At 61.1% G+C, this 56,569-nt stretch carries 51 protein-coding genes (1 of these 51 running past the window's edge); 35 read left to right on the top strand and 16 right to left on the bottom strand.

All coding sequences use genetic code 11. The features are described 5' to 3' along the window. Together AC3ITY_RS20605 and AC3ITY_RS20600 are read right to left on the bottom strand one after the other, a co-directional pair. Positions 1-195 carry the beginning of an amine dehydrogenase large subunit gene (locus tag AC3ITY_RS20605; protein WP_489304614.1) on the bottom strand. Its footprint begins 954 nt before the window's first position, so 195 of the gene's 1,149 nt are visible here — the first part of the coding sequence; the start codon lies at positions 193-195; its stop codon lies beyond the left edge, outside the window. A 241-nt stretch (positions 196-436) separates the two neighbouring features. Further along, entirely contained in the window at positions 437-1,927 is a 1,491-nt protein-coding gene (locus tag AC3ITY_RS20600) for a PAS domain-containing sensor histidine kinase (RefSeq protein WP_489304613.1), read from the bottom strand. A gap of 317 nt (positions 1,928-2,244) precedes the next feature. Here AC3ITY_RS20600 and AC3ITY_RS20595 point away from each other — a divergent pair, with 317 nt between their 5' ends. The 9 genes from AC3ITY_RS20595 (at position 2,245) to feaR (ending at position 10,150) form a co-directional block, all read left to right on the top strand. Beyond that, on the top strand, positions 2,245-3,408 hold the full coding sequence (locus tag AC3ITY_RS20595; RefSeq protein WP_489304612.1) for an acyl-CoA dehydrogenase family protein: 1,164 nt from the start codon (positions 2,245-2,247) through the stop codon (positions 3,406-3,408). A gap of 32 nt (positions 3,409-3,440) precedes the next feature. Continuing rightward, on the top strand, positions 3,441-3,812 hold the full coding sequence (locus tag AC3ITY_RS20590; RefSeq protein ID WP_489304611.1) for a hypothetical protein: 372 nt from the start codon (positions 3,441-3,443) through the stop codon (positions 3,810-3,812). A gap of 3 nt (positions 3,813-3,815) precedes the next feature. Beyond that, positions 3,816-4,286: a nuclear transport factor 2 family protein gene (locus AC3ITY_RS20585; RefSeq protein ID WP_489304610.1), complete on the top strand. Its 471-nt coding sequence runs from the start codon at positions 3,816-3,818 to the stop codon at positions 4,284-4,286. Continuing rightward, positions 4,283-5,431, top strand: coding sequence for an amidase (locus tag AC3ITY_RS20580; protein WP_489304609.1), 1,149 nt, complete (start codon positions 4,283-4,285; stop codon positions 5,429-5,431). Before AC3ITY_RS20585 ends, AC3ITY_RS20580 begins: the two co-directional genes overlap by 4 nt. Before the next feature lie 23 nt (positions 5,432-5,454). Beyond that, positions 5,455-6,738, top strand: a complete 1,284-nt coding sequence (locus AC3ITY_RS20575) for an aromatic ring-hydroxylating oxygenase subunit alpha (RefSeq protein ID WP_489304608.1) — start codon at positions 5,455-5,457, stop codon at positions 6,736-6,738. Further along, on the top strand, positions 6,735-7,235 hold the full coding sequence (locus AC3ITY_RS20570) for an aromatic-ring-hydroxylating dioxygenase subunit beta (protein ID WP_489304607.1): 501 nt from the start codon (positions 6,735-6,737) through the stop codon (positions 7,233-7,235). The genes AC3ITY_RS20575 and AC3ITY_RS20570 overlap by 4 nt, the downstream gene beginning before the upstream one ends. Before the next feature lie 10 nt (positions 7,236-7,245). Beyond that, complete coding sequence (locus tag AC3ITY_RS20565; protein WP_489304606.1) at positions 7,246-7,986, top strand: SDR family NAD(P)-dependent oxidoreductase; 741 nt, start codon at positions 7,246-7,248, stop codon at positions 7,984-7,986. A 141-nt stretch (positions 7,987-8,127) separates the two neighbouring features. Continuing rightward, complete coding sequence (locus AC3ITY_RS20560) at positions 8,128-9,078, top strand: PDR/VanB family oxidoreductase (RefSeq protein ID WP_489304605.1); 951 nt, start codon at positions 8,128-8,130, stop codon at positions 9,076-9,078. A gap of 151 nt (positions 9,079-9,229) precedes the next feature. After that, a complete protein-coding gene (feaR, locus tag AC3ITY_RS20555; RefSeq protein ID WP_489304604.1) occupies positions 9,230-10,150 on the top strand; it encodes a transcriptional regulator FeaR in 921 nt (306 codons plus the stop codon). Between the two features lie 162 nt (positions 10,151-10,312). Here feaR and AC3ITY_RS20550 read toward each other — a convergent pair whose 3' ends face one another. Next, a complete protein-coding gene (locus AC3ITY_RS20550; protein WP_053161157.1) occupies positions 10,313-10,942 on the bottom strand; it encodes a response regulator transcription factor in 630 nt (209 codons plus the stop codon). Positions 10,943-11,201: 259 nt separating this feature from the next. Between AC3ITY_RS20550 and hpaC the strand changes: the two genes are divergently transcribed. Beyond that, entirely contained in the window at positions 11,202-11,714 is a 513-nt protein-coding gene (gene hpaC, locus AC3ITY_RS20545; protein ID WP_489304603.1) for a 4-hydroxyphenylacetate 3-monooxygenase, reductase component, read from the top strand. A 329-nt stretch (positions 11,715-12,043) separates the two neighbouring features. Beyond that, a complete protein-coding gene (locus AC3ITY_RS20540) occupies positions 12,044-12,400 on the top strand; it encodes a DUF6124 family protein (protein WP_489304602.1) in 357 nt (118 codons plus the stop codon). Between the two features lie 75 nt (positions 12,401-12,475). Here the strand turns inward: AC3ITY_RS20540 and AC3ITY_RS20535 are convergent, their stop codons facing one another. From AC3ITY_RS20535 to AC3ITY_RS20520, 4 genes are all read right to left on the bottom strand, one after another. Further along, positions 12,476-13,507: a phosphotransferase enzyme family protein gene (locus tag AC3ITY_RS20535; protein ID WP_489304601.1), complete on the bottom strand. Its 1,032-nt coding sequence runs from the start codon at positions 13,505-13,507 to the stop codon at positions 12,476-12,478. Positions 13,508-13,517: 10 nt separating this feature from the next. Then, positions 13,518-14,798 (bottom strand): aspartate aminotransferase family protein, encoded by a 1,281-nt coding sequence (locus tag AC3ITY_RS20530; RefSeq protein WP_489304600.1) that lies wholly within the window; start codon positions 14,796-14,798, stop codon positions 13,518-13,520. Beyond that, positions 14,791-16,104, bottom strand: coding sequence for an amino acid permease (locus AC3ITY_RS20525; protein ID WP_489304599.1), 1,314 nt, complete (start codon positions 16,102-16,104; stop codon positions 14,791-14,793). The genes AC3ITY_RS20530 and AC3ITY_RS20525 overlap by 8 nt, the downstream gene beginning before the upstream one ends. Before the next feature lie 598 nt (positions 16,105-16,702). Next, a complete protein-coding gene (locus AC3ITY_RS20520; protein WP_489304598.1) occupies positions 16,703-18,025 on the bottom strand; it encodes an alginate export family protein in 1,323 nt (440 codons plus the stop codon). A gap of 282 nt (positions 18,026-18,307) precedes the next feature. On the opposite strand from AC3ITY_RS20520, the gene AC3ITY_RS20515 reads away from it, so the two are divergent. Together AC3ITY_RS20515 and AC3ITY_RS20510 are read left to right on the top strand one after the other, a co-directional pair. Continuing rightward, positions 18,308-18,697, top strand: a complete 390-nt coding sequence (locus AC3ITY_RS20515) for a c-type cytochrome (protein WP_489304597.1) — start codon at positions 18,308-18,310, stop codon at positions 18,695-18,697. Between the two features lie 48 nt (positions 18,698-18,745). Next, complete coding sequence (locus AC3ITY_RS20510) at positions 18,746-20,236, top strand: aldehyde dehydrogenase family protein (protein WP_489304596.1); 1,491 nt, start codon at positions 18,746-18,748, stop codon at positions 20,234-20,236. Between the two features lie 30 nt (positions 20,237-20,266). Here AC3ITY_RS20510 and AC3ITY_RS20505 read toward each other — a convergent pair whose 3' ends face one another. From AC3ITY_RS20505 to AC3ITY_RS20490, 4 genes are all read right to left on the bottom strand, one after another. Beyond that, on the bottom strand, positions 20,267-22,693 hold the full coding sequence (locus AC3ITY_RS20505) for a DUF3772 domain-containing protein (RefSeq protein WP_489304595.1): 2,427 nt from the start codon (positions 22,691-22,693) through the stop codon (positions 20,267-20,269). Between the two features lie 108 nt (positions 22,694-22,801). Next, on the bottom strand, positions 22,802-24,232 hold the full coding sequence (locus AC3ITY_RS20500; protein WP_489304594.1) for a heavy metal sensor histidine kinase: 1,431 nt from the start codon (positions 24,230-24,232) through the stop codon (positions 22,802-22,804). A gap of 8 nt (positions 24,233-24,240) precedes the next feature. Next, positions 24,241-24,912, bottom strand: coding sequence for a heavy metal response regulator transcription factor (locus AC3ITY_RS20495; RefSeq protein ID WP_150758709.1), 672 nt, complete (start codon positions 24,910-24,912; stop codon positions 24,241-24,243). An 84-nt stretch (positions 24,913-24,996) separates the two neighbouring features. Next, the gene (locus AC3ITY_RS20490) at positions 24,997-25,254 is read right to left on the bottom strand and encodes a DUF2790 domain-containing protein (protein ID WP_489304593.1); all 258 of its coding nucleotides are present in this window, start codon (positions 25,252-25,254) and stop codon (positions 24,997-24,999) included. A 371-nt stretch (positions 25,255-25,625) separates the two neighbouring features. Here AC3ITY_RS20490 and AC3ITY_RS20485 point away from each other — a divergent pair, with 371 nt between their 5' ends. The 3 genes from AC3ITY_RS20485 to AC3ITY_RS20475 are packed head-to-tail and all read left to right on the top strand — an operon-like array spanning position 25,626 to position 28,599. Beyond that, a complete protein-coding gene (locus tag AC3ITY_RS20485; RefSeq protein ID WP_489304592.1) occupies positions 25,626-26,591 on the top strand; it encodes a Bug family tripartite tricarboxylate transporter substrate binding protein in 966 nt (321 codons plus the stop codon). A 1-nt stretch (position 26,592) separates the two neighbouring features. Then, positions 26,593-27,075, top strand: coding sequence for a tripartite tricarboxylate transporter TctB family protein (locus AC3ITY_RS20480; protein ID WP_223456069.1), 483 nt, complete (start codon positions 26,593-26,595; stop codon positions 27,073-27,075). A gap of 15 nt (positions 27,076-27,090) precedes the next feature. Next, positions 27,091-28,599 (top strand): tripartite tricarboxylate transporter permease, encoded by a 1,509-nt coding sequence (locus AC3ITY_RS20475; protein ID WP_223456068.1) that lies wholly within the window; start codon positions 27,091-27,093, stop codon positions 28,597-28,599. Between the two features lie 39 nt (positions 28,600-28,638). On the opposite strand, the gene AC3ITY_RS20470 is transcribed toward AC3ITY_RS20475, so the two are convergent. Then, positions 28,639-29,526: a LysR substrate-binding domain-containing protein gene (locus AC3ITY_RS20470; protein WP_489304591.1), complete on the bottom strand. Its 888-nt coding sequence runs from the start codon at positions 29,524-29,526 to the stop codon at positions 28,639-28,641. Positions 29,527-29,689: 163 nt separating this feature from the next. On the opposite strand from AC3ITY_RS20470, the gene AC3ITY_RS20465 reads away from it, so the two are divergent. Together AC3ITY_RS20465 and AC3ITY_RS20460 are read left to right on the top strand one after the other, a co-directional pair. After that, positions 29,690-30,991, top strand: a complete 1,302-nt coding sequence (locus AC3ITY_RS20465) for an NAD(P)/FAD-dependent oxidoreductase (RefSeq protein WP_489304590.1) — start codon at positions 29,690-29,692, stop codon at positions 30,989-30,991. Positions 30,992-31,045: 54 nt separating this feature from the next. Continuing rightward, complete coding sequence (locus AC3ITY_RS20460; protein ID WP_489304589.1) at positions 31,046-32,134, top strand: polyamine ABC transporter substrate-binding protein; 1,089 nt, start codon at positions 31,046-31,048, stop codon at positions 32,132-32,134. Positions 32,135-32,318: 184 nt separating this feature from the next. Here AC3ITY_RS20460 and AC3ITY_RS20455 read toward each other — a convergent pair whose 3' ends face one another. Further along, positions 32,319-32,837 carry a carboxymuconolactone decarboxylase family protein gene (locus AC3ITY_RS20455; protein WP_489304588.1) on the bottom strand — a complete coding sequence of 173 codons (519 nt, stop codon included), beginning with the start codon at positions 32,835-32,837 and terminating at the stop codon, positions 32,319-32,321. A gap of 134 nt (positions 32,838-32,971) precedes the next feature. Between AC3ITY_RS20455 and AC3ITY_RS20450 the strand changes: the two genes are divergently transcribed. Next, positions 32,972-33,787, top strand: a complete 816-nt coding sequence (locus AC3ITY_RS20450) for an AraC family transcriptional regulator (protein WP_223456060.1) — start codon at positions 32,972-32,974, stop codon at positions 33,785-33,787. A gap of 64 nt (positions 33,788-33,851) precedes the next feature. Here the strand turns inward: AC3ITY_RS20450 and AC3ITY_RS20445 are convergent, their stop codons facing one another. Next, positions 33,852-34,283 carry a nuclear transport factor 2 family protein gene (locus AC3ITY_RS20445; RefSeq protein WP_223515445.1) on the bottom strand — a complete coding sequence of 144 codons (432 nt, stop codon included), beginning with the start codon at positions 34,281-34,283 and terminating at the stop codon, positions 33,852-33,854. A gap of 158 nt (positions 34,284-34,441) precedes the next feature. On the opposite strand from AC3ITY_RS20445, the gene AC3ITY_RS20440 reads away from it, so the two are divergent. Next, on the top strand, positions 34,442-35,092 hold the full coding sequence (locus tag AC3ITY_RS20440) for a DUF2238 domain-containing protein (RefSeq protein ID WP_489304587.1): 651 nt from the start codon (positions 34,442-34,444) through the stop codon (positions 35,090-35,092). A 42-nt stretch (positions 35,093-35,134) separates the two neighbouring features. Here AC3ITY_RS20440 and ilvD read toward each other — a convergent pair whose 3' ends face one another. Continuing rightward, positions 35,135-36,817 carry a dihydroxy-acid dehydratase gene (gene ilvD, locus AC3ITY_RS20435; protein WP_489304586.1) on the bottom strand — a complete coding sequence of 561 codons (1,683 nt, stop codon included), beginning with the start codon at positions 36,815-36,817 and terminating at the stop codon, positions 35,135-35,137. A gap of 410 nt (positions 36,818-37,227) precedes the next feature. Between ilvD and mqo the strand changes: the two genes are divergently transcribed. From mqo to AC3ITY_RS20410, 5 genes are all read left to right on the top strand, one after another. Then, positions 37,228-38,874: a malate dehydrogenase (quinone) gene (gene mqo / locus AC3ITY_RS20430; RefSeq protein WP_489304585.1), complete on the top strand. Its 1,647-nt coding sequence runs from the start codon at positions 37,228-37,230 to the stop codon at positions 38,872-38,874. Between the two features lie 386 nt (positions 38,875-39,260). Then, positions 39,261-39,569, top strand: a complete 309-nt coding sequence (locus tag AC3ITY_RS20425; RefSeq protein ID WP_489304584.1) for a DUF6124 family protein — start codon at positions 39,261-39,263, stop codon at positions 39,567-39,569. 439 nt (positions 39,570-40,008) lie between these two features. Then, positions 40,009-41,250: a SorA family sulfite dehydrogenase catalytic subunit gene (gene sorA / locus AC3ITY_RS20420; RefSeq protein ID WP_489304583.1), complete on the top strand. Its 1,242-nt coding sequence runs from the start codon at positions 40,009-40,011 to the stop codon at positions 41,248-41,250. A gap of 10 nt (positions 41,251-41,260) precedes the next feature. After that, positions 41,261-41,908: a SorB family sulfite dehydrogenase c-type cytochrome subunit gene (sorB, locus tag AC3ITY_RS20415; protein ID WP_489304582.1), complete on the top strand. Its 648-nt coding sequence runs from the start codon at positions 41,261-41,263 to the stop codon at positions 41,906-41,908. A gap of 127 nt (positions 41,909-42,035) precedes the next feature. After that, positions 42,036-43,061: an IS110 family RNA-guided transposase gene (locus AC3ITY_RS20410; protein WP_477788767.1), complete on the top strand. Its 1,026-nt coding sequence runs from the start codon at positions 42,036-42,038 to the stop codon at positions 43,059-43,061. 377 nt (positions 43,062-43,438) lie between these two features. Here the strand turns inward: AC3ITY_RS20410 and AC3ITY_RS20405 are convergent, their stop codons facing one another. Beyond that, positions 43,439-44,071, bottom strand: coding sequence for a dihydrofolate reductase family protein (locus AC3ITY_RS20405; RefSeq protein WP_489304581.1), 633 nt, complete (start codon positions 44,069-44,071; stop codon positions 43,439-43,441). Positions 44,072-44,336: 265 nt separating this feature from the next. Between AC3ITY_RS20405 and AC3ITY_RS20400 the strand changes: the two genes are divergently transcribed. The 10 genes from AC3ITY_RS20400 (at position 44,337) to AC3ITY_RS20355 (ending at position 56,177) form a co-directional block, all read left to right on the top strand. Next, positions 44,337-44,678 (top strand): hypothetical protein, encoded by a 342-nt coding sequence (locus tag AC3ITY_RS20400; protein WP_489304580.1) that lies wholly within the window; start codon positions 44,337-44,339, stop codon positions 44,676-44,678. Positions 44,679-44,778: 100 nt separating this feature from the next. Further along, positions 44,779-46,035, top strand: coding sequence for a TolC family protein (locus AC3ITY_RS20395; RefSeq protein ID WP_489304579.1), 1,257 nt, complete (start codon positions 44,779-44,781; stop codon positions 46,033-46,035). Beyond that, on the top strand, positions 46,032-47,516 hold the full coding sequence (locus AC3ITY_RS20390) for an efflux RND transporter periplasmic adaptor subunit (RefSeq protein ID WP_489304578.1): 1,485 nt from the start codon (positions 46,032-46,034) through the stop codon (positions 47,514-47,516). The genes AC3ITY_RS20395 and AC3ITY_RS20390 overlap by 4 nt, the downstream gene beginning before the upstream one ends. Continuing rightward, positions 47,513-50,671 carry an efflux RND transporter permease subunit gene (locus AC3ITY_RS20385; RefSeq protein ID WP_489304577.1) on the top strand — a complete coding sequence of 1,053 codons (3,159 nt, stop codon included), beginning with the start codon at positions 47,513-47,515 and terminating at the stop codon, positions 50,669-50,671. The genes AC3ITY_RS20390 and AC3ITY_RS20385 overlap by 4 nt, the downstream gene beginning before the upstream one ends. Continuing rightward, on the top strand, positions 50,668-51,018 hold the full coding sequence (locus tag AC3ITY_RS20380) for a copper-binding protein (RefSeq protein WP_489304576.1): 351 nt from the start codon (positions 50,668-50,670) through the stop codon (positions 51,016-51,018). The genes AC3ITY_RS20385 and AC3ITY_RS20380 overlap by 4 nt, the downstream gene beginning before the upstream one ends. Before the next feature lie 240 nt (positions 51,019-51,258). After that, positions 51,259-51,831, top strand: coding sequence for a hypothetical protein (locus tag AC3ITY_RS20375; RefSeq protein ID WP_489304575.1), 573 nt, complete (start codon positions 51,259-51,261; stop codon positions 51,829-51,831). 317 nt (positions 51,832-52,148) lie between these two features. Continuing rightward, on the top strand, positions 52,149-52,769 hold the full coding sequence (locus AC3ITY_RS20370) for a hypothetical protein (RefSeq protein ID WP_489304574.1): 621 nt from the start codon (positions 52,149-52,151) through the stop codon (positions 52,767-52,769). Between the two features lie 130 nt (positions 52,770-52,899). After that, the gene (locus tag AC3ITY_RS20365) at positions 52,900-53,742 is read left to right on the top strand and encodes a DUF6502 family protein (RefSeq protein WP_489304573.1); all 843 of its coding nucleotides are present in this window, start codon (positions 52,900-52,902) and stop codon (positions 53,740-53,742) included. Continuing rightward, the gene (locus AC3ITY_RS20360) at positions 53,739-55,325 is read left to right on the top strand and encodes a DUF5666 domain-containing protein (protein WP_489304572.1); all 1,587 of its coding nucleotides are present in this window, start codon (positions 53,739-53,741) and stop codon (positions 55,323-55,325) included. The genes AC3ITY_RS20365 and AC3ITY_RS20360 overlap by 4 nt, the downstream gene beginning before the upstream one ends. A gap of 102 nt (positions 55,326-55,427) precedes the next feature. Beyond that, positions 55,428-56,177, top strand: a complete 750-nt coding sequence (locus tag AC3ITY_RS20355) for a hypothetical protein (RefSeq protein ID WP_489304571.1) — start codon at positions 55,428-55,430, stop codon at positions 56,175-56,177. The last annotated feature ends 392 nt before the right edge of the window (positions 56,178-56,569 follow it).

The raw sequence follows: 56,569 nt of genomic DNA, 5'->3' as shown, positions 1-56,569 counted from the left end.
GACCACGGTCACGCGGCCAGCCACGAAGCTGTCGAACTCGACGTCGATGACAAACGCGCGGTGAGCTTCGGGCGGAAATGCCAGAACGGTCTGGCCAATCGTACCGGCGGGCAAGTCCGCGCGGGCACTGTTCAAACCGAGTACAAGCAGGCTCAGGCCTAGCGCTGACTGTACGGAGATCCTGTTTGTTCGCATAAGGGGAACTTCCTGAATTGTTGGTAACGCGGATCGCGGGTGCTTTGGCAGATTTTTACCCTTTGATTCTGCCGTGCCCCGCGATCGGGAGAATTGCCCTGCCTGCCAAGTGTTTGTGTGTCTGTGCCAGTGTCATGAAGGACTATGTAGGAGCGAGCTTGCTCGCGAAAAAAAACAAGGGCACCGCTGGGCATCTGGTAGTGCGCGTTATCGTTCACCACCTTCGCGAGCAAGCTCGCTCCTACAGGGGGCAGGGAGACGATAAGAGGGGAAGGGAGAAGGTAAACACCGCGCCACACGGCTCGAGGTTTTGCGCCCAGATATCGCCACGGTGGCGGCCGATGATGTTCTTGCACAGCGCCAGGCCGATGCCATTACCGCTGACCTTGGACGAGAAGAAACCGTCGAACAGCTTCTCCTGCGCCTGGGCCTGAATGCCGCGACCGCAGTCTTCGATGCGCACCAGGGCCACATCGTTCTCGCGGCTGGCATGGATACGCAACAAGCGTCGTTCAGTGGGCAGGTCGGCCATTTCTTCAATGGCGTTGAAGGCCAGGTTGAGGATCACCTGGCCGATCAGCACCTTCTCGCAACTCACCCGCAGCGGTTCGGGCGCGGTGACGATTTCCACGCGCACCCGGCTCGGATCGGCCCGCAGGCTGATGAAGTAGCGGGTTTCGCGCAGCAGTTCATTAAGGTCGACCAGCTCTTCGGTCTGCTCCAGCTTGACCACGTAATCGCGCACGCTCTTGATGATCACCGAGGCATGCTCGATTTGCCGCACGGCGTTTTGCAAACCCCAGGCGACGCCTTGATCGGTTTCGCCGGCGTTGCCCAGGCGAATCACCGCGCCTTCAATAAAGTTGCGGGTCGCCGCCAATGGCTGGCTCAACTCGTGGGCGATGGCCACCGCCATTTCACCCATGGCGTTGTAGCGTGCCAGGTATTCGAGTTTCTGCTCGCTGACCCGCCGCGCCTCCTCGGCCTGCACTTGCTCAGTCACGTCGCGGAACAGCAGCAGATGGCCGACCAGATCGTCCTCGATCTCGATGTAGCGGCAGGTTGCGTCATGCCAGCGCCATTCGCCATCGCGGCGCTGCACCTTGTAATGCACGTTGAACGGTGCGTGCTCCGGCGTTTCATGGGCAAATTGTTGCAGCAGGCGCTGGCCGGATGCGTCGTCGCACCAGGCCAGGAAGTTCTTGCCCATCAGCTTGTGCACTTCGCTGTTGAGCAGGTGCGCGCCGGAGTCGCTGATAAAACCGATATCGCCCTCGGGGCCGAGCACCGCCACGCCTTCGGCCAGGTCCTGCATGAAGGCCGTGAGTCGACTCTCGAAACGCTTGAGGTCGCGCTTGACCTTGTCCTCTTTGGAGATGTCGCGGAACTGCACCATCAGCACATCGCGACCGTCCAGGTGCACCAGGGTCGCTACAGCCTCGGACAGAATCTCCACCCCTTGCTTGGAGCGATAGCACCACTCGATGGCCCGCTGCCCGGTGCGCGCGGCACCTTCCAGCCAGCGCAAGCCCACCGAACGCCGGTACTTCGGTGCGTCGCGGGTCATGTCCGGAGCCTTGAGCGGCGTCAGTTCTTCCAGGCTAAAGCCGAGCGCTGCCAGGGCAGCGGTGTTGGCCCAGAGAATTTCCTTGGTGTGCGCGTCATGAAGAATGATGCACAGCGGCATGGCTTCGATCAGCGCATAAAAGTCGTTCGGTTTTGGCTGGTACATCGCACGGCCCCTGGCGGCAGAGATTTGCAGTATGGCGTTTTATACCTGCTCGCACAGCGGGATGCGCTCAGAGGTAACCGGTGGGGGTCTAGGGGTTTTCTTTAGCGAGGGGGCTGCACGCACCAATAGTTGTGCCGGGACGCGGTTTTTACACTGGACCTCAATGCAAGGGTGACCACACCGCCCCTTCCCCTGTAGGAGCGAGCTTGCTCGCGAAAAACGTCTGAACAACGCAGTCATCCAGACTGGGCTCGTTATCGTTGACGTCCATCGCGAGCAAGCTCGCTCCTACAATAATCAAAACGGAGAACTAGCCCATGCTGCGTTCAGCTGTCGCGCAACAAGACCCTGTGTCCGCCCCGGTCGTGCCAATGGTCGAGAGTCAGCTATTTCAGCAAGTGCTGGATGAGGTCCGCCAACGCCGCGAGGAATTCGACGCCGGCTCCCACGTGCCTCGGGACATGATCGAGCGATTCAAGCAGGTGGGAATCTACCGTGCCGCCACGCCGAATTGCTTCGGCGGTGATGCCCTGGCACCGTCGCTGTTCCTGCAAATGATCGAACGCATCTCCGAAGCCGACGGCTCGGCGGGCTGGGTGGCAAGCTTCGGTAGCGCCGGTGTCTACCTGGCAGCCTTGCCGCGGGAAACCCTGGCGGAGCTCTACGCCGAAAGCCCTGACCTGGTATTCGCCGGCGGCCTGTTCCCCTTGCAACCGGCCGAGGCCGTAGAAGGCGGCTATCAGGTCAACGGCACCTGGAAATTCGCCAGCGGCTGCAAAGGCGCAGACCTGTTGGGCGTTGGCATCGGCGCTGCCGGCGGCAAGCCACGCACCGCTGTATTTCGCCCGGAGCAGGTAGACATCGTCGAGAACTGGGAAGTGGTCGGCCTCAAGGGCACCGGTAGCCATGACCTGCGAGTGAGCGATAAACGCGTTGATGAGCGCTGGACCTTCATCCGTGGCGGTGCCGCAACCATCGACGAGCCGTTGTTCCGCTACCCGTCGATCGCCTACGCCGCGCAAGTGCTGGCAGTGGTCAACCTCGGCCTGGCCCGTGCAGCGCTGGACGAAATCAGCCGCATGGCTGGCGGCAGCGGCATCACCGGCGCGCCGAAATTGTCCGACCGCGCTTACGTGCGCATCGAGATCGCCAAGGCTGAAGCCAAGCTCAGCGCCGCCCGCGGTTTCTTCTACAACGCCACCGAACAGGTGTGGAACTCGATCCTGGCCGGCAACCCGGTCACCCCGGAGCAGACCAGCCTGCTGCGCCTGTCGGCCATTCACGTGTCCCAGGCCGGTGCCGAGGTGGTGCAGAGCGCCTACAGCCTGGCCGGCACCACCGCCATTTACCTGCGCCATCCACTGCAACGCTACCTGCGCGACTCGATGGTGGTGACCCAGCACGCCTTCCTCAGCGAAGGCCTGTATGACGGCGCCGGCTCGGTGTTCCTCGGCGTCCCGCCGTTCCCGGGCTACATCTGAACCCGTTTTTCACTTATTCAAGGATCAACAACATGTCCCAAGCTACCCAGGAACCGTTGCGCGTCGTCTTCTGCATCGGCATCACCCAGAACTTTTTCGACCTGCCCACCGGCGAAGGCCTGAGCGTTTGGAAGGGCTTCAGCCAGATGATGGGTGACCTCGGCGGCATGCCCGGCATCACCGTGCTCGGCGCAATGGACGACGACCGCCTGATGGTCGGCCCGTCCACCACCTCGCCCTGGACCGTGTACATCATGGCCGACGTCGACTGCCACCAGTCGGTGATCGACGCCTGCAACCTGTTCCGCACCACGCCGGTCGGCCAATACAGCCTGTGGCGCTACGCCAAGGTCGAAGCGCGCATCGGTCGCCCGTTGACCATTCCTGATGCGGCCAGGGTGTAAGCCATGAACGAGGCCTTGCTGCAGCGTCTGGCGACGCTCGAAGGGGAAAGTGCCGTGCGCCGCTTGATGGCGCGCTACATGGACCTGTGCGACGTGCCGCGGGCGGCGATTCATCAGAGCCAGTTGGCGCAATTGTTCACCGAGGACGCGATCTGGGAAGGCCTCGGCACCCAGACCGCACAGACCTTCGGTCAGCACCAGGGGCGTGAGGCGGTGGCGGCGTTTGTCGGTGGTTACTTGCCGCCGTCCGACCACTTCAAGCTGAACCTGCACTACCTCACCAGCGAATCAATTGTGGTCGACGGCAAGGCGGCGCAGGGGCAGTGGATCATGCAGCAGATCTCGACTTACGCCGATGGCCGTAACGAGCTGTTCGGCACGCGTCTGAACATTGATTTCCGTTGCGTGGATGGCGTCTGGTTGATCGCGCATTTCCGCACGCAACGCTTGTTCAATACGGAGCTGAGTACATGAGTACTTTCATCAGCGAATTCCTCCTCGGCGGCAACGGCAAGCGCGTCGCCATCAAGGACTCCATCGACATCGCCGGCCACCCGACCCGTTCGGGCAGCCGCGCGTTTGCCGATGCACCGGCGGCAACCAAAAACGCCGAAGTGGTCGACGCGATCCTGGGCGCTGGCTGGCAGATCGTCGGCAAGACCAACCTGCATGAACTGGCGTTCGGCGTGACCGGCATCAACGACTGGACCGGCACACCGATCAACCCGCAAGCACCGGATCGCGTGCCGGGCGGCTCGTCCAGCGGTTCGGCCTCGGCGGTTGCCGCCGGGTTGGCGGACATCGCCATCGGCACCGACACCGGTGGCTCGGTGCGGGTGCCAGCAGCGTGCTGCGGCATTGCCGGGTTGAAGCCGACTTATGGTCGTGTCAGCCGTGTCGGCGCCCATCCGCTGGAATCCAGCCTCGATTGCGTCGGGCCGTTCGCCAAAAGCATGGACGACCTGATCGCTGCGATGCAGGTGATCTGCCCGGGCTTTACCGCTCAAGGCCTGCCGGGTGACGGCGCCAGGGTCGGCTTTCTCGAGGTGGCCTGCGATGCGCATCTGCAAGCAAGCTTGGGTGCCGCCGCCGACCGCGCCGGATGGCGTCGCAGCAACCTGCACCTGAGCGAATTCGAAGCAGCGTTCGCCGCCGGCCTGACCGTGATCAATTTCGAAAACTGGGCGGCGTTCGGCCATCTGACTGGCAAGGGCCTGATCGGCGCCGATGTGGAAACACGTTTGCTGGCGGCCAGCCGCACCACCCGCGAAGAACTGGCCCAGGCCGAAGCCGTGCGCACAGCGTTCACCCAACAAGTGGACGCGGCGCTGGAAGATTTTGCCGTACTGCTGCTGCCGACAATGCCGACCCTGCCGCCGACCCTCAGCGAGGCCCGCGCCGGTAGCAAAGCCGTAGCCGGCATGACCCCGCTGGTTCGGCCTTTCAACCTAAGCGGCCACCCGGCGCTGACGGTGCCGGTGGAGCTCGATTGCGGCGGGCTGAAGGTCGGCCTGCAAATTGTCGGTCGTAAAGGTCAGGACGAACTGGTCTGCACCTTCGGCGCGCAACTGCAACAGAGCATGGCCGGTGAACGGCCTGGCTCTAAAACAAAATCATAAAAAGAAGCCATGAGGAGAACCGCATGAGCACTCATGAATATCAGCTGATCGCAACGTCGAAAAGCCCCGAAGACCTGGTCCAGCACGACCGCGTCGACGTCTCGCTGTACAACGACCCGGCGCTGTTCGAAGCCGAGCTGGACAAGATTTTCTACCGCACCTGGGTGTGGGTTGCCCACGAAAGCGAAGTGCGCAATTCCGGCGACTTCAAGACCGCCACCATCGGCCGTCGCCCGGTGATCGTCGTGCGCGACAAGAAGAACAACATCAACGTGCTGGAAAACCGTTGCCGCCACCGTGGCGCCACCGTGTGCGAGAAGCACAAGGGCAACGCCACCGGTTTCACCTGCCCGTACCACAGCTGGTCCTATGGCCTGGACGGCAAGCTGCGTGCGCTGCCGTATCCGGATGGCTACGAAGGCATCCTGGAGAAATCCGAATTGCCGCTGACCAGCCTGCGCGTCGAAAGCTACGCCGGCATGATCTTCGCCAGCTACAACGACGAGATCGAACCGCTGGAAGACTTCCTTGGCGGCGCCAAACACTGGATGGACCTGTTCATGAAACAGGGCGCCGGCTACCCGATCAAGACCCAGGGCGAACACAAGTTCAGCTTCAAGGGCAACTGGAAGATCCAGTTGGAAAACACTACCGACGGTTACCACTTCCCGATCGTGCACAAGTCGTTCATGTCGTCGGTGGATGAAGAAACCTCGGAAATGCTCTCGTTCATGACTGATGAACAAGCCGTGACTCACTCCCTGGGCAACGGCCACAGCGTGATGGTCATGGTGCCGGAGCACGTCGATCTCGATCATGACGACGGCACCGAACAGTTGCAGGAGCGCTTCGCCCATGTGACTGAAGAACTGTCGAAAACCATGCCGGCCGATCAGGTTCGTCGCATCGTGCGCTCGCTGCACGGCGCCGGTTTCAACCTGAACCTGTTCCCGAACGTGGCGATGTCGATGTCGTTCTTCCGCGTGCTGCGCCCGGTGTCGGTCACCGAAACCGAAATCCGCCATGTGGCCCTCGGCATGGACGGCGGCCCGGAAATCGCCAACCGCGAACGCATGCGCATCCACGAACACTTCCAGGGCCCGTTCGGTTTCGGCAGCCCTGACGATGCCGAGGCCTGGGACCGCGTGCAGCGCGGCTCGTATGCCGGCGTCGACGCGCCAATCCTGGTCAACCGCGGCCTGAACCGCGAAATCACCGCTGAAAACGGCGACAAGGTCAGCCACGCCACCGACGAAGGCGGCATGCGCGGTGCCTACGACATGTGGAAAAGGATGATGAGCCAATGAGCAATCAAGACACCCTGAACGGTTTTTCCGGCCAATTGGCCCAGGCCATCGAATTCATCTGGCGCGAAGCCGAACTGCTCGACCACAAGAACTACGCCGAATGGGCGACCCTGTGGAGCGAAAGCGGCAAGTACATCGTGCCGATCGACCCGGACACCGAGGATTTCGAAGCGACGCTCAATTACGCCTACGACGATGCGCGCATGCGTGACCTGCGCATCGAGCGCCTGACCGCCGGCTACTCGCCGTCGGCGGTGGACGCGGCTAAAACCATCCGCACGATCTCGCGTTTCCGTCTGGTGGAAGCCGCCGGCAACATCGTCGAAGTCAATTCGGCGCAGCTGCTGTACGCCTACAAGCGCGGCGTGCACACGCCGTTCGTGGCCGACCTGAACCACCGTATCCGCTTCACCGACGGCGTGCCGACCCTGGAGCGCAAAGTGGTACGGCTGATCAACTCCACCGACAGCCTGAGCGCGCTCGGCTTCCTTTTGTGAGGGCAATATCATGAGTCGAGTAGCCCTCGTAACGGGTGCCTCGCGCGGACTGGGCGAGTGCATCGCCCGCCGTCTGCACGCGGCGGGTTATCGCGTCGGCCTGGCCGATGTGCGCCTCGATGGCGTGCGGCATCTGGCCGCCGAGCTGGATGGCAGCGGCGCCACGGCAGTCGCCATCGAACTGGATGTGCGCAGCAAGGCCGACTTCCAGCGTGCCCGCGATCTGCTCACTGAGCAGTGGGGTGGCACCGACATTCTGGTGAACAACGCCGGTGTGTCGAAAGTCGCGGCGCTGATGGACATCACGCCGGAAGAATTCGACGAGTCGATGGCGATCAACCTGCGCGGCACCTTTGTTGCCTGCCAGGTGTTCGGCGCGCACTTTGCCGAGCGCGGCTTCGGTCGCATCGTCAACATTGCGTCCCTGGCCGGACAGAACGGCGGTACCGCCACTGGCGCGCATTACGCGGCAGCCAAGGGCGGCGTGGCGACCCTGACCAAGGTCTTCGCCCGTGAACTGGCACCCCAGGGGGTGACGGTCAACAGCATCTCGCCGGGTCCGCTGGACTTGCCGGTGGTGCGCGAAACCGTGGCTCCGGAGCGTCTGGAGCAGATCCTGAAAATGATCCCGGCCGGCACCCTTGGTGACCCGGTGTTCATCGCCGACAGCGTGTTGCTGCTGATCGCCGATAACGCGACCTCTGTGACCGGTGCATGCCTGGACGTCAACGGCGGCTTGTTCATGCGCTGAAGCCCTGATTCAGGGCTAGAGAATGTCCCTGCAGGAGCTGCCGAAGGCTGCGATCTTTTAAGGTCAAGATCAAAAGATCGCAGCCTGCGGCAGCTCCTACAAGAGATGTGTTAAACGAAAAACAAGTATTCAGGTGATGCAATGATGAAGGTGAAGATCGAAAGGATCGTCGACGAAGCGCTGGATATCCGTTCCTTTCGCCTCGTGCGCAGTGACGGCCAGCCGCTCGACACCTATGAACCGGGTGCCCACGTCGACCTGACCGGGCCGACCGGGGTGACCCGCCAGTATTCGCTGTGCAGCCCGCCACAGGATCGCCGGGCGTATCTGGTGGCGGTGAAGAAAGAAGCGCAGTCGCGCGGTGGTTCGCTGGCGCTGCACGAGCAAGTGGAAGAGGGCATGGAGCTGGAAATGGGAGCGCCGCGCAACCTGTTCCGTCTCGATGAAACGGCCAGCGAACACGTGCTGTTCGCCGCCGGTATCGGCGTCACGCCGCTGTTGAGCATGGCCTACAAATTGGCGGAAAGCGGCCAGCCGTATCGCCTGCACTATTTCGCGCGCTCGGCGCAGTACGCTGCGTTTACCGAACTGTTGGCGACGAACTTTGCTGAGTCTGTGGAATTTCACTACGGCGTGGAACCCGCGGATCTCGACGCCGCGTTGAGTGAATGCCTGGAGCGTGCTGGCAGCGCCGCCCACGTCTACACCTGCGGCCCGGCACCCTTCATGAACAAAGTAGTGGAAGTGGCGTCCCGCAGTCGCTCGGATGATGCCATTCACCTGGAACACTTCGCCGCAGACCCGGCCGCCAACAGTGCGCGGGCGGGTACGTTCGAAGTCGAACTGGCCAGTTCCGGCGTGGTGCTGCAAGTGCCGGCCAACACCAGCCTGGTCGACGTGTTGCAGGCCCATGGTTGCGACATTGACACCGAGTGCCGCGAAGGCATTTGCGGTACCTGCATCGTCGAGGTCCTGGACGGTTTACCGGAGCACCGGGACAACTGCCTGTCGAACAAGGAAAAGGCCTCCAACAAGCAGATTTGCGCGTGTGTATCACGGGCGCTTTCCGCTCGTCTGGTATTGGACCTTTAACTGAAAGTCGCCTGGAAAGCTTGGGTCGGAGCCTGTTGAATGGGCGCCCGGCGGCCGTCGAAGGAGGAGATGGCTACAGAAATTACCGTTTTGACGAACCGCTCGATGAAGCGGTCGAAAAATAACAACAAAAACGTGAGGCTTTGCGGACATGATTACAGCATCGACGGTGCGCAACGAGGCGTTCGAAAGTTGGTTGAGCCAGGTGAACCAGGCCTGTGGGCGTTTCGACGCCCGGGCGCTGGACACCGATTTCTACGGTGAACTGACGGAATTTCGCAGCGGTGCGATCAACCTCAGTGTGGTCGACATGGCGCACGTGCATTTGTACCGCACCAGCAAGGACGTCAGCACCAGCAGCGACGGCCACTACTACGCGGTGTTCCAGCTGCGTGGCAGCTCGCAACTGGAGCAGGGCGACAACCGCGCGCAACTGGGCTGTGGCGACATCGCCCTGATCGACGCCAGCCGTCCGAGCGACATGATCTACAACGACGATTGCCGACAGCTGTCGCTGATTCTTCCGCGCCAGGTGGTCGAGCGCGGTTCGCACTTCAATGCCGTCAACTGCGCCACACGCATCGCGGCCGGCAGCCCCCTGGCGGCGATGGCCAACAAGCTGGTGCTGGACACCCGCCAGCAGGACGGGCTGGAGATGCAGGAAAGCGAGGCCGTTCTCGATGCCCTGGCCAGCCTGTTGCTGCCGGGCATCAGCGCCCGCGACTGCGGTGCAGACGCCCATGAGCGGCAATTTCGCAAGATCATCGCCTTCATCGACGCGCACCTCAGCGACGAAGAACTGTGCCCCGAACTGATTGCCCGTGAAGTGGGGATTTCCGTACGCGGCCTGTACCGGATGTTCTCCAAGCGCGGGCTGGTGGTGGCGCAATACATCAAGCACCGCCGCCTGGACTTCTGCGCCGAAAACCTGCGCCGCGCCGATGTCGAGCAGAAGCTTTCGGCACTGTGTTATGCCTGGGGCTTCTCGGATTCGAGCTACTTCTCGTCGGCCTTCAAATCGCGCTTCGGCGTGTCACCGGGGGCTTATCGCAAGCGGTATAGCCAGATCTGACACCCGACGTTGATGGTGTATTTGCTGGCCTCATCGCGAGCAAGCTCGCTCCTACAATAGAACTTCGGTGAACACGAAATCGGTGTACCACTCAAATCCACTGTAGGAGCGAGCTTGCTCGCGATGGCGGCCGAGCGGCCGCGCAGAATTTAAAGGCTGTACTCAGTGCCGCACCGGCTCATCCACCGGCAGATGCAGCACCTCGCGCACCAGCATGGCGATGCTGCTCACGCCCATCTTTTCCTTGATCTTGGTGCGGTGCACATCAACGGTCTTCACGCTGATGTTCAGCTCCCGGGCAATCACCTTGCTGGCCTTGCCATCGATCACCAGCATCAACACTTCCCGCTCACGGCTGGTCAGCAGTGCCAGTTTGCCCTGCAGGTTCTGACGCTGCTGCTGATCGGCCTGGGCGTGCACGGCGGTCTTCAGCGCGGCCTGGATGCGGTCGATCATCTGCTGCGGGTTGTAGGGCTTCTCGACGAAATCCAGCGCGCCGTTCTTCATCGCCGTGACCGACATCGGAATGTCGCCATGGGCCGAGACGAAAATGGTCGGCAAGGTGCTGCCGCGCTGGTTGAGGATTTCCTGCAGCTGGAAACCGCTGGTCTCCGGCATACGCACGTCGAGCACCAGGCAGGCGGGCTGCTTGGGGTCGTATTGGCTCAGGAACTCTTCGGCGCCGGCAAAGCACTGCGCCTGCACGCTCACCGACTCCAGCAACCAGGCCAGTGAGGTTCGCAGGTCCTTGTCGTCGTCGACGATATAAACAATCGGTTTACGGATTTCCATCGGGGCTGCCACGAAAGTTTTTTAATTATTGTTTTCGCACAGGAGCGTGCGGCACGCATTGGCTCATCTTTCTGGAGCCAGTATGCAGAATACCCACTGTGGCCGGCCCTTACGATAAAGAAACCACCTAGTCGACTAGCGGAAACCCAACCTCGCCATGGGGATCGTCAGAATGGTTGTGTAGCGCCCGCAGCCTTAGTCTTGTTCCATCACCTACGGGCCGCAAGATAGCGGCCCTCCTGAAGGAAGGGGCATCGACATGGCCGACCTGAGCCAGCAGCAAATCGACTTTCGCAACGCCATGGCGCAGCTGCCTGCCGCGGTGAACATCATCACCACCAACGGCCCCGGCGGTCGTTGTGGCATCACCGCCAGCGCCGTGTGCTCGGTCACCGACTCGCCGCCCACCGTGCTGGTGTGCGTCAACCGCAACAGCGCCACCCACGACGTGTTCCGCACCAACGGCCATCTGTGCGTCAACGTGCTGTGTGGCGAGCAGGAAGATCTGGCCCGGCATTTCGCCGGCATGACCAAGGTGCCGATGGACGAACGCTTCGCCTGGGACCTGTGGGACGACGGCGCCGCCGACGTGCCGGTGCTGCGCGATGCCCTGGTGCAGCTCGAAGGGCGGATCAGCGAGTGCAAGGAAGTGGGCTCGCATTCGGTGATGTTCGTGGAGCTGACGAAGGTGGGCGTGCGCGAGCCGCGCGACAGCCTGGTGTATTTCAACCGCTTGTTTCATCGCGTTGAGCATGCCGGGGCGCATTGCTGATTGTGGCGAGGGAGCTTGCTCCCGCTGGGCTGCGAAGCGGCCCCAAAAGCTGAATCTGCGATGAGTCAGTCAAATCGCGATTACCTGTTTTACGACTGCTGCGCAGCCGAGCGGGACGGTGCGGCGATCCGACAAGCTCCCTCGCCACAAATGCGTTCGCTCGATATGCATGTTTAACGGCTGTAGGCGTCATTTCCAGCAAGCTACAACGCCTTGCGTCATTGCCTACAGGTACGCCAGAATCCGCCGGCATGTGCGCCCTGGAGGCCATCGGTAACTTGGTCCGCGTCACTGATTTCCAGTGATCGGGTTTAGCAGCCCGTGGTGACATGAGGCGCATTGGCAGTCCAGACAGTCAGGTATTTCCCATCCCTGCACTTGATGGCAGCTGTGCGCAGGGCGCCCTCGGGCGCGCCGGTTGCGTGTCTCCCCGGTCTGCTAACCTGCGTACAGCCGCCACCCCGCACAAACCCTCCACCCTGTTCACCATCAACCCCGACATCGACACCGAAACCCTATTGGCCCACGCCTGCGAATCGCTGGCCTCGGCGAACGTGATGGTCAATGACCTGGCGGGTTTCCTGGAAGGCACGCACCGCAACACCCTGCTGGGCATCGCGCAAGTGATCATGCTGGGGGAGTTGGCCGTGAATCGGGCGCTGGATAACTTTGATCCGCCGCAATAGCGACTCTTGAGGCGGAAGGTAATCCTGTGGCGAGGGAGCAAGCTCCCTCGCCACATATGTATCGAGTTAGTCGTTTTACTGCTGCAAATATTCCCGAGCCAACACGCAAGCCCGCTCAATCAACATCGGCGCCATTTCTATCGCCGTCGGCGTGCCCTGGCGGGTGTGAATCCAGCCCAGGTAAGTGGTGCCGCGCAGCATCAGGAACAATGCCAGGGTCTTTCGATCCGCCTCGGTCAGCGGTTTGACCGCGTTGTAGCCGTCGAGCAGCGCCGCCTTGATCTGATCAAAGCGCGGGTCATCCAGGCAGAAGTACAAGGCCGTGGCCAACTCGAACATGTGCCAGCCAAACCCGGCATCGTCGAAGTCGATCAGGCGCAGACGCGGGCCTTCGATCAGCAGGTTCTCGGGCACCAGATCGGCGTGGATCATGCCGAAGTTGCCCAGGTGCCGCCCGTACTGACGCAAGTCCTTGCGCGCTGTGCGCCGGGCCTGTTGCAACAGCTCCCGCTGCTCGTCGCTGAGCTGCGCAAGCTCCCAGAAACGCCCCCAGAACGGATTGGCACCGATCAGGCCTTCCTCGTCCCAGGCATGCCGGACAAACTCGTCCGGCTGTTGCCACTCGGCCGAGTGCAGATGGATGCGTGCAGCAATCGCGCCGGCCTCATTGAAGAGGAAATCGATTTCGGTATCGGCCTGCACCCCGGCCTCGGAAGTACCGGCGGTGGCGCCGGGCAGCCAGGCGAGCATGTCGATGTGCCGCGCCTCGCCGATGGCCTGGTGGGTGACTTCGATCAGATGGCTTTCATTTTGTGCGCGGATAATCTGCGGCACGGTAATGTCGGCGCCGGCCAGCGCCTCCATCCATTGCAACTCGGAGCGCAGCGCAGCCTCGCAGTGATAGCCATTGCGATGGATGCGCAGGGCCACCCGCTGACCGTCGTGGCGACGGGCAGAGAACACCGCGTTCTCGCGAAACTTCACCAGTTCGATGTCGGCGAATTCGCCGTCCCACTGCTGCAGGGCATGGCGCGCCAGTTCGTGCAGACGGGTCACTTGCTGGTCATGGCTCAGGGTGTCGAATGCAAGGGTGTGGAATTCAGTCATGGCAAAAGCCTCAAATCGCGCTCAGGGCGCTGTCCAGTGTGTCGACGAACAAGTCAGCGTGGTTGAGGCCGAACACCAGCGGCGGCCGCAGCTTGAGAATGTTGTCGCCGGCGCCGATCTTGCTGATCAGCACGCCGTTCTCGCGCATGTCGTTGACCACCTTGCGCGCCTCCAGTCCGGCCGGCTCCTTGCTGGTGTGGTCGCGCACCAACTCCATGGCGAAGAACAAACCCTTGCCGCGCACATCGCCGATGATCGAGTGTTTGCTGGTCAACACTTGCAGGCGTTGCTGTATATAAGCGCCGACGTTTTGCGCATTCTTCAGAAGTTGCTGTTGCTCGATCACATCCAGCACCGCCATGCCCACCGCTGCCGCCACCGGCGAGCCGCCGAAGGTGTTGAAGTACATGGCGTGGCGGCCGAAGGATTCGACCAGCGCCTTGTGGGTAATCAACCCGGCCAGGGGATAACCGTTACCCATAGGTTTACCTAGGGTGACGATGTCCGGCACCACGCCGTGGGCCTGATGACCCCACAGGTGATCGCCGGTGCGGCCGAAACCGGACTGCACTTCGTCGGCGATGAACAGGCCACCCGCAGCGCGGATCAGCGCCGCCGCCTTGTTGACGAAGCTGGCCGGCACCCGTGGCAAGCCTTCGTTGGCGAACAGGGTGTCGATCAGCAGCGCGGCGGGGCGAATGCCCTGGGCCTGCATCGAGGCAATCGCGGCGGCGATGTTGGCTGCGTATTGCTCGGCCAGTTGCGCCTCGGTGGTGCCGGCCGGTGCCCGGTACAAGCACGGAATCGGCACGGCGCGGGCGTGGGCGGCAAACGGTTCCGGCGAGGGCAGGGCGGTGGTGACTTCGGCCAGCGACGCCGAGTTACCGTGATAGTTGTAGTCGCTGACGATGATGCCGGTGCCGCCGCTGGCGAATCGCGCCAGACGCAGCGCCAGTTCATTGGCCTCGCTGCCGGTGCAGGTGAACATCGCGGTGTCCAGCGATTCTGCAAAGGTCGCGGTCAGGCGCTCGGCGTAGCGCACCACTTGTTCATCCAGGTAGCGGGTGTGGATGTTCAGCGTGGTGGCCTGGCGGTGCATGGCCTCGGTCACGTGGGGGTTGCAGTGACCGACGCAGGGCACGTTGTTGTAGACGTCGAGGTAGCGGCGACCATCGACGTCGAACAGCCAGACGCCTTCGCCACGCACCAGGTGCAAGGGTTTGTCGTAGAACAGCGGCGAGGCGCTGCCGAGTACGCGATGGCGGCGTTGCAGCAGAGTGTCTTCAGGCATGGTCTGGAACCTCGATGGCGGTGGTGCGACTGTTGCGCAGCAGGTAGTTGAAAATGCACAGGGTGAAGGTCACGGCGAGGGCGATCAGCATCAGCATGTCGAGCTGGAAGCAGGCGGCGATCACCACCAGCGTCAGGGCCAGGCCCAGCCAGGCAACCAGTTTGCCGCCAACCAGGGTGAACGGCCGTGGCAGGTCCGGTTGGTTGCGTTTGATATGCAGGTACGCGCCGAAGATGAACAAGTAGCAAACGTTGAGCAGCAGCACGACCGCGAGCATCACGGTGGCCGGGTCGACCACCGACAGCGGCAGGCCGATCACGCCGATCAGCAACAGCGCCGGGTAAGGCGTGCCGCGCTTGCCGGTCTTGCCCAGCCATTGCGGGAACAGGCCATCGCGGGCCATGGCGAACAGTTGACGAGAAGCGGCGTACACCAGCGAGAAGAAGGTCGCGATCAGGCCGAACACCGCGCCGCAACCAATCACTTTGGCCAGCCAGGAGCCTTCACCAAAGGCACTGTTGCTGGACATCGCCGCGTACAGCGGATCACCCGCCGAACCCACCAGCTCGACACCACCGGCGCCCGGTGCGCACACCAGCACCACCAGCGCAGTCACCAACAAGGTGCCGATCGCCGCCAGAATGCCCTGGGGCATGGTGCGGCCGGGGTTGTGAGCTTCCTCGGCTGCCGAGCCGGTTTGCTCGACGGTGATGAACAGCCAGATTGCGAATGGCACGCAGGCGAAGATGCCGCCGAGGCTGACCGGTGTTGCCACATTGGCCGGCAATGTCAGCAGATTGGCCAGTTCGACATGGGGCGCCATGGCCACGCCAAACGTGAGCAGGGCCACCACGGCGATCACACCGGCAATGAACGTCAGGCCCATGGCCTCACCGACACCGCGCATGTGGATGCCGATGATCACCGCGAACAGGGCGATCTTCACAGGCCAGCCACCCAGGCCGAAAATCGATTCGGTGTAGGCGCAGATAAAGGTCGCGGCAGCGCCGGTGCCGATGGTCAGCGCCAGTGCGCAAGCCACACCAACCAGATAACCCACAAACGGCCCGAAGGCGCTTTGCGCATAGACGAATACACCGCCAGCGCTTGGCAGCGCGGTGGACAGCTCCGCCACGCACAACGCCAGGCCGCCGCAGAGCAGGGCCATCAACAACGTGGCGATCAGCATGTTCAGCCAGCCACCGGCCGCCAGCCCGAAGTTCCAGCCGGAAAACTGCCCGGCCACCACCAACGCAATCCCGAGGCCGGCAATCTTTGGCCAGCCCAGCGCACTTTTCTTGAGCACAGAAATCTCCCGCGACCCGAAGGTCGATTTATTGTTGTTAGTGAGAAATGGAAGGGGTTCAGCGTTGCATTGCAGGGCGCCCTGGAGCGGGTATTGCTCCGAGGTCGGCTTCGATACTACGCCCGGGGTGCGCGATGACATGTTTGCGCGCATGCCATGTGGTTGGTTGTGGGTGCCAGATTTATGTGGGCTGGCGTTGATCTCTGTGGGAGCGAGCCTGCTCGCGATGGCGGGGTGTCAGTCAGTGATGATGCTGGATGTGATGGCCTCTTCGCGGGCAAGCCCGCTCCCACAGGAATCTTTGGCGAACACAAAATTTGTGCGCGGCAGAGATCCAATTGTGGGAGCGGGCTTGCTCGCGAAGGCGGAGTGTCAGTCAGTGGAGGTGTTGGATGTGATGGCCTCATCGCGAGCAAGCTCGCTCCCACAGGAATCTTTGGCGAACACAAGATTTGTGCGCGGCAGAGATCCAATTGTGGGAGCGAGCTTGCTCGCGAAGGCGGTGTATCAGGCACTGCAAATCTAAGATACGAAAGCTCCCCACCAACTGATTCAACTTCCACATGGGCAACGACAACGCCATTGCCCACGGCCGAAATCAGAAACCGGTGACGAACAGCAGTTGGGCGTAAACGTTGCGGTCGTTGTTACCCAGTTGCGTGCCACCGTTTTCGGCGCTCTTGTCCGGTTGGTAGATGCCCACCAGCGGCATCACGGTCAGGTGGTCGTTGACGTGCCATTCGGCATACAGGTCGACTTCGTGGCCATCGGTGTTGCCCAGGCTGCGGTCGATGGTGTCGTAGTTGAAGTACAGCGCGCCCAGGTTCAGGTTCTCCAGCGGCGAGACTTTCAGCCCGACGTTTTGAATGCGTGAGTTGCTGTTGAACGGCCCGGCGTAGTTGCCTGCCACTTCGCCCTGGAACCAGGTGCCGTAACCACGGCTCATGCCGTAGAACAAGGTGTCGTAGCCTTCCGAGAAACGGCTGTAGCGGTAGCTGACGTTCGGGGTCCAGGTCGCGTCGGAGAAGGTCCAGCCGGCTTCCAGGTACCAGGCGTCTTCGTCGGCGGCGTGAGGTTTGTCCTGCTTGGCGTACTCACCGGACAGGAACAGATCCTTCACCCCGGCATTGCCTGTCGCGCGCACGCTGTAGGTCTTCATGCCGTCGCGTTCGAGTTGTGCCGGGGAGGCGTACTGTTCATCGATATCGGTAGTCTTGATGTAGGTCAGGCCGACCGTGCCGGCTTCGGCCACGTGCTCCAGGGTACCGACGTACATTTCGGTCTTGGCCTGGGCGCGGTTGTCGGATTTGAGCCACATCAGGTCGCTGCGCCAGCCTTCCTTGCCGCCCAGACGCAATACGGCGGTTTCGTCGAAGGCTTTGCGTGCTGCCAGGTAATAGGCACCGCCACGGTTGAATTGGCCGTCGGCCAGGCCCTTGCCCATGTTCAGCGCGTCTCCGTCGATCAGGAAACCATCGCCAACCACGATGTTCTGGCGGCCGAAGGACAGGTCCACGCCGTCCTTGCCCAACGCCCCGAACAGGTCAGCAGAGCGCCAGCCAAGGTAGGCGTCTTCGAACTTGGTGGTGCGTTCCGAACCATCGGTGAAACCGGCGGCATCGCCGTCGCCCCAGGTGCCGGAACTGAGCATGTTCCCCGCGCCGTACGCGGTGCCCACACCGCCCAGGCCTTGATCGAAGCTCAAGCCGTATTTGATGTAGCCCTCGCGCCACGATGAGCTGCCTTCATTCAGGCGACCGGACAGGGCGTAGTTTTCCTGGCTGTGGAAAATGCCGAATACGGCTTCGAGGGTAGCGTTCAGATGGCTGTCGTCATCGGCGTAGAGTTCATAGGCACCGGCATTGCCGGCACTGATCATCAGCGCGAGCGTCGAGAGACGAAGCAAGGGGGACTTGAGCATGGTGTGGCATCCGTTCTTGTTCTTGAGCGCAGGTTTGCGGTCTGTCCGGATACTAAGGCGCGGCCATTGTTTGCCCTTTTCCCTGTTTGCCAATTAGTTGGTTGTGCATGCCAGATTGCCCGGTTTGGCAGCCCGGCCAATACAACTGGCACGCAGGGCAAAACCTGCGTGCCGGCGACCACCGACAATCCCTACCAACCTGCCGAAGCACCCTTGCCTCGGCATTTTTAGTGTTGGCGTTCGCCTGCTGGCGGGCGCGTGGATTTTCAAGGTCGTTTTCCTATGTTCACTTCGCTGCGTTTGCCCCTGATCGGTTTGTTGTCCTTCACCCTGGTTCAGGCGGTGTCCGCCGCCGAGTGCGCCCCGGACATGCGCCGTGGTGCCGAAGTGTTTGCCACTGAGTGCAGCGTTTGCCACGCGGTGACCAAGGGCACGACCGGCATGATGGGACCGAACCTGTTTGGTGTGTATGGGCGCAAGTCCGGCTCGCTGGCGGGCTTCAGCTACTCCCAGGCCATGCGCGACAAAGACGTCGATTGGCAGGCCGAGAACATCACGCAACTGATCACCCAGCCCCAGGCCTTCGTGCCGGGCACCTACATGCCCTACATGGGCCTGGCTTCCGCCGACGACCGCCAGGCGGTCGCGTGCTTCCTCAAAGAACAACACTGATCAGGCCGGATTGGCGCCTGAACAACTCGTCTGAATGAAAGGTGAATTATGAGCAACGTTGAAATCCTGCCCCAGGTTGCTGCATTCCTCGAACGTCGTCACGGCTGCTTCATTGATGGCCAGTGGGTGCTTGCCGAGGGCGACAGCATCGCCGTGGTCAACCCGGCCACCGGGCAAACCCTGTGCGAAACCCTGGATGCGCCGCTGGAACTCGTCGAGCGCGCCGTGCAGTCGTCCCACAAGGCGTTCAAGTCTGGCGTGTGGTCGAGCCTGCGCCCGGCGGACCGTGAACGCATCCTGCTGAACTTCACCCGCCTGGTCGAAGAACACGCCGAGGAACTGGCCCAGCTGGAAACCCTGAGCCAGGGCAAGTCGATCAACATGGCCCGCGCGCTGGACCTCAACGCCACAGTGGAATTCATGCGCTACATGTCCGGCTGGGCGACCAAGATCGAAGGCCAGACCTTCGATGTGTCGATCCCGCTGCCACCGGGCGCCAAGTTCACCGCGTTCACCAAGCGTGAGCCGGTAGGCGTGGTGGTCGGCATCGTGCCGTGGAACTTCCCGCTGCTGATCGCCGCCTGGAAGCTGATGCCGGCCCTGGCCACCGGTTGCACGGTGATCATCAAGCCGGCCATGGAAACCCCGCTGACCGCCATGCGTCTGGCTGAACTGGCGCTGGAAGCCGGCATCCCGGCTGGCGTATTCAACGTGGTCACCGGTGGCGGCGCCTCCGTTGGCGGCGTGTTGACCGCGCATCCTCTGGTGAGCAAAGTGTCGTTCACCGGTTCCACCGCCGTGGGCAAGAGCGTTGGCGTGGCGTGCATGGAAAACATGACGCGCTTCTCCCTGGAACTGGGCGGCAAAAATCCGATGATCGTGCTCGCCGATGCCGACATCGAAAAAGCCGTGCAGGGCGCGATCCTCGGCGGTTTGCTGAACAACGGCCAGGTCTGCGCCGCCGCCTCGCGCTTCTACGTGCACCGCTCGATCCACGACCAATTCGTCGAAGCCCTGGCCGCCGTCGTCTCCTCGATGCCGATTGGCGCCGGCATGAATTGCGACGCGGCAATCAACCCGCTGGTGTCGCGCAAGCAACAACAAAGCGTACTCAAGCACATCGAACTGGCCCGCCAGCAAGGTGCGCGGGTAGTGACTGGCGGCGAGCTGCTGGAGGGTGATGGTTTCTTCGTGCAGCCAACCATTCTCGCGGACATCGACCACAGCATGGCCGTGGCCCGCGAAGAAGTGTTCGGCCCGGTGCTGGGCGTGATGCCATTCGACGACGAAGACGCCGTGATCGCACTGGCCAACGACAACCGCTACGGCCTGGCCGCCAGCCTGTGGACCAACGACCTGGGCAAAGCCATGAACCTGGTGCCACGCATCGAAGCCGGCACCGTGTGGGTCAACGCCCACGTGCTGCTCGACCCGGCGATGCCGTTCGGTGGCGTCAAGCAATCGGGCATGGGCCGCGAGTTTGGTCGTGCGGTGATCGAGGCTTACACCGAGCTCAAGTCTGTGTGCATCGCCCATTGATGTAGCGACTGCCTGCCGCGTGATTAAACATCACGCGGCAGGCGATTTCGCCAGTTCAATCCCGGCGGCTCCCAGCCGCTTGAGAATTTCAAACAGCAGCTCGCTTTTGATCGCGCCGACCGTGCGTGGGCTGCCGACATAACCGGTGATGGTCAATGTGATGCCTTCAGGTTTCAGCTGACTGAAGCGCAGGAAGGGTGACGGTTTGTCCAGGATCGATTCATGCTCGGTGTAGGTGTCCATCAGCAGGTTTTGCACCAGCTCCGGATCGATATCCAGCGGGAACATCAGTTCGAGTATCACCACGCCCTGGGCGCTGCCGCCGAGGGTGACGTTGCGCAGGTTCTGGGAAATCAGGTGGGAGTTGGGCACGATCATGATCGAGCGGTCGGCCAGTTGAATTTCCGTGGCCCGCACGTTGATCCGTCGTATATCGCCTTCGACGCCGCTGATGCTGATCAGGTCGCCGACCTTCACCGGACGCTCGGTGAGCAGGATCAGGCCGGAGATAAAATTCTTCACGATCTCCTGAAGACCAAAGCCGATACCCACTGACAGGGCACTGACGATCCACGCCAGGTTGGTCCACTTGATCCCCAGCGACGACAGCGTGAGCAGCACCACGGACGCGTAACCGATGTTGGCAAACAGGGTGCTGAGCGAGGCGCACATGCCCGGGTCCATCTCGGTTTTGGGCAGGAACTCGTTATCCAGCCAGCGCCGAAAGGAGCGAATCAGGTAGATGCCGATCACCAGGGCGAGGACGGCATTGAGCAGGTTGTCCGGGACGATGTTGAGTTTGCGCAGCCCTTCGCCGCCGAGTACGGCCACGGTGCCGGTGACCAGTTGCCCGAGCGTCGTCCCCACGCCGCCGACAAACAGGGCAATGACGCCGATCAGCATCAGGATGGCGCGGCCAGCCCCGGACATGACGGTGCAGATCTGCTCCAGGCGTGGATTGCCGATGCCCAGCAGTTGTTTGATTACTTTGCCGGTGGGTTGCCGGGGCGAAAAAACATAGTCGCAGGTGTCCTGGTAGACCTGGGTGAGCAGGTAGAAACCGGCGCAGATGATGAATATCCAGACCATTTCATAGGTGATGAACCGGGCCATCGTCACGTAGCCGATCAACAGGGCGAACAGGGACACCACCACGGCAACGCCGGTGAAGGTGTAAATCAGACCGGCGAAGGTGGTGACGCCTTCGGGGGCTTCTCCGGCAACGATCAGGTCTCTGCGCGTCTTGCTGACGCGCAACAACAGCGCACCGATCACCAGTGCCGCGACCAATGCCACGATGCCCCGACCGAACAACACCACTTCGGCGCTCATGCCGGTGACATTGCTCATCTGTACCAGGGTTACCAGCACCAGTAGCAGGCTGGCCAGCAACCGCGGATAGGGCTCCATCGCCAGCGCCACCGGATCGGCAATATCGGGTAGGCGCCATGAAGGATGTTTGGTGGACAACAACGCGCGACTCAGCCCGGTGATCAGCACGCAGGTATAGGCCAGCTTCTCCAGATATTGCGCCAGGTCGTCCAACTGGGGGGGGTAGGGCAGTTGCCGGGTCCCGGCAAAATGCAGCAGTTGCAGGGCGATGCCGGCGGTCAGCACCGTCGCCATCACCGACGCCAGCGCAAGGGAGCTGCGCCGCAGGCGGCCTGCTGGCATTCGATGAAAGCACAGCCACGCCAGGCCCCGGCCGGCGAGGTTTCGACCTACGGTCCAAATGACCAGAGCGAGCAACAGCAGGGCGGCCGTGATCCCGCGTTGTCCGGGTTGCCAGGCGGCCCGGTGCGTGGCCTCGAGTTGCTCGATGAGGGCGCTGAAACGCTGGCGGTCCTCGATTGGCAGAGCGAACAATGGCGACCAGAAGCTCGGGTTCAGGATGCTGCTGGTCTGCTGGGTCACTTCCGCTTCCAGCAGGCTGCGCCGGATGCTGGCAATCTGGGTGATCAGTTCGGCGGCACTTATTTTTAGCGCGGCCAGGGTTTTGAGTTGACTGTCGATCTTGTCTTTTTGCTCGCCGAGGGCATCTCGTTGGGAGGTAATGGCAGTCGTCACCTGTGCGTTCTCGTCAAACGGCACTGGCCCCAGCACGTTCAGTTGCGCCTGCAATTGCGCCTGTCCAGGCAGCAGCGATGTGGACAGGCGTTCAATCTCCTGAATCAGTACCTGCACCAGGTCCTGCGAGCTTTCCAGCTGAGTGTAATTGGTGGCTTGGGAAACCTGCTGCTTGAGGCTGTTGAGCTGGTTTTGCACCCCCAGCAATTCGCTGTCGGAGATGCTGATGATCGGGGTTGCGGGAGCGGGAGCGGGGGCAAGAGCAGGAGTAGGAGCAAGAGCAGGAGAAGGAGCAGGAGCGTCGGCCATGTCCCCCGCCAACAGCCATCCCGTGCTTGCCACCAGAACCGCGAAGGCGACGTAAATCATTGACTTCAAGACATTGCGCATCGGCGAGCTCGACGGGTTGTTAGTCACATAGCCAATGAGGTTAGGTCATGACACGCACCCTTGAGCATTGTTTTGTCGGAAGTGCCTCATGTGTTTTTCGCTCAGACACTACTCATGCTGTTGCCGCGCCGGGAAAAACAGTTCGAAGCAGGTGATGCCGTCGGCACTGCTGACATGGCAGGCACCGTTGTGCAGTTGCATGATCGTCGCCACGATCGACAGGCCCAGGCCATTGGATTGGGCCGAGCGTTCGCGGGACTCGTCGACTCGGTAGAAGCGTTCGAACAGCCGTGGCAGATGCCGGGCCGGGATGGTCGGGCCGTGGTTGCGCACTTGCACCTGGACGCCGTCGGCGGTCGGGGTGGCGTGGATGCACAGCTCGGAATGTGGCGCGCCATACTTGATGGCATTGGCGCACAGGTTGGCCAATGCGCGGCGCAGCAGCATCGGCTCGGCCCAGATCAAACCGCTGCCCCGGGCATCGATGCAGATGCCAACGTCGGTCGCCGGGCCTTCGAAATAGTCGGCCATGCGTTGCATCTCATCGGCAGCATCCAGCTCCTGACGCTGGCGCAAGGCACTGCGCGGATCGGTGCGGGCCAGGAACAGCATGTTGTCGAGCATGCGCGCCAGGCGTTCGAGTTCTTCGACATTCGAAGCCAACAGCTGCTGATAGGCGTCGGTGCTGCGGTTCTGCTGCAAGGCCACCTGGGTTTCGCCCAGCAAATTGTTGATCGGCGTGCGCAGCTCGTGGGCCATGTCGGTCGATACCTGGCCCAGCTGGATGAAGCCTTTGTCCAGGCGGTCGAGCATGGCGTTGAAGGCATCGATCATCGGCAGCAGTTCCAGCGGCGCGCCCTGGCTGTCGAGGCGTTCGTTGAGGTTGCCGACGTCGATGCTCTGGGTGTGGCGGGCCAGGCGCCGCACGGGCAGCAGGCCGCGATGCACCAGCACATAACCGGACAGCGCCAGCAGAATCGCCGCGACGCTGGCGAACAGGTACACATTGAGCCGGTAGTCGGCGAGTACGGCGGTGCGTTCGGTCATCAAGCGCCCGGTCACCACTTGCAGGCTGCCCAGGTCACCCGAGTCGATGGTCGCCGCCAGGGCGGAAAACGGTACGCCATTGACGTTGGGCAAATGCTGCACGTCGTTCAAGGTCAGCCGATGATCCATGGCCACCGGGCTCAGCGCCGGCATCGTCAGGTTACCCGGGTTGACCACCAGCAACGGCGGTTGGCCTGGGGTGCCAATGGTCAGCAGGGCCTCGCGGTTGCCCATCATGTTCTGGAACAGCGCCGGTTTGGCCTTGATCAGGTCCAGGGTATTGCTGTCATTGAGGAAGGTCCGCAACTGGTCGATGCGGGTGATCAGGGCAATATCGTCGCGATGGATCAGCTCGCGCTCCAGGTCGCGGTACAGCGCCACGCCCAGCAGCGCCAGCGAGACAAACGCCAGCAGGGCAAACACCAGCGCCAGGCGCAGGGTCAGGGAGTGGCTGAGACGGGAGACGGATTGCAGCGGTGTCATCGCATTCATGGTTGCATTCAGGGTTGAGTGTCGAAGCGGTAGCCGATGCCGCGCACGCTGTGGATCAACTTGAGCGGGAACGGATCATCGATTTTCAGGCGAAGGCGGCGCACGGCGACATCGACGACATTGGTGTCGCTGTCGAAATTCATGTCCCAGACCCGCGAGGCGATCATCGAGCGTGACAGCACCTCGCCCTGATGCGTGGCGAACAGGTGCAGCAGCGCGAACTCCTTGTTGGTCAGGGTGATGCGGTTGCCGGCGCGGCTGACGCGGCGCTTGAGCACGTCGATCTGCAGGTCGTCGACGTGCAGGTGCTCTTCTTCCCGGGTCGGACCGCGCCGGGTCAGGGTGCGCAGGCGTGCCACCAGTTCGGCGAAGGAAAACGGCTTGATCAGGTAATCGTCGGCGCCCAGTTCGAGGCCTTTGATGCGGTCGGCGATGTCATCCCGGGCGGTGAGGAACAGCACCGGCGTATCGGCTTCCTTGCGCAAGCGGCGCAGGACTTCCCAGCCATCCATCTTCGGCATCATGACGTCCAGTACGATTACATCGAAGTCGTGTTCCAGGGCCAGGTGCAGGCCATCGACGCCGTCCCGCGCCAGGTTCACGGTGTATCCGAGTTCCTGCAGGCCGTTGAGCAGGTAATTGCCGGCCTTGGGTTCGTCTTCAACTACGAGGATGTTCATGCAAACCTGCCTGATCCGGTCGGGCTACAGGGGCGAGCCAGTGGCGCAAGTGTAGCCCGGTCGGCGGTGAATACAGGCATCCGCTCAGTTCTCACCAATGCAACCTACGCCCTGGACCTGATAGTCCAGTTGGTGCTCACGACCCTGGTGGTCGAGGTAGTTGAACTGCGCCGGAACGATGCCGCACTGGCCGTTGAGGTCGGTCATGGACAGCACTTTGGCCACATCCACCGGGACATAGAAGCCGTCCTTGTCGTGGATGACCGGCGAGGTGGACTGGGTGGCGGCAAACGCCGAACCGGTGGCGAGCAGGGCGGCAAAACCCGCGATCAACATTTTCATGACGAATCTCTCTCTACAAGGGCAGGGTGGCTGCCGGTGGTTGGCCTGACAGTGAGTTCAGGCTAACGAAGTGATCCGGACAGCCGACCAACAGCTTGATGACAAAGTTGTAATGAAACGCAGGTTGGAACACCGCGCCCACTGTAGGAGCGAGCTTGCTCGCGATGGACTTAAAGGCACCGCGTCTATTCAGGTAACACGCGTAATCGTTAGCGACCATCGCGAGCAAGCTCGCTCCTACAAGGGGTTGCAGCGCTTTAAAACTGATCAACCCCCGGATCCATGGCCTAAGCTTGATCGCAGGCCCATGTTCATCGCACACCTCGATGGGCAAGCGGCACCCATAAAAACAATGCAATCAGGAGATGCCCATGTCCGCTTTGATCCGTCGTTTCAGTCGCTGCATGGCCGCCGGTTTGACCGCTGCCGTGCTTGTCGCACCTGCGTTCGCGCTGGATACCGTGAAATTCATGGCCCCAGGCTCGGTGGGCGGTGGTTACGACCAGACCGCCCGGGTACTGGGCAAGGCCATGGTCGAGGCCAATACGGCCAAGGCGGTGACCTTCGAGAACAAGGGCGGGGCGGGCGGGACCCTGGGGCTGGCGCAATTTGCCAACAGCACCAAGGGTGACCCGAACGCATTGCTGGTGGTCGGCGCGATCATGGTCGCGGGCATCGAACAGAACAAACCGCAGATCAGCCTGAAGGACGTGACGCCCATTGCCCGGCTGTTCACCGAATACAACGTGATCGCCGTGCGCAAGGAGTCTGAGTACAAAACCCTCGATGACCTGATCAAGGCCTTCAAGGCCAATCCGACAAGCATCACCTGGGGCGGCGGCTCCAAGGGCTCGGTGGATCACATCGGCATCGCCGAGCTGGCGGGCAAGCTGGATGTGCCGGTCAACAAGGTCAACTACGTGGCCTTTGGTGGCGGTGGCGAGGTGGTTGCCCAGGCGCTGGGCGGCCAGCTCAAGGTGATCACCGGCGGATACGCCGAGCTGGGCCAATACATCAAGACCGGTCAGTTCCGTGTCCTGGCCATCGGCGCGCCGGAGCGCGTTCCCGGCATCGATGCACCGACCCTCAAGGAGAGCGGCTATGACGTGACGATCGGCAACTGGCGCGGCGTTTACGGTGCAACGGGCCTTACCCCGCAACAGCGTAAAGAGGTGATCGACGCGGTCGTGGCCGCCACCAACAGCAAGGTCTGGCAGGACAATATCCAGGCCAACGCCTGGACGCCCAGCGTGCTGACCGGCGATGAGTTCGGCAAATTCGTCGAGGAAGAACACGTGCGGTTGCACGCCATGCTGGTCAAGGTCGGGCTGCTTTGAGATGGCCACACAGCGCGCAGTGGTGCCGACGCAATTGGCGGTCGGCATCGGCCTGATCGCCATCAGCGTCGTGCTGGCGATTGGCGCCTACCGGTTTCCACCGGAAATGGGCTTCGTGATCCTCCCGGCGTACGTTTACCCCTATGTCGTAGCAGCCTTTCTGGGTGCAGTGGGGCTGCTGCTGGGGTATCAGGCCGTCAGTGGCGGTTTTCGCGAACTGGATAACGACGCCGCCACGGTGCCCGGTGGAAAAACCGGTGCGGCGTGGGTGACCGCGGGGCTTGTCGGGGTGGCGCTGCTGATCAACCTGATCGGTTTTGTGCTGGCCGCCGGGTTGCTGTTTGCCTGTTCGGCGCGGGGGTTCGGCAGCCGTCATCCTGTGCGGGACCTGGCAATCGGCATTGCCTTGACCCTGCCGATCTACTGGCTGTTCAACGCCGGGCTGGGGGTTTCCCTGCCGTCGCTGATCAACATTTGGCTTTGAAAGGAGATCGACACCGTGGACATTCTTTCAAGCCTGGCGATGGGTTTTGCCGCGGCGCTGACGCCGATCAATCTGATGTGGGGGTTCATCGGCTGCCTGCTCGGCACCGCCATCGGCGTGCTGCCGGGGATCGGTCCGGCGCTGACGGTGGCCCTGCTGTTGCCGATCACCGCCAAGGTCGACCCCACCGGCGCCTTGATCATGTTCGCCGGTATCTATTACGGCGCACAGTTCGGCGGTTCCACCACCTCGATTCTGCTCAACACCCCCGGTGAATCGTCATCCATGGTCACGGCCCTGGAAGGTAACCTGATGGCGCGCAATGGCCGGGCGGGACCTGCGCTGGCAACGGCGGCGATCGGCTCATTCGTCGCCGGCACCATCGCCACGATTTTGCTGACGCTGTTTGCGCCCATCGTGGCCAGGCTGGCCCTGAATTTCGGCCCGACCGAGTACTTCGCGATCCTGGTGCTGTCGTTCACCACCGTGTCGGCGGTGCTCGGCGCTTCAATGCTGCGCGGGTTTGCCTCGCTGGGCGTCGGGCTGACCATCGGATTGATCGGCCTGGACTCGACCTCGGGCATTGCCCGCTACACCCTCGGCGTGCCGGAACTGGTGGACGGTATCGAGGTGGTGCTGGTGGCGGTCGGTTTGTTCGCGGTGGGCGAGGCCTTGTACAGCCTGCTCTATCAAACGGAGTCAAACGAAGGCCGGCATCGCCTGACCTCGTTGTGGATGACCCGCGCCGACTGGAAACGCTCGGTGCCCGCGTGGCTGCGGGGCACGCTGATCGGTTTTCCGTTTGGCTCGATTCCAGCCGGTGGCGCGGAGATTCCGACCTTTTTGTCCTATTCCACCGAACGCAAACTCAGCAAGTATCCGAAGGAGTTTTCCGCCAACAAGGGCGAAGGTGCCATCGAAGGCGTCGCTGGCCCGGAAGCGGCTAACAACGCCAGCGCGACCGGGTCTCTGGTGCCGTTGCTGACCCTGGGCATCCCGACGTCCGCCACCGCTGCGATCCTGCTGGCGGCGTTCCAGAACTACAACCTGCAACCGGGGCCGATGCTGTTCGAAACCTCCGCCGACCTGGTCTGGACGCTGGTGGCCTCGCTGTACATCGGCAACGTGATTCTGCTGGTGTTGAACCTGCCGCTGGTGGGGCTGTGGGTCAAACTGCTGCAAATCCCCCGGCCGTACCTGAACGCCGGCATCCTGGTGTTCGCCACCATCGGCGTGTACGGCATGCGCCACTCATCCTTCGACCTGATCCTGATGTTGGCCATTGGTTGGGGCGGGGTGCTGATGCGGCGGTTCGACTTTCCCGTCGCCCCGGTGATCGTCGGCATGCTGCTGGGGCCGATGGCGGAGAAACAACTGCGCAACGCCTTGTCCATCAGTCAGGGCGACTGGACGGTGTTCGTCACGCAACCGATCTCGGCGTTTTTCCTTGCCCTGACGCTGCTGGTGCTGGTGGTGCCCCATGTGTTGCATAAACGCGGCATCAAGTTGCATGAGGATGATTGAGCACCCCTTGTGGGAGCGAGCAGGCTCGCTCCCACAAAGTCATGCAGTGGTTTGCGCGGTGAACCATTGCATCACCGGTGCGCAGGCCGGATGCGATGCCGCCGAAGGTTGCAGACACAGCGAGTAAATCCCCCGGGTCTTCAATGGCTCACCGAACGGAATCACCAGTTCTCCCCGTTGAATCGACTCACCGGCCAGGGTCATGTCGGTCATTGCCACGCCCAGGCCCCGGGCGGCGGCATCGAGCGCCAGTTCGTCGAGGTTGAAGGGGATGTGCCGATAGTCATGCAGCGCCTTGCCGCCATGGGCTGACAGCCAGACCTGCCAGTCATGTTGATCGGAGGAGCGGTGCAGCAAGGCGAACCCCGACAGATCCTCCAGCGAAGCCAATGGCTGGGTCGGGGTGCCCAGGCCTGGCGCACACACGGGCACCAACGCTTCTTCGAACAAGGTCAGGCAATCCGGCGCTCCGGACGGCTCGGGCAGGTAAAGGATATAGGCATCGCTGTCACTGGCTGGCTCGACCACTTCGGTGGCCACGGTTTCGATTGCCAGGGTTACCTCCGGGTGATGCCGGTAGAACTCGCTCAACCTGGGCAGCAACCAGCGCACCGCCAGTGACACGTGCATGCGAATGCGGAACGGGCGTTTTTGCGGCGCGAGCCGGTCTTCGAGGGTGCGCAACTGTTCGAGGATGCTGCGGGCGCTGGCCAGTACCTGTTCGCCCTCCGCGGTCAGTTGAAGGCTGCGGCTGCTGCGCACGAACAGCGAGACGCCGAAGTGACTCTCCAGCTGCTGGATCTGCCGGCTCACCGCACTTTGCGTCAGGCAAAGCTTTTGCGCCGCCTGGGTGAAGCTGCCCGACCCGGCAACCTCGACCAAGGCCTGCAAGCCCTGCAGCGAGGGCACGTGGCGAATCTTGTCCATGCGTTTTCAGAATGCCTCGATGATTTAATAACGTTGGTTGCCCGTGTTTTGAGCCTTTAGATTCTAGTCATCGCCACCGTCTTCGAAAACCAATTATGCAAATCCTGCATGCAGTGCTGCTTTGGATCGAGACGGTTCGCAGAACAAGAACCTGAGGTGACACATGGAAAATATCTGTGGCTGGATTGCGCAAGCGGGGAGTTCGACCCTGCGCTATCCGCTCAAAGGCACGCAGCACGCCGACTGGCTGGTAATCGGTGCCGGCATCACCGGCCTCAGTGCGGCACACGCCCTTGCGCAAATGCACCCCCAGGCGCGCATCGTGGTCGTCGACCGGCAGCGGGCTGCGCAGGGGGCATCGGCGCGCAATTCGGGTTTTGTGGTGGCCCATGAGCATCCCGCCGCTGGTGAGCTACTGGGTAGCGACGGGTTCGCCGGGTATCAAGTGGACACGGCAATCGGCCGCGCAGCCGCCGATGAAGTCCGCAAGCAGATTGCCCGCCATGGCATCGAATGCGACTTCAGGGAGTCGGGTTATTTCTTTGCCGTCAGCGATCCACGCAAGCTGACCCAGGTCGAAGCCAAGTTGCAGACCTTGCGTGCCGTTGGCGCCAGCGCGCAGTTTCTGCAGGGCGAGCCATTGCTTGAAAAACTCGGCAGTCGGCACTACCGCGCCGCGATCTGGTGCGGCAACGGCAATGCGCTGCTGCAACCGGCGAAGTACGTTCGGGGCTTGCTCGATGCCCTGCCGCCGCAAGTGACGGTCTATGAGAACACCGATATCACAGGCCTTGAGCGCCTGGGCAACGGCCAAATTCGTGCCCGGGGTAAAAACGGCTGCGTTGAGGCCAAACAGGTATTGGTCTGCCTGAACGCCTTTATCCCTCGCTCGGGCATCGATGACAGCGGCACCTTCCCAATGGAGCTCAGCGCCAGCCTCACGCGGCCGCTCAGCGATCAAGAGTTTCAAGCCCTGGGTGCGCCAGCGTCGTGGGGCGTGCTGTCGACCCGTCCGCTCGGGGCCACGGTGCGCCTGACCCCGGATCGCCGGGTGATGATCCGCAACACAGCGGAATACCGCTCGCGGGATTTGTCATTGAGCGAATTGTCGAGCCGCCGCCAACACCATGTGCTGGGGTTGCAACGGCGTTTCCCGATGCTTGGCGAGCAGGACATCGAATACACCTGGACCGGCCATCTCAGCGCTTCGCGCTCCGGGCAACCGTATTTCGGCAAAGTCGAGGAGGGCGTGTTCGCCGTGGCCGGGTGCAATGGTTCCGGCATGGCGCGGGGCACGCTGTGGGGCCGCTTGCTGGCGGAGCTGGCCTCGGGTCGTGAGTCGCCGCTGATGCAGTCGGTCATGCAACGGGCACAACCCGGCTGGCTGCCGCCCAAGCCCTTGCTCGACATCGGTGCCATGCTGCGTATGCGCGTGGAAACGGTCCGGGCCAGTAGTGAAATCTGAAAACACCCATTTCACAACAAGAACAAAAGCACTTCCCATCGAAGGTGATTCAACATGCGCGTCAATACGCTTTCCCTTGTGGCCCTGATCTCGACCTTTTCCGCCGCGACTTATGCCGACGAAACCGTCAACATTTCCAACTGGAACGGCTATATCGCCGACGACACCTTGGTCAACTTCAACAAGGACACCGGGATCAAGGCGACCTACGACATCCACGACAGCAACGAAGTGCTGGAATCGAAGCTGATGACCGGCAACACCGGGTATGACGTGGTCAGCCCGTCGAACCACTTCCTGTCGCGCCTGATCAAGGCCGGGGCCATCCAGAAACTCGACAGGAGCCAGTTGCCCAACTGGAAAAACCTCGACCCGGCGCTGATGAAAAAGCTTGAAGTCAACGACCCGGGCAACCAGTACGGCTATCCGTACATGTGGGGCACGGCGGGCATCGGTTACAACGTCGAGAAGATCAAGGCGATCTTCGGCAACACCGATGTCACCCGTTCCTGGAGCCTGTTCTTCGACGAGAACAACATCAAGAAGCTCAGCGAGTGTGGCGTGGCGATCATCGACAACCCGACGCAGATCCTGCCGATCACCCTCAATTACCTGGGCTTGCCGCCTCACAGCCACGAACCGGCCGATTACAAGAAAGCCGAGCAGGCGCTGCTGAAGATCCGGCCTTACGTCCAGTATTTCCATGCGTCCAAGTACATCAGCGACCTGGCCAACGGTAACGTCTGCGCGGTGATCGGTTTTAACGGCGACATCGTGCAGGCCGCCGCCAGCGCCAGGGAGGCGAAAAACGGGATCGATATTGCCTATTCGATCCCGGACGAAGGTTCCACCTTGTGGATGGACATGGTGGTCATGCCCAAGAGCGCGCCGCATGAGAAGAACGGCTACGCCTACATGAACTACCTGCTGGAGCCGAAGGTGATTGCCAACATCAGCAACAGCATCCATTACGCCAACCCCAACAGTGCGGCGGATGCCTATGTTGACCCGGCGGTGAAGCAGGACCTGGCGATTTATCCGCCGAAAAGCGTGATGGACAAGCTGTTCACCGTAGAGGACTTGCCCGCGGCTATCGCACGGTTGAGCACGCGGCTGTGGACCAAGCTGAAAACCAATACCTGACAGAGACGTCATGCACACCTCTGTCACTTGAGCAAAATCATTGTGGGAGCGGGCTTGCTCGCGAAAGCGGCGTATCAGACACCTATGATGTGGACTGACACACCGCCTTCGCGAGCAAGCCCGCTCCCACAGGTTTCGGTTCGCTCCGACAGGTTGTTTCAGACAGGATTTACGCTAGACGGGTTCAGGCGTCGATGGCCGGGAAGTCGATGTCGGTCAGCGCTGCGTTGTTCAGGTAGTTGGTCAGCGTCTGCGAAGCCACATGGGCGATCACTTCGATGATCTTGCCGTCATCAATGCCGGCAGCACGGGCCGCGGCGAGCTGCTCGACGGTCAGGTGGCCACGGCTTTCGGTGATCTGGCGGGCGAGGGCGGCGATAGCGTTAAGCTCGCCGTGTCGTGCGCTGAGGATGTCCTGCTTCGACAGCCCGGCCTTGCCGGCGAACAGCGTGTGAGCCGCCAGGCAGTAGTCGCAGCCGTTGACCTGCGAAGTGGCAAGGAACACCGCTTCTTTTTCCGTGGCGCTCAGGGACGTCTTGCCAAGTGCGGCGGAGTTTTGCAGGTACGAGGCCAACACCGCTGGGGCGTGGGCCAATACTTTGAAGAGGTTGGGCAGAAAGCCGATTTTCTTCTGCACGCCTTCCAGCAGTGGGCGAGTGGCGTCGGTGGCGTGTTCCAGGCTGATCGGGGCAATGCGGGTCATGGTGATACTCCGTGGTGTGAGGCGCGGAATGCGCTAGGTACGGAGCTGATGTTAGGGATTGGATCTGGCTTGTTGGGTGCAAATCGTCGACGATATGCGACAGATCGTCCAGAACTGCCGTCGGGAGCCTTGCCATGGATCGCTTGTCCACGTTGCTCACACACTTCGGCGTCAATGCCGGCACTTTCCATAGCGGCACGTTTTGCGGCACCGCCGCCTACGATGGCCAGCAGGCCAGCGGTCATTTGCACCTGCTTCAGGCGGGCGAGTTGCTGCTGAAATTGGGCGATCAGCCGGACCTGCAACTGACCGAACCGAGCCTGATCTTTTTCCCCCGGCCCTATCGACATCGCCTGTTTGCGTCTGAAGCGTCCGGCACGCAACTGGTGTGCGCGACCCTGGATTTCGACGGCGGTGCGGGCAATGCCCTGGCGGCGGCGCTGCCGGATTACCTGGTACTCAAGCTCGATGAAATCCCGACGTTGGCCGGGACCCTGGAATGGCTGTTCAACGAGGCGTTCGACGGTACCTGCGGGCGCGAAGCGGTGATGGATCGCCTGTTCGAGCTGCTGGTGATTCTGTTGCTGCGGCACATCCTGAGCACCACGGGCCAGCAACCGGGCATGATGGCCGGCCTCGCCGATGCGCGCCTGGCGCGGCCCCTGAGTCTGATGCATCAAACCCCGGCCAAGGCCTGGAGCGTGGCCGAACTGTCGGTCGCCGCCAACATGTCGCGGGCCAGTTTCGCCGAGCACTTTCGCCGGGTGGTCGGGCAGACGCCGGTGGATTATCTGGTGAGCTGGCGCATCAGCCTGGCGCAGAAACGCCTGCGCGAGGGCCGGCCGATTGCGCTGATCGCCGAGGAAGTCGGTTACGAAAGCCCTTCGGCACTGGCCCGGGCGTTTCGGCGCAAGACCGGGCTGAGCCCCAGGGAGTGGAAAGGTAGTTGATTCACCCGGAACCCTGTGGGAGCAAGCTCGCTCCCACAGGTACGCTGGTGGTTTTACCAATGCATCAGAACTTGAACGCCTGACGCCCTACCAACAGCCATTTACCGTCCTGCTTTTGCCAGATCTGGAAGTTTTCGATTTCCGTTGGCACCACTTCAGTGCCTTTGAGCGCTTGCGCCGAGAAGTGGTGACGGACCAGTGCGACATCGCCGGAGACGGTAATGGTCTGGTTTTGCATCTCCAGGGTCTTGAAGGCACTTTTGCCGGTTTCGATGTCGGCGATGAAGGCCTGCTTGTCCTGGATCTTGCCGCTGGAATGCCCGTAGGTCAGGTTCTCGGCGGTCAAGGCGTTCAGTTCCGGGATGTCTTTGTGCAGCATGGCCTGGGTCAGGTGGTCGACCGCCTGGGCCACGTCCTTGTCCGCGGCAGCCGGGGTGGCGGCGACGTAGCCACTGAACAGGCACAGAAAACCAATCAGCACTTTTGCTTTTTTCATGGGTGTTTCCTTGTTGTTGTAGGGATAGCGCGACGACTGGACGATAATTCATCAGTCATCGTACAACCTAGCATGCATTGGAGGAAAAAAGCGAACTTGCCTGGCGGCCTTGCCTCGAAGTTAAAAGGGCGATGTCCTGACTTCGAGGTATTCCAGTCATGCAGCCGAACCAACGTTTACGGCACGACCTGACATTGCTCTTGGTATTCCTGGTGATTGTCGTGGTGTCGGGTTTTTCTCCCCGCAGCCGGGTGGACTGGGCGCTGGAAAACCTGCTGGTGCTGTTGCTGGTGGGGACGTTGGTCGCGGTTTCTCGTCGGTTCCGTTTGTCGGCGATGTCCATCACGCTGGTGTTTGCGTTTTTGTGCGTGCATGAATTGGGCGCCCATTACACCTATTCCCTGGTGCCTTACGATCATTGGTCTTCGGCGTGGTTGGGATTCAGTTTCGACCGGGCGCCTGGTGTTCACCGCAATCACTACGACCGCCTGGTGCATCTGAGCTACGGGCTGCTGCTGGCTTATCCGGTGCGCGAAGTGCTGTGGCGCCTGACGTCGCTGCGCGGGTTCTGGCTGTTTTTCGTGACCCTGAACATCATGCTGTCGACCTCCGCCGTGTATGAACTGGTGGAATGGATCGGCGGTGCTTTCCTGGGTAATGACACGGCGAACGCCTTCGTCGGCGCGCAAAACGATCCGTGGGATTCGCAGAAGGACATGGCTATTGCGGTTGCCGGTGCGTTTGCCAGCTTGTTGCTGGTGTCCTTGCGCGGCATGGCGCAAAAGCAAGCGATTACGACTGCAAGGTGATCGGGCAGATGGCAATAGCCCAGACAACGCTGGGCCAGCAGCCTAAAGATACTTATCCGTCACAGCCCCCTCCGAAGCACTGGACACCGTCTTCGCATACTTGGCCAGCACCCCGCGCGTGTACTTGGATGGCGGCCGCACCCAGCGCGTCTTGCGCTCGGCCAGCACGGCATCGGAGACATCCACCGTGATCTGCCGGGTTTGCGCATCGATGATGATCCTGTCGCCATTCTCGACCAGCGCAATCGGCCCGCCTTCAAAGGCCTCCGGCGTGATATGCCCGACCACAAACCCGTGGGAGCCACCGGAAAAACGCCCGTCGGTGATCAGCGCCACCTCCTTGCCTAGGCCTTTGCCCATGACCGCCGACGTCGGCGAGAGCATTTCGCGCATGCCCGGGCCGCCCTTGGGCCCTTCGTAGCGGATCACGATCACTTCGCCGGGCTGAACCTCGCCATTGAGAATGCCGGCCAGCGCACCTTCCTCGCCGTGATAGACCCGGGCCGTGCCTTCGAAGCGCAGGCCTTCCTTGCCGGTGATCTTGGCCACGGCGCCGGTGGGCGAGAGGTTGCCGCGCAGAATGACCAGGTGGGAGTCCTTTTTGATCGGCTGGTCGAACGGCCGGATCACGTCCTGGCCGGCCGGGTAGTCGGGCACGCTGGCCAGGTTTTGCGCCAGGGTCTGGCCGGTGACGGTCAGCACATCGCCGTGCAGCATGCCGGCATCGAGCATGCGCTTCATCAGCGGTTGAATGCCGCCGATGGCCACCAGTTCGCTCATCATGTATTTACCGCTGGGGCGCAGGTCGGCGACCACCGGGGAGACCTTGCCCAGCTCGACGAAGTCATCCAGGGTCAGTTCGACATCCACCGCATTGGCCATGGCCAGCAGGTGCAGCACGGCGTTGGTCGAGCCGGCGAGGGCGATCACCACGCGAATGGCGTTCTCGAAGGCTTTGCGAGTCATGATGTCGCGAGGCTTGAGGTCGAGCTTGAGCAGCTCCATCACCTGCTGGCCGGCGCGGAAACTGTCCGAGGCCTTGTCACCGCCAATGGCCTCTTGGGAGCTGGAGCCGGGCAGGCTCATGCCCAATGCTTCAATGGCCGAGGCCATGGTGTTGGCGGTGTACATGCCGCCACAGGAACCGGGGCCGGGAATCGCCACTTCCTCGATCTGCTTGACCTGGATCTCGCTGATATCGCCCCGCGCGTGCTGGCCCACGGCCTCGAACACGGAAATGATGTCGGTGTGGCCGGCGCCCGGCTGGATGGTGCCGCCATAGACAAAGATCGACGGGCGATTCAGCCGCGCCATGCCGATCAGGCAGCCCGGCATGTTCTTGTCGCAGCCGCCGATGGTCACCAGGCCGTCGAAACCCTCACAACCGGTGACCACTTCGATGGAGTCGGCGATCACCTCGCGGGACACCAGCGAATACTTCATGCCTTCGGTGCCGTTGGCGATGCCGTCGGAAATGGTGATGGTGTTGAAGATCACGCCCTTGGCACCGGCGGCATTCGCGCCTTTTTCGGCTTCGAGCGCGAGCTTGTCGATGTGCATGTTGCAGGGCGTGACCATGGCCCAGGTCGAGGCGATGCCGATCTGCGGCTTGGTGAAGTCTGCATCGGTAAAGCCCACGGCCCGCAACATGGCGCGTGCCGGAGCGGCCTCCACGCCGTCGATCACTTGAGAGGAGTATTTGCGCAGATCGTCTTTGTCGCTCATGACTTCTCCTATCGCTCATGACTGTTCCTATCGCTCATGGCTGTTGCTCACAAACTCGTTGAGAAAAACAGGATGAGTATAGAAGGCCGGGCGCCCGGGCCCGGACTAACCGGTCGGGAACAGACGCGCGGGTAAGCCTTGTCGTGATATTCTGCGCGCCAACTTGGTTTGACCTATTCAGTTTGCATGTCCGCAAGACGTGCCGACGGAATCACTGTCGCTCAAGTAGCTGAAGCCAATAAAGATAAAAAGTCAGTTCAGAAGGGACATTAAACTGGGGTCGATGCGGTTCATCGGCCTTGTGTGCCCACCCTGCAATCCTTGAGTGCCGCACCCGTGACTGCCGTGAAACATGGGGCTGTGCGCGTGAGGATGGAAGGGCGGATGGCGTTTTATCATAGGTGCAACAGATGTTTAAGAAAGTGAACACGGCCCTGCTGGGGTTGGCTTTGTCGATGGGGATGTCTTCCGTCCACGCGCAAGAGGCAAAGAAAGTCGATGTGCTGCTGATCGGCGGCGGCATCATGAGCGCGACCCTGGGTGTGTGGCTCAATGAGCTGGAACCTGGCATGTCGATGGAAATGGTCGAGCGCCTCGACGGCGTTGCCCAGGAAAGCTCCAACGGCTGGAACAACGCCGGTACCGGTCACTCCGCCTTGGCCGAGCTGAACTACACCCCGGAAGACGAGAACGGCAAGGTCTCGATCCCGAAGGCCGTTGAAATCAACGAAGCGTTCCAGATCTCCCGTCAGTTCTGGGCCTGGCAGGTTCAGCAAGGCGTGCTGAAGAACCCGCGTTCGTTCATCAACTCCACTCCGCACATGAGCTTCGTGTGGGGCGATGACAACATCAAGTTCCTGAAAAAGCGCTACGAAGCCCTGCAGGCGAGCCCGCTGTTCGCCGGCATGCAGTATTCCGAAGACCCGGCTGTGATCAAGCAGTGGGTGCCGCTGATGATGGAAGGGCGTGACCCGAACCAGAAGATCGCGGCCACCTGGAGCCCGCTCGGCACCGACATGAACTTCGGCGAAATCACGCGCCAGTTCGTTGCGCACCTGCAAACCACGCCGAAGTTCGACTTGAAGCTGTCCAGCGAAGTGCAGGACATCACCAAGAACGAAGACGGCAGCTGGCGTGTCAGCTACAAGAACCTCAAAGACGGCAGCAAGACCGAAACCGACGCCAAGTTCGTGTTCATCGGCGCCGGCGGCGGTGCCCTGCACCTGCTGCAGAAGTCCGGCATTCCTGAAGCCAAGGAATACGCAGGCTTCCCGGTAGGCGGCTCGTTCCTGGTGACCGAGAACCCGACCATCGCCGAGCAACACCTGGCCAAGGCCTACGGCAAAGCCTCCGTTGGCGCTCCGCCGATGTCGGTTCCACACCTGGACACCCGCGTGCTGGACGGCAAGCGCGTGATCCTGTTTGGCCCGTTCGCGACCTTCAGCACCAAGTTCCTGAAAGAAGGTTCGTACCTGGACCTGCTGACCACCACGACCACGCACAACGTGTGGCCAATGACCAAGGTCGGCATCAAGGAATACCCGCTGGTCGAGTACCTGGCAGGCCAGCTGATGCTGTCTGACGAAGACCGCATGAACGCCCTGAAGGAATACTTCCCGAACGCCAAGGCCGAAGACTGGCGCCTGTGGCAAGCCGGCCAGCGCGTGCAGATCATCAAGCGTGATGAAGCCGCCGGTGGCGTGCTGAAACTGGGCACCGAAATCGTCGCTTCGCAAGACGGCACCATCGCCGGCCTGCTGGGCGCCTCCCCAGGCGCATCGACCGCCGCACCGATCATGCTGGCCGTGCTGCAGAAAGTGTTCAAGGACAAGGTCGCGACCCCTGAGTGGCAGGCAAAACTGCACCAGATCGTACCGAGCTACGGCACCCAGCTGAACGCCAGCCCTGAGAAGGTTGCTGAAGAGTGGGCCTACACCGCCAAGGTGCTGGAACTGACTCCGCCACCCGCGGTGATCGCACCGGCTGTGACGCCAGTGACTGTCGACACTGCTGTGAAGGCACCGAAGGCTAATGCTGCGAGTGATATGGCTCTGTAATTAGAGACCGGATCAAAAAAAGCCCACTGAACCGGCGACGGTCAGTGGGCTTTTTTGTATTTGGTGTCAGTGAAGAGTGTTTGCGAGAAGCTAGGCTAGCGCTTTGCTATGCGTCTTTACCAGCTAACTAGGGTTGCACTTCATAACCCGCCTCGCTAACCTTCGCCCCGTCGCTGCCAATTCAGCGAACGGGTGTGGTAGCCCGGTTTCTTCATAGACCCAGAACGCCTCAGGGCGTTTTTTTGTGCTGGCTGCTTTGTGGCGGCTGTGCATGGGAGGCTTCGGCCTGCCGGGTTTCTATGACCGGTCTACCACCCTGTGTACAGCCGTCTCCCTATCTTGCGTGGTAGCGAATGGAGAGATGCTCACTTCATAGGAGCTTCACAATGATAAAACCAACTCCGAATCCCCCTGATACGGACGCGCAGATAGACGTCGATTCCGAGTCCACATCTCGCAAGCCCCAAATGGCCAAGCGCCGTCCCAACCCAATCTTCACCATCGCCCCCAACGTCAACAACGAAACCCTCCTGGTTCACGCCTGTGAAACCCTTGCCTCGGCCAGTGTCATGGCAAGTGAACTGGCGTTTATCCTCAACGGCCCTAAATGCAATTTGGCGCTGGGGGTTCAACAGATGATTGCCTTGGCGGAACTATCGGTGAACCGCGTGCTGGATCAGGTAGATCCGCAGTAGCAGGCGAGGGCGGTTTTAGCCTGATGTGAAAAAGCCCACTGAACCGGCGACGGTCAGTGGGCTTTTTTTGGGTTTTTCACGCAATCCCGGGAAACTGTAGGAGCCAGCTTGCTGGCGATGGACTCAAGTACGCCGCGTTTATCCGGTTCACACGCGTTATCGTTATCGACCATCGCGAGCAAGCTCGCTCCTACAGAGGACCACATTCGCTTAACTGAACAGCATTGCTCTCTATGCCGCACGCTTCGGCAGCCCCTGTCATCAATTGCCAAGTCACTGACGCTTAATGTGAAGCAACCCGCTTGCACGTGACGATACTGGTTTGTTTACCGACCTCGAACCGTAAAGCGAAACCGCATTGGCACATGAAGTCCTGCCTCACTACTCTGATGGGGGACTGTCAGTTGCATCTCAATAAAACAATCAGAGAGAGCGCAGAATGAAGTTCAGTTTCGTAGACAGCAACCAGCCGAGCCGCCGGCGGGTTTTACGCGATGCATTCACTTTGGCTGTGGCGGCCTCGCCGTTGGCAAGCCTCGCTAGGGCAGCCGACGAAAACGCCGAAGAAGTGACCTTTGCCGCTGGCCCACGCCCGTTGGTGCAATACCCGCAAAAACGCCCGTTGACCCTGGTGACCACGCGCCCGCCGCACCTGGAAACGCCGTTCTCTGTCTTTAACGAAGGGGCCATCACGCCCAATGACGCCTTTTTCGTGCGTTACCACCTGGCCAATATCCCGACCAGTATCGATTCGGACAGCTACCGCCTGACGATCAAGGGCTCGGTCGATACGCCGCTGTCATTGTCCCTCGCCGAACTCAAGGCCCTCGCCGAACCGGTGGAAGTGGTCGCCGTGAATCAATGTTCGGGTAACAGCCGTGGCTTCTCGATGCCCCGCGTGTTCGGCGCTCAGCTGGGCAATGGCTCAATGGGCAACGCGCGCTGGGTGGGGGTGCCGCTCAAGGCGGTACTGGAAAAGGCCGGTGTGAAAGCCGAGGCCCGGCAAGTGACTTTCCGAGGGCTCGATAAACCGGTGCTGCCGAGCACGCCGGAGTACATCAAGGCGCTGGACATCAGCCATGCCATGGACGGTGAGCCGATGATCGCCTGGTCGATGAATGGCACCGACCTACCATTTCTCAACGGTTACCCGATTCGTCTGGTGGTGCCCGGCTATTTCGGCACGTACTGGGTCAAGCACTTGAGTGAGATTGAAGTCGTCGACCACACCTACGACGGTTTCTTCATGGCCAAGGGGTACCGGGTTCCGGATAACGATTGCTTCTGTATTGCCCCCGGCACCACGGCGGCGAAAACCCTGCCGATTTCCAAATTGCTGGTGCGCAGTTTCATCACCAGCGTTAAACACGGCGATGTATTGCCGCTGAACAAAAACGTGGTGCTCAAGGGCATCGCGTTCGACGGTGGCGTTGGGGTCAACAAGGTGGAGGTGTCGATCGACGGCGGGAAAACCTGGCGCGAATCCACGCTCGGGCAGGACCTTGGCCGTTTCTCCTTCCGTGAGTGGACACTGCCGATCAGCTTTACCAGCAAGGGCGCCACTCAGTTGATGGTGCGAGCCAGCAACAGTGCTGGCGAGATGCAGCCGCTGCAAGCCGACTGGAACCCTGCTGGCTACCGCCGCCACGTCGTCGAAACCACCCACGTGACCGTCGCCTGAGGAGGGCAGCATGAAACTTGTGAAATGCATGACCGCCTTGCTGTGCGCGGCTCAGGTTTGTCTGGCGACCCTGGCTGGCGCCGCGCCGCTATCGATCACGCTGCCGCCTGAAACGGCGGTGTTCAAGCCCAGCACGCTGCCTGGCTACGCATTGGCGCAGCAGAAGTGTTCCGTCTGCCATTCGGCCGACTACATCAACTTCCAGCCGCCGGGCATGAGCCTGGCGCAGTGGACCGCCGAAGCGGGCAAGATGCAGCACGTGTACGGCGCTCCGATCAGCGACCAGGATGTGAATGTGATCGGTGCTTACCTGGCGGTGACCTACGGCAGTGCGAAGGCGAGCGATGCCGATGTTCAGGCGGCCTCGAACGCCCCGGCGACCCAACCCCCGGCGGTGGCTGGGGCAAAAGTCGACGCCAAGGCTTTGCTGCAGAACAACGCCTGCCTGTCCTGCCACGCGATCGATCATAAAGTGGTAGGCCCGGCCTATCACGATGTAGCGGCCAAATATGCCAAGGACCCGCAGGCAATGGACCGGTTGATGTCGAGCATCCAGCACGGCGGCAGCGGGAAGTGGGGGGATGTGCCCATGCCGCCTTTCGCGCAGTTGAGCCCGGACGACCTGAAAAGCCTGGCGACTTTTATCCTGCAACAGTGAGCCAGTATCAGCCTGATGCGAAAAGCCCACTGAACCCGCTCCGGTCAGTGGGCTAATGAGATGGTCACCCCCACACCCTGCGAGGGCTACGCTTTCGCAGGGTGTTTTGTTTTCGGAGGCCATCATCATGATCCAGTCAGCACTGATCGGTATCGATCTCGGCAAACATAATTTCCACCTTCACGGCCAGGATAAATCAGGCCGCGAGGTGTTTCGCAAGAAGCTCTCTCGGGCGCAGATGATGCAGCTTTTCGGCAACGTGCCGAGTTGTATCGTGGTGATGGAAGCCTGTGCGGGGGCGCATTTTGTTGCTCGTCAGCTAGCGGCAATGGGACACACGGCCAAGCTGATTTCCCCGCAGTTCGTTAAGCCCTTCGTCAAGGGCAACAAAAATGATTTCGTCGATGCTGAAGCGATCTGTGAAGCGGCTTCCCGTCCATCTATGCGCTTTGTGACGCCTAAGACCGAGTCCCAGCAAACCCTGTCTGTTCTGCATCGGATGCGCGAATCGTTGGTGCATGACCGCACAAAAACGGCTAATCAGATGCACGGTTTTCTACTGGAGTTTGGCGTCAGCTTGCCCAGAGGCTTGGCCATCATGAAGCGTCTAGCAGTTGTTTTGGCTGGGCATGAGTTTCCCGTTCGTTTGACGGTGTTGTTGCAACGTCTGCACGATCACTTCGTCTACCTGGATGAGCAAATCAAGGCGCTGGACAAAGAGCTGGCGAGCCAACTGGCCGACGATGATCTAGGTAGTCGTTTACTGAGCATGCCGTGTGTCGGCCCGATCACCGCCAGCCTGCTGGCTGTGGAGATGGGCGATGCTAAGCAGTACCGACGCAGTCGCGATTTTGCCGCCTCAGTGGGACTGGTGCCCAGGCAGTACAGTACGGGTGGTAAGGCGAATTTGCTCGGGATCAGCAAGCGGGGTGACAAGCACCTGCGACAACTGTTGGTGCAATGTTCCAGGGTCTATATGCAGAGGCTGGATCACCAAAAAGGGGCCTTGGCTGACTGGGTACGAGCCTTGCTCAGTCGACGACATTCGAATGTCGTGGCCTGTGCCCTCGCTAACAAACTGGCGCGTATCGCCTGGGCGATCGCGACTCACCATACGCAATATGAAGCAGGGGCAGACGCCTTGAACGCCTGACCCTGCGGTTGTTGCAGTACCACGATTCACCCTTCAGGTTTTGCGATAGCTGAACAACAGATGACGTGAACGGCCTACCGGCCTGGCGAAGATCCTGGCATAAAAATCGGCTTTAAGAAGCCGATGGGCTTTTTAGGATCGTCAGGCGCGATTCTCATCGTGGCGCTGGGGCATGCCCCAAACAGACGCCGGATAGATTTAAGCAAGCCAGCCACACCACCCGTTAATCAGTATTGCAAAAATGGGGGCGACCATAGATTTTTTGTGGGCGCCACGCGGTCCTTGGCAGTCTGTGATTGAGTTGCTCCGTGCAATCGACCGCGATGACTTTTCGATCCTTGGTGCGCAGATCCTGGTCAAATCAAGGGTTTTGTAATCTATCGCTGCCTGACGCCCTCGAACGAACCTGTGCGCACTTCGCCGCTGCGGATGTAGCGGGCGATCAGCACCCCTCCGGGTGAGCTGATCGAATTCACCAGGGTGAAGGCCGACGGTTGTGCGTTGTCGTCGAACAAGCGCTTGCCGCGCCCCAGCAGGATGGGATGAATCATCAGCCGTAACTCGTCCACCAGGCCGGCGGCAAGCAATTGGCGCACCAGATCGCCGCTGCCTTGGGTCAGTAGCTGAGGACCGTCCTGGCGCTTGAGCGCGCTGATCGCGTCGACCAGGTTGCCCTCCAGCGCATGACTGTTGTGCCAGGCCAGCGAGTCGGCGCGATGGGTGGCCACATGCTTGGGGACGCCGTTGAACAGATCAGCAATGGCGTGGTTGGATGAGTCGGCCTGAATGCGCGGCCAATAGGCGGCGAAGATGTCGTAGGTACGACGCCCCAGCAGCAACTCGAATGGCTGTGAGAACAGGTCCTGTACGGCCTGGCCGGTGGTTTTGTCGGCGTAGGGCACGATCCAGCCACCGAAGCGAAATCCGCCACTGGAGTCCTCCTCAGGCCCGCCGGGCGCCTGCATGACGCCGTCCAGACTCACGAACGCGGCAACGGTCAGTGTGCGCATGCTGTTCTCCTGGTTGATCCTGGTGAAAGTGCTCATCCAGCGATCGCCTGCAATGACGGCGATCCCCTGCGTCATTCCCTGACAGGTAGTCGAACGAGACGCTGCGAAATCGACAAGGGGATGCCCGGATGCAAGTTTGGCAGACGTCGCGATAATGCTGGCTTAATTCAGATACGGTGATATCGCCTGAATCAGGGCCTTCGGCAGGCTGCTGAGAGCAAGCATCCAATTGTAAGAGCCATTTGCAGCGACTACACTCCGGCCCATGAAACGCTATCTGCGGTTTTGCCTCATTTTCGTGATTAGCCTGGCGCTTCCTCTCAGCGGGATGGCAGGTGTCCAGGCGCCCACAGAACCGTGCCCGATGAAGACGATGGGCATGGTGATGATGGACGACATGGGGATGGACTGCTGCAACGACATGAAAAGCCCGACAGAGCATGGCAAACCCTGCAAGCCAGGCCAGGAATGCAAGACGGGCGGCATGCTGCAAGTCTCGATCCTCAAGCCTCCTGTAACCTTGTTCAGCCCCGTAGTGGTTTCCTTCTCCAGCGATTCCCTGCCCGTACAAACCCCGTCCGGGGTATGGCGACCGCCTCGGGTTTGATTCCTGTCCAACATTGAGCCTCATTCCGCATTAGCGGGATGGACTGGCTGCGCGCCTGTCTTTTTGACGCGTGCAGTGGATGATCACAGGAATCGTAAACATGAACTCCAAGTGCTATTGCACAGGTTGGTCCCTCGTGGCCGGTCTGGCGGCAAGCGTACTGGCATTGCCGAGCTTCGCTGCCGCATTGACACTCGATGAAGCGCTGCGGCTGGCTGAAAACAATGCACCGTCGCTGACCGCACAAGATGCAAAGATTCAAGCTGCCAGCAGTGCGGCTATTCCAGCGGGTGAATTACCTGACCCCAAGTTGCTGGCAGGTGTGCAGAACTACCCCATCGGCGGCCCGGATCGCTGGAGCATCAACGACGACTTCATGACCATGCAAATGGTCGGGGTCAGGCAAGAGATGCCCAACAGCGACAAGCGCAAAGCGCGCATTGAAGTCGCCGATGCGGCCGTTGATCGAGCTGCGGCAGAGCGTCGGGTCGAACGCCTGAAGGTACGCCAGTCCACGGCGTTGGCCTGGATCAGCAGCTACTCGGTTGAGCGCAAAGATGCGCTGTTCCAGGACTTCTACAAAGAAAACCGCCTGCTGACCGATACCGTCCGGGCCCAGATTGCCGGTGGCCGCGCTCAACCCGCCGATGCGGTAACGCCCAAGCAAGAAGCGGCTCAACTGGCGGAGCAGCAGGACGATCTGGTTCTCCAGAGAGCGCAGGCCCGAGCGGCCCTCAAACGCTGGATTGGCTCCGCCGCCAACGATAAGCCTGTGGGCAGCTTGCCGGAGTGGCCTGTCGATCCCTCAAGCTACGCCCATAAACTGCAACACCACCCCGAGTTGGCAGCATTTGCGCCGATGACCCGCGAAGCGCAAGCCAAGGTTCGTGAAGCCGTGTCGGAAAAACAGTCGGACTGGAGCTGGGAACTGGATTACCAGCACCGTGGCCGTGAGTTTGGCGATATGGTCAGCGTGCAGTTTTCCTGGGACTTGCCGCTGTTTCCTGACTCCCGGCAAAACCCGAAAATCGCAGCCAAACAGGCTGAGCTCAGTCAGCTTGAGGCTGAGCGCGAAGCCCTGTCACGCGAGCACAGTCAGCAACTGGAAAACGAACTGGCTGACTATGAGCGCCTGAATCGTGCGGTAAGCCGCAACCAGGAAAGCCTGCTGCCGCTGGCCAGGGAAAAGGTCGAACTCAGCATGGCCAGCTACCGTGCCGGCAAAGGCGATTTAAACGCCGTTGTTACCGCCCGACGTGAACTCATCGAAGCCCGCCTCAAACAGATCGACGTGGAAGAGCAGCGAGCGCTGTCCAGTGCGCGTCTGTTTTTTGCTTATGGGGAGTCCGGCCAATGAACCTTACAAAATGGAACGGGGCATGGCTGGTTGGCCTCTCGCTGGCATTGGGTGTTGCCGGTGGTTACTGGCTGGCTCCCCAGCGCATGAGCGGAGTACCCAGTACCGCCCCGCAGCAGAGCCCCAATTCACCGGATGAACGCAAGGCTCTGTATTGGTACGACCCCATGTACCCGCAGCAAAAGTTCGATAAACCGGGTAAGTCCCCCTTTATGGACATGCAACTGGTCCCCCAATACGCCAGCGGCGTCGGGGATCGTGCGAGCGTCAGGATCGATCCGAGTCTGACCCAGAATCTTGGTCTGCGTTTTGCGACTGTCACTCGTGGAAACTTTGAGTCCAGCCTCGACGTGACAGGTGTCCTGGCGTTCAACGAACGGGATGTCGCGGTGATTCAGGCACGCACCCCGGGCTTTGTGGAGCGGGTCTATGCCCATGCACCCGGTGATGTGCTTAAAGCCAACGCGGCATTGGCGGATATCCTGGTGCCGGAGTGGGCGGCCGCCCAGACAGAGTTCCTTGCACTCAAGCGCAACGGTGATGCCGACCTGTTGGCTGCGGCCCGCCAGCGACTGAGGCTCACAGGGATGCCGGTTGCGCTGATCATCCAGGTAGAGCGCAGTGGCAAAGTCCAGCCGAACCTGACCCTCACCAGCCCCATCAGCGGCGTGCTGCAAGAGTTGAACGTACGTGCGGGTATGACCGTGTCGGCTGGCGAGACTCTGGCGCGTGTCATTGGCTTGAGCAGTGTCTGGCTCGCTGTGGCCGTTCCGGAATCGGATGCCGGAGCTATCACCGTGGGGCAGGCAGTCGAAGCGCGCTTGCCAGCCTTTCCAGGGGCAACGCTCAGTGGCAAGGTCAGCGCGATTTTGCCTGAAACCAATCCGGACAGTCGCACCCTTCGCGTACGTGTCGAGCTACCCAATCCGGACGGGCGCCTGAGACCAGGTTTGACGGCGCAGGTCCGCCTGAACCGTGCAACTGAGCAAAGTGTGTTGTGGGTGCCGAGCGAAGCGGTGATTCGCACTGGCCGACGTGCCCTGGTGATGCTCGCCGAAGACGCCGGTCGCTACCGCCCGGTGGAGGTGCAACCCGGGCAGGAAAGCGATGGCAAGACGGCGATTTTGAAAGGTCTGGAAGAAGGCCAGAAGGTGGTTACGTCTGGCCAGTTCCTCCTCGATTCCGAGGCCAGTCTCAAGGGCATTGTTGCTCGCACAGAGGAAGAGTCGCCACCCAGTGGAGCAGCCGCCAGTTTGCATGAGGCGGATGGGCAGATCGTAGAGATCAACGACAAAGACGTCACGCTCGCCCACGGTCCCTTCAAGACACTGGGCATGCCTGGCATGACGATGACGTTCCCTCTCGCCAGTCCGGCGCTGATGCAGGGCCTAAAAACGGGAGACAGGGTTCGGGTCGCGGTGAGCCAGACCGACGATGGCTTGCGAGTCGAGCGCCTGACCAAATCGGGGAGCCAGCCATGATTGCTGCCCTCATTCGTTGGTCGGTGGCCAACCGGTTCCTGGTGCTACTGGCGACACTGTTCGTCACCGCTTGGGGCATTTGGTCGGTGCAGAGCACGCCCATCGATGCGCTGCCAGACCTCTCCGATGTGCAGGTGATTATCCGCACCCCTTATGCAGGACAAGCGCCGCAGATTGTCGAGAACCAGGTGACCTATCCGTTGGCCACCACCATGCTCTCGGTGCCGGGCGCCAAGACCGTGCGTGGTTATTCCTTCTTCGGTGACAGCTTTGTCTACGTGCTGTTTGAAGACGGCACTGACTTGTATTGGGCTCGCTCGCGGGTGTTGGAGTACCTGAGCCAGGTGCAGAGTCGGTTGCCGGCCAGCGCCAAGCCAGCGTTGGGGCCCGATGCGACGGGGGTGGGCTGGATTTACCAGTACGCACTGGTGGATCGCCGCGGTGGACACGATTTGGCGCAGCTTCGCGCACTTCAGGACTGGTTCCTCAAGTTTGAACTCAAGACGCTGCCCAACGTCGCAGAGGTGGCGACGGTCGGCGGGATGGTCAAGCAGTACCAGGTGCAGCTGGATCCGCTGAAACTGGCCAGCCTCGGTATCACTCAGGCTGAGGTGACCGAGGCCATCGGCAAGGCCAATCAGGAAACCGGTGGCGCGGTGCTGGAGATGGCTGAGACCGAGTTCATCGTGCGGGCTTCCGGTTACTTGAAGACGCTCAATGACTTTCGGGCGATTCCACTCAAGTTGGGTGCGGGTAGTGTGCCGGTGACCCTTGGCGATGTCGCCACGATCCAGTCGGGACCGGAAATGCGCCGTGGCATCACCGAGCTCGACGGCGAGGGTGAGACGGTCGGTGGCGTGGTGATTTTGCGCAGCGGCAAGAATGCTCGCGAGACCATTGCAGCGGTCAAGACCAAGCTCGACGAACTTAAAAGCAGTTTGCCGGCCGGGGTGGAAATCGTCACCACCTACGATCGCAGCAAGCTGATCGATCGCGCGGTGGAAAACCTCAGCCACAAACTCATCGAAGAGTTCATTGTCGTCGCGTTGGTCTGCGGGATCTTTCTCTGGCACTTGCGCTCATCGCTGGTGGCGATCATTTCGCTGCCGGTGGGGGTGCTGATTGCCTTCATCGTCATGCGCTACCAAGGCATCAACGCCAACATCATGTCCCTGGGCGGGATCGCCATCGCCATCGGCGCCATGGTCGATGCCGCCGTGGTGATGATCGAGAACGCCCACAAGAAGATTGAAGCGTGGCACGTGGCCAATCCTGGAGAGGAACTGAAGGGTGAACGTCATTGGCACGTGATGACCGAAGCCGCAGCTGAAGTGGGACCAGCGCTGTTCTTCTGCCTGTTGATCATCACCCTGTCGTTCATTCCGGTGTTCACCCTGGAAGCGCAAGAAGGGCGACTGTTCGGCCCATTGGCTTTCACCAAGACCTACGCCATGGCCGCAGCGGCGGGATTGTCAGTGACCCTGGTGCCAGTGCTGATGGGCTACTGGATTCGGGGGCGAATTCCCAGCGAACAACAGAACCCATTGAACCGGTGGTTGATCCGGATCTATCAGCCGGCTCTGGACACGGTCTTGCGTCGACCAAAGATCACTCTGCTGGTGGCGCTATTGGTTTTTGTCAGTGCGCTATGGCCATTGTCGCGCTTGGGTGGTGAGTTTCTCCCGCCGTTGGACGAGGGCGACCTGCTCTATATGCCTTCAGCTCTGCCAGGATTGTCTGCGCAGAAAGCCGCGCAACTGCTGCAACAGACGGACCGCCTGATCAAGACCGTGCCAGAAGTTGAACACGTTTTCGGTAAGGCTGGTCGTGCCGAAACCGCCACCGACCCCGCACCGCTGGAAATGTTCGAAACCACCATTCAGTTCAAGCCACATGAACAATGGCGCGCAGGCATGACTCAGGAAAAGTTGGTGGAAGAACTGGATCGCGTGGTGCGCGTTCCCGGCTTGACAAACATCTGGATACCGCCGATTCGCAACCGTATCGACATGCTGGCGACGGGTATAAAGAGCCCGATCGGCGTGAAAGTTGCCGGCACCAATCTGGCGGAAATCGATGCGGTCACCCAGGCGGTCGAGCGAGTGGCCAAGGACGTGCCCGGTGTCAGTTCGGCGCTGGCCGAGCGACTGACCGGCGGCCGCTATATCGACGTGGATATCGACCGTAAAGCCGCCGCTCGTTACGGGCTGAATATCGCCGATGTGCAGTCCATTGTCGCTGGCGCTATCGGCGGTGAAAATGTCGGCGAGACCATTGAAGGGCTTGCACGTTTCCCGATCAACGTACGTTATCCACGTGAGTGGCGCGACTCGCTCGGCGCCTTGGAGCAACTACCGATCTACACCCCGCTGGGTAGTCAGATCACCCTTGGCACGGTGGCGAAGGTCAAGGTCAGCGACGGTCCGCCGATGCTCAAGAGCGAGAATGCACGGCCCTCTGGTTGGGTATACATCGACGTACGTGGCCGGGACATTGCCTCGGTGGTCGCCGATCTGCGCCGGGTCGTCAGCGAGCAGGTCAAGTTGCAGCCCGGCATGAGCCTGAGCTACTCGGGACAGTTCGAATTTCTCGAAAGAGCCAACGCTCGACTCAAGCTGGTGGTGCCGGCCACGCTGTTGATTATCTTCGTGCTGCTCTACCTGACTTTTGCCCGCTTCGACGAGGCTTTGCTGATCATGGCCACTCTGCCGTTCGCACTGACTGGCGGGGCATGGTTCCTCTATCTGTTGGGATTCAACCTGTCAGTCGCCACCGGGGTCGGTTTTATCGCCTTGGCCGGAGTGTCTGCCGAATTTGGCGTGATCATGTTGTTGTACCTGAAGAACGCCTGGGCCGAACGTGAAGACCTCGGCGACAGCACTGAGCACGGGCTGGTTGCGGCCATTCGTGAAGGCGCCGTGCAGCGCGTTCGACCCAAGGCCATGACCGTGGCCGTGATCATTGCCGGTCTGTTACCCATCCTGTTGGGCAGCGGCACCGGCAGCGAAGTCATGAGCCGCATCGCCGCGCCCATGGTTGGCGGCATGATCACGGCACCCTTGCTGTCCCTGTTTGTCATTCCGGCAGCGTATCGCCTGATGCGCCGCCGTCACCTCCAGGTTGTACTCACCACACCTCAAGGAAAAATCGTATGAAACTGACCCTGATTGCAGTTGCGAGCACCGTAGTTACGCTGTCTTTTTCTGCCCTGGCAGAGGACATGCCGGGCATGAAAATGGACAGTATGGAAGGTATGGAAATGAAGCAGGAGTCGAAGCAAGTTCCAGTCGCCAGTGCCGAGGGTACGATCAAGGCTATCGATCCTGCGAAGCATACGGTGACCCTCGCCCATGGCGCTGTTCCCGCCGTGCAATGGCCGCCGATGACCATGGCCTTTTCAGTGACGGAAGATCAGCTGTCAGGGCTGACGCTTGGAGACCGTGTATCGTTTTCTTTTCGAGTTGAGGGTGGAAAAGCAACGATTGTGTCCATTAAAAAGTAAATACCGGTAATGGAAGTGGCCGGCACGCTTTGTCGTGCCGGACATAACCCATTAAATCCGCTTGTTCAGGAAAACCGGCACGTCAGTGGGATCGCTGGCAGAAGGGTGATTCCCACCAGCAGATCGCCCAACTATTTGAACGAAAGCTCGTCTTGTAAATGCAATTGCTAATTTGTATCATTCGATTTCAATTCAGCGAAGCAGGGAACGCAGCGCCAAAACAATAATAAGGTCAAGGCAATGCTCAAAATGCTTCTCGTGTACGGTCATCTGCTCGCTACGTGTATTGCCCTGGGGAGGGTGTTGCAGGCGGATCACAAGCTTTGGAGTTGGCGCAAGGAAATACTGGACCAGGCGAGGCTTGAGTACCTTGATGAAACCCAGAAGATCGTCAGCCTCGCACTGCTGGCCCTTTGGGCAAGCGGACTGTTGCTGGTGCTTCAGGGTTACCTCAGTGAAGGCGACGCGTATCTGCTCAATCAGAAACTCTGGGCCAAGGTGACTGTCGTCGCGCTGCTTAGCCTCAACGGTGCATTATTGCATCGAGTCGGCTTCCCGCTGCTGCAAAAGGCTCCATTCGTCGCACTGCGCAGTGCAGGCCGCACGCGGCTCGCCTTGTTGGGTGCGCTTTCCATGAGCGGTTGGCTATTCGCCGCTTTCCTGGGGGTGGCTCGAGCCTGGAATCACGTGTTGCCTTACCTGCATGTGATGGGCGCATTCGCCGCATTCTCGTTACTGGCTTGTTGCGTGGCACTGGCAGTCTCCGGCAGGGCGGGCAATGCCGGTGCGCAAAAATCCTCGGTACCGGGGTAGCTATCGACGAAGCACGCCAAAAGCCAAGCCCATGTCACCCCCGCATGGGCAACCCTCCCATCTCCATCTCCATCTCCATCTCCATCTCCATCTCCATCCCCATCCGTGTCCGTGTCCGTGTCCCCAGCCGTCGGTCGGCTTTCTCCTGCGCCGGTTGACCCTGAGCCAGAAAGGGCTAACTTCGTTGTGTGGGAAAAAATCCCACGCGTAGAATTCAGGAGAAACTGTAAGTCAGACGGATTGCTCCAATGCCGCTCCCGGATTGCAACGCGTATTGCGTTGACACTGCTCGCGGTAAATCACCAGGAGAATGCACGATGAACAATTACCTGCTTTTCAAGAGAGGATTGCTGGCGCTGGCAATTGGCGGCGTCCTTTCGGCTTCCATGGTTTTGGTACCGGATTCCGTTTCCCATGAATCGAGTGCCTATGCCAAGGATGGTGGTGGTGGTGGTGGTGGTGGTGGTGGTGGAAGCGGCGGCGGTGGCGGCAATGGTGGTAGCGGTGGCGGTCACGGCGGCAACAGCGGTAGCGGTGGCGGTCATGGTGGCAATAGTGGGAACGGTGGCAACAGTGGCCATGGTGGCAATAGTGGGAGCGGCGGCAACAGTGGTCACAGCGGCAGCGACCATGGGAATTCGGGCCATGCCGGTTCTGGAGCCTCGAACTCCGGTCGCGGTGGTACCCATGCAGAGGCGGGTGACGACCACGGCAACCACGCTCGCGGCGAAGCCGGTGACGACCACGGCGTCCATGTTGGCGGTGAGCCTGGTGATGACCACGGTGTCCACGTTGGCGGTGAGCCGGGTGATGACCGCGGCGTCCACGCCGGTGGTGAGCCTGGTGACGACCGCGGCGTCCACGTCGGTGGTGAGCCTGGTGACGACCGCGGTGTCCATGTCGGCGGTGAACCCGACGACGACAACAGCCGGATCTGAAGCGTTTTGCGGCGTCATGCAAAACCCTGGGGACCGGTTTTGCATGAGGCGCGGCAAAAATACGTGCGTGGGTTCATGGGATTATTTCCCACATGGCTATACTGGGGTTATCTATCCAGGAATTCGCTGAATGCAATCGTCGACGCTGCCCACCTCGCTCCTCAAAGCCTTGCGGCATGTCATGCAGCCGCTGGTGCGCCTGATGCTGCGCAAAGGCGTCACCTACCTGGTGTTTGCCGACCTGCTCAAGGAGATTTTCGTCGAAGTGGCGGACCGTGAGTTCCGCCTGGGCGAGAAGGCACCGACCGACAGCCGCATCAGCCTGCTCACCGGCGTGCATCGCAAGGATGTACGGCGCTTGCGCAACACCGGCGACCCGGCTGCTTCCACACTTCCGGAAAACATCACGTTCGGTGCGCAACTGGTCAACGCCTGGGCCAGCGCGCCCTTCTGCAACGACGCCGGCCAGCCACAGCCGCTGCCTCGATTGGCGAGTGTCGGCGGCGACCGCTCTTTCGACGCCTTGGTGGCGAAGGTCAGCACCGATATCAGGGCGCGGGTGGTGTTGGACGAGTGGCTGCGCCTGGGGGTCGTGCGCATCGACGAACAAGAGCGTGTGCATCTTGAAGCCCAGGCCTTCGTGCCACAAAAGGGCTTCGATGAGAAAGCGGCTTACCTGGGGCATAACCTGCACGATCATGCCTGCGCTGCGGTACACAACCTGAGTAGCGAAGGCCCGGCCTTTTTTGAACGCAGCGTGCACTATGACGCACTGGCGCCGATGAGCGTCGAGGCGTTGCGCGAGGCCGTGGCCAGCGAGGGAATGCAGGCCCTGTTGAGCTTCAACCGGCTCGCCGCCGAACTGGAATTCCGGGACCTGCCCAGCCTTGAACCACGCCAGCGCATCACGGTCGGATTGTACTTCTACACTGAAGCTTCCGATCCCGATTCACCAACGGCCCCTAAGCCATGACTGTCAATTTGCGCCTGATTCGTGCAATCGCCCTCACTCTGGGCCTCGGGCTTCCGATTGTGCTGCAAGCCGCCCCAGCCTGTGTCAGCCAGAATGACGCGGGCACCAGCGCAGTGCCAGTCATCCAGGCGCCGGGCGGTACCGGCGGCACGGGCGCAGCGCCTGGCGGCATGGGCGGTACCGGCATCGACACCGACAACGGCGGGATCGGCGGTACCGGCGCACCGCTGAAAAAGCGCCCTGGCGGCATTGGCGGCACCGGTGCCGTTGCAGGCGGCGTGGGTGGCACGGGCATCGGCAGTGAAAGCGACAACGGCGGGATCGGTGGCACCGGCATTGTCGGCACCATCACCGGGTTCGCCTCGATCTGCATCAATGGCGTGGAAGTGCACTTCAACAACAACGTCCCTGTCAGCGAGAACGGCATTGCCACCACCAGCACCCACCTGGCGGTAGGCCAGGTGGTTGCCGTGGAAGCGTTCAACTCCCGGCGAGGTCTGGAGGCCGGGCGCATTTCTATTCTGCACGCCTACGAAGGTCCTTTGACAGCCCTGCCGCGCGCTTCCATGCCCATGCGCGTCATGGGGCAACCGGTACGCCTGGCCAACGGTGCTCAAGTCGCTCCCGGTCTGCGCCTGGGTGATCCCGTACGGGTCAGCGGGCTGCGCGATGCTCGTGGCGAAGTGGTGGCCAGCCGCATCGACCGGGCGCCCGACCTCAAGGAGGCCAGTGCCATCGGCTCGGTGGATCGCAGCGGCTATCTCCAGGGGCTCAAACTCAGCAATCATTCAGGCCCGGCGCAGGAAATGCTGGTGCGCGGCCAGTGGTCCGGCCGCGAGCTGGACGTGACCCAAAGCCGCCCCGACCCGAGCCTGCCTTTCATTGGCCGGGCACACAATGCGGTGATCGAGGGCCTGGTACAGGGCCGGCAGGACCACCGTTTAGTGGTCGGTGGCTTTAATGTGACGCTGGCGCGCGACACCGTGTTTGTCGGTGTGCAGGCTTCGGAACTGGCGCTGGATCGACGTGTGCGGATCAACGGCGTGTTCACCGGCGCGCGAGACGTGCAGGCAACGCGTATCGAATTGCCCCGCGAGCGCTCCGATTCGCCAGCCGGCAACCGGCACGGACGACCCGGCACCAGCGAGCAAAACACCGACGACTCAAGTGGCTCGAGCAACTCGAGCGGCTCCGATAGCTCCGGCAGCTCCAATAGCTCCGGCAACTCCGGCAACTCCGGCAGCTCGGGCAGTGACAGGAGCGGCCGCTCCGAGAGCGAAGGCAGCGTTGTCGACGATACTCGCCACGGGGGCAATGACAGTCATGGCGGTGGCGACAAGATAGATAGCGTGGACAAGTCCGGCAAGTCGGAGCGTATCGAGAGGGTCGAGCAACCCGACAAAGTCGAGCGGGTGGAAAAGGTAGAGAAAGTCGAAAAGGTCGAACGCCCGGAGAAAGTCGAGAAAGTTGAACGGCCAGAAAAAGTCGAGAAGGTAGAGAAAGTTGAAAAGGTCGAGAAGGTAGAGAAAGTTGAGAGGGTCGAGCCGGTTGAAAAAATCGATCACTCCGGCAGGTCGGGTTAAACAGTGCAGTCATGATGCACTATCGTCATAAGTGACTAGGCTTGGTAAGTCACGCAACAAAGCATGCGTGTGAACTTCGATGACGCAAGACACGAGGTGAGCATGAACCCCAAGCGCATCCTGCTCGTAGGTTGGCTTGCCAGCCTGGCCTTGCCAGCCTTGGCCGATACCTTCACGACTTCGATCGGAACCGACTACTCTCGGGGCGACTATGGCACCGGTACAACTTCCGAAACCTGGTACGTCCCGCTGGTGGGCAAATACCAGACCGGCCCCATGACCTACAAGCTCACCGTACCCTGGCTACGCATCACCAATCCTTCGGTCGGCCCTGACGGCGAGCCGTTGCCCGGCGGCTGCGGCAAAGTGGAAAGCGGTTTGGGCGACACCGTCGCCGGTGCCGACTATGCCGTGCTTGACGGCAGCGTCAGCGGGCTGTTCGTGGACCTGATCGGCAAGGTCAAGTTGCCCACAGCCGACGAAGACAAGTGCCTGGGTACCGGCAAAACCGACTATTCCGCCCAGGTCGATGTCGCCAAAGCCATCGGCCCTGTGACCGGGTTCGCTACCCTGGGCTGGAAAAAATTCGGCGACCCTTCAGGTTCCGACTTCGATAACCCGATATTCGCCGGCCTGGGCTTTGCCATGCCCGTGTTCGTGCGTACCACGGCGGGGGTGTCCTACGACTGGCGGCAGAAAGTCGTTTCCACGGGCGACCAGATCAAGGAACTCACCCTCTTCCTCACGCACAAGCTCAATCAGAACTGGAAGTTTCAGTTGTATGCCGTCAAGGGGTTTTCCGACGCCAGCCCGGATGGCGAGGCTGGACTGGTGTTCAGCCACACCTACTGATACCCGCGTGTTTCTCTTCACTGATGCGTTTCACCGCTTCGACCCAGGCGGGTCCGTACGCGGCAGTGCGCTTCGCAAAACCTGGCAGGCCCGCCAGCTCTCACCCCAGGTTCCCTGGGTAAATCCGAATGTCATCTCCTGATCTAATCCATTGAAAAAATTGTCTGGTTTAACCAGCCGATCGGGTGAGGGGCGACTCTCCAATGGGGCAGGTTGAAGTTTTTGCTCAACGCTGCATTTGTCCTGATATTTGGTGGTTGACACTTGGGCTAATAGTACTAATCTGAATGTGTGGGAATATTTCCCACGCGAATAGGCTAACTGGCTCTGAGGGATCGTACGGAAACCGCGGTGACTCGTTATTGCTGCAGACTTATGGCCGTGCCGGTTGG

The organism is Pseudomonas sp. GL_091 (assembly GCF_057837725.1).
This window is presented reverse-complemented; position numbering and strand designations above follow the sequence as displayed.

Coding starts and splice junctions, on each gene's coding strand:
- AC3ITY_RS20450 (WP_223456060.1), top strand. CDS start 32,972: ATGGATCGCTTGTCCACGTTGCTCACACACTTCGGCGTCAATGCCGGC.
- AC3ITY_RS20570 (WP_489304607.1), top strand. CDS start 6,735: ATGAGCAATCAAGACACCCTGAACGGTTTTTCCGGCCAATTGGCCCAG.
- AC3ITY_RS20500 (WP_489304594.1), bottom strand. CDS start 24,232: ATGAATGCGATGACACCGCTGCAATCCGTCTCCCGTCTCAGCCACTCC.
- AC3ITY_RS20395 (WP_489304579.1), top strand. CDS start 44,779: ATGAACTCCAAGTGCTATTGCACAGGTTGGTCCCTCGTGGCCGGTCTG.
- AC3ITY_RS20410 (WP_477788767.1), top strand. CDS start 42,036: ATGATCCAGTCAGCACTGATCGGTATCGATCTCGGCAAACATAATTTC.
- AC3ITY_RS20585 (WP_489304610.1), top strand. CDS start 3,816: ATGAACGAGGCCTTGCTGCAGCGTCTGGCGACGCTCGAAGGGGAAAGT.
- AC3ITY_RS20550 (WP_053161157.1), bottom strand. CDS start 10,942: ATGGAAATCCGTAAACCGATTGTTTATATCGTCGACGACGACAAGGAC.
- AC3ITY_RS20405 (WP_489304581.1), bottom strand. CDS start 44,071: ATGCGCACACTGACCGTTGCCGCGTTCGTGAGTCTGGACGGCGTCATG.
- AC3ITY_RS20355 (WP_489304571.1), top strand. CDS start 55,428: ATGAACCCCAAGCGCATCCTGCTCGTAGGTTGGCTTGCCAGCCTGGCC.
- AC3ITY_RS20565 (WP_489304606.1), top strand. CDS start 7,246: ATGAGTCGAGTAGCCCTCGTAACGGGTGCCTCGCGCGGACTGGGCGAG.
- mqo (WP_489304585.1), top strand. CDS start 37,228: ATGTTTAAGAAAGTGAACACGGCCCTGCTGGGGTTGGCTTTGTCGATG.
- AC3ITY_RS20365 (WP_489304573.1), top strand. CDS start 52,900: ATGCAATCGTCGACGCTGCCCACCTCGCTCCTCAAAGCCTTGCGGCAT.
- AC3ITY_RS20480 (WP_223456069.1), top strand. CDS start 26,593: ATGGCCACACAGCGCGCAGTGGTGCCGACGCAATTGGCGGTCGGCATC.
- AC3ITY_RS20380 (WP_489304576.1), top strand. CDS start 50,668: ATGAAACTGACCCTGATTGCAGTTGCGAGCACCGTAGTTACGCTGTCT.
- AC3ITY_RS20515 (WP_489304597.1), top strand. CDS start 18,308: ATGTTCACTTCGCTGCGTTTGCCCCTGATCGGTTTGTTGTCCTTCACC.
- AC3ITY_RS20595 (WP_489304612.1), top strand. CDS start 2,245: ATGCTGCGTTCAGCTGTCGCGCAACAAGACCCTGTGTCCGCCCCGGTC.
- AC3ITY_RS20485 (WP_489304592.1), top strand. CDS start 25,626: ATGTCCGCTTTGATCCGTCGTTTCAGTCGCTGCATGGCCGCCGGTTTG.
- AC3ITY_RS20535 (WP_489304601.1), bottom strand. CDS start 13,507: ATGACTGAATTCCACACCCTTGCATTCGACACCCTGAGCCATGACCAG.
- AC3ITY_RS20560 (WP_489304605.1), top strand. CDS start 8,128: ATGATGAAGGTGAAGATCGAAAGGATCGTCGACGAAGCGCTGGATATC.
- AC3ITY_RS20575 (WP_489304608.1), top strand. CDS start 5,455: ATGAGCACTCATGAATATCAGCTGATCGCAACGTCGAAAAGCCCCGAA.
- feaR (WP_489304604.1), top strand. CDS start 9,230: ATGATTACAGCATCGACGGTGCGCAACGAGGCGTTCGAAAGTTGGTTG.
- AC3ITY_RS20425 (WP_489304584.1), top strand. CDS start 39,261: ATGATAAAACCAACTCCGAATCCCCCTGATACGGACGCGCAGATAGAC.
- AC3ITY_RS20440 (WP_489304587.1), top strand. CDS start 34,442: ATGCAGCCGAACCAACGTTTACGGCACGACCTGACATTGCTCTTGGTA.
- sorA (WP_489304583.1), top strand. CDS start 40,009: ATGAAGTTCAGTTTCGTAGACAGCAACCAGCCGAGCCGCCGGCGGGTT.
- AC3ITY_RS20505 (WP_489304595.1), bottom strand. CDS start 22,693: ATGCGCAATGTCTTGAAGTCAATGATTTACGTCGCCTTCGCGGTTCTG.
- hpaC (WP_489304603.1), top strand. CDS start 11,202: ATGGCCGACCTGAGCCAGCAGCAAATCGACTTTCGCAACGCCATGGCG.
- AC3ITY_RS20495 (WP_150758709.1), bottom strand. CDS start 24,912: ATGAACATCCTCGTAGTTGAAGACGAACCCAAGGCCGGCAATTACCTG.
- AC3ITY_RS20375 (WP_489304575.1), top strand. CDS start 51,259: ATGCTCAAAATGCTTCTCGTGTACGGTCATCTGCTCGCTACGTGTATT.
- AC3ITY_RS20600 (WP_489304613.1), bottom strand. CDS start 1,927: ATGTACCAGCCAAAACCGAACGACTTTTATGCGCTGATCGAAGCCATG.
- AC3ITY_RS20580 (WP_489304609.1), top strand. CDS start 4,283: ATGAGTACTTTCATCAGCGAATTCCTCCTCGGCGGCAACGGCAAGCGC.
- AC3ITY_RS20510 (WP_489304596.1), top strand. CDS start 18,746: ATGAGCAACGTTGAAATCCTGCCCCAGGTTGCTGCATTCCTCGAACGT.
- sorB (WP_489304582.1), top strand. CDS start 41,261: ATGAAACTTGTGAAATGCATGACCGCCTTGCTGTGCGCGGCTCAGGTT.
- AC3ITY_RS20360 (WP_489304572.1), top strand. CDS start 53,739: ATGACTGTCAATTTGCGCCTGATTCGTGCAATCGCCCTCACTCTGGGC.
- AC3ITY_RS20470 (WP_489304591.1), bottom strand. CDS start 29,526: ATGGACAAGATTCGCCACGTGCCCTCGCTGCAGGGCTTGCAGGCCTTG.
- AC3ITY_RS20400 (WP_489304580.1), top strand. CDS start 44,337: ATGAAACGCTATCTGCGGTTTTGCCTCATTTTCGTGATTAGCCTGGCG.
- AC3ITY_RS20390 (WP_489304578.1), top strand. CDS start 46,032: ATGAACCTTACAAAATGGAACGGGGCATGGCTGGTTGGCCTCTCGCTG.
- AC3ITY_RS20465 (WP_489304590.1), top strand. CDS start 29,690: ATGGAAAATATCTGTGGCTGGATTGCGCAAGCGGGGAGTTCGACCCTG.
- AC3ITY_RS20445 (WP_223515445.1), bottom strand. CDS start 34,283: ATGAAAAAAGCAAAAGTGCTGATTGGTTTTCTGTGCCTGTTCAGTGGC.
- AC3ITY_RS20540 (WP_489304602.1), top strand. CDS start 12,044: ATGAGGCGCATTGGCAGTCCAGACAGTCAGGTATTTCCCATCCCTGCA.
- AC3ITY_RS20590 (WP_489304611.1), top strand. CDS start 3,441: ATGTCCCAAGCTACCCAGGAACCGTTGCGCGTCGTCTTCTGCATCGGC.
- AC3ITY_RS20520 (WP_489304598.1), bottom strand. CDS start 18,025: ATGCTCAAGTCCCCCTTGCTTCGTCTCTCGACGCTCGCGCTGATGATC.
- AC3ITY_RS20530 (WP_489304600.1), bottom strand. CDS start 14,798: ATGCCTGAAGACACTCTGCTGCAACGCCGCCATCGCGTACTCGGCAGC.
- AC3ITY_RS20370 (WP_489304574.1), top strand. CDS start 52,149: ATGAACAATTACCTGCTTTTCAAGAGAGGATTGCTGGCGCTGGCAATT.
- AC3ITY_RS20460 (WP_489304589.1), top strand. CDS start 31,046: ATGCGCGTCAATACGCTTTCCCTTGTGGCCCTGATCTCGACCTTTTCC.
- AC3ITY_RS20455 (WP_489304588.1), bottom strand. CDS start 32,837: ATGACCCGCATTGCCCCGATCAGCCTGGAACACGCCACCGACGCCACT.
- AC3ITY_RS20490 (WP_489304593.1), bottom strand. CDS start 25,254: ATGAAAATGTTGATCGCGGGTTTTGCCGCCCTGCTCGCCACCGGTTCG.
- ilvD (WP_489304586.1), bottom strand. CDS start 36,817: ATGAGCGACAAAGACGATCTGCGCAAATACTCCTCTCAAGTGATCGAC.
- AC3ITY_RS20385 (WP_489304577.1), top strand. CDS start 47,513: ATGATTGCTGCCCTCATTCGTTGGTCGGTGGCCAACCGGTTCCTGGTG.